The organism is Adhaeribacter rhizoryzae, from assembly GCF_008629685.1.
In the GTDB taxonomy this organism is placed as follows: Bacteria; Bacteroidota; Bacteroidia; order Cytophagales; family Hymenobacteraceae; genus Adhaeribacter; species Adhaeribacter rhizoryzae.
This window is the reverse complement of the sequence record NZ_VWSF01000023.1, coordinates 57,672-104,778: the sequence shown is the minus strand read 5'-3', so window position 1 is coordinate 104,778 and position 47,107 is coordinate 57,672. Positions and strand designations below refer to the sequence as shown.

At 42.9% G+C, this 47,107-nt stretch carries 41 protein-coding genes and 1 pseudogene (1 of these 42 running past the window's edge); 22 read left to right on the top strand and 20 right to left on the bottom strand.

Translation table 11 applies throughout. The annotated features are described in order from the left end of the window. Together F0145_RS21620 and F0145_RS21615 are read right to left on the bottom strand one after the other, a co-directional pair. Positions 1 to 617, bottom strand: a pseudogene (locus tag F0145_RS21620) (hypothetical protein); the annotation flags it as partial. Between the two features lie 381 nt (positions 618 to 998). Further along, a complete protein-coding gene (locus tag F0145_RS21615; protein ID WP_150091896.1) occupies positions 999 to 2,036 on the bottom strand; it encodes an LLM class flavin-dependent oxidoreductase in 1,038 nt (345 codons plus the stop codon). 229 nt (positions 2,037 to 2,265) lie between these two features. Here F0145_RS21615 and F0145_RS21610 point away from each other — a divergent pair, with 229 nt between their 5' ends. Together F0145_RS21610 and F0145_RS21605 are read left to right on the top strand one after the other, a co-directional pair. Beyond that, positions 2,266 to 3,180 carry a pirin family protein gene (locus F0145_RS21610; protein ID WP_150091894.1) on the top strand — a complete coding sequence of 305 codons (915 nt, stop codon included), beginning with the start codon at positions 2,266 to 2,268 and terminating at the stop codon, positions 3,178 to 3,180. Positions 3,181 to 3,312: 132 nt separating this feature from the next. Next, positions 3,313 to 4,041, top strand: a complete 729-nt coding sequence (locus F0145_RS21605) for a pseudouridine synthase (RefSeq protein ID WP_150091892.1) — start codon at positions 3,313 to 3,315, stop codon at positions 4,039 to 4,041. Positions 4,042 to 4,043: 2 nt separating this feature from the next. Here the strand turns inward: F0145_RS21605 and F0145_RS21600 are convergent, their stop codons facing one another. The 3 genes from F0145_RS21600 to F0145_RS21590 form a co-directional block, all read right to left on the bottom strand. Beyond that, a complete protein-coding gene (locus F0145_RS21600) occupies positions 4,044 to 4,292 on the bottom strand; it encodes a hypothetical protein (RefSeq protein ID WP_150091890.1) in 249 nt (82 codons plus the stop codon). A gap of 423 nt (positions 4,293 to 4,715) precedes the next feature. Then, complete coding sequence (locus F0145_RS21595; protein ID WP_150091888.1) at positions 4,716 to 4,991, bottom strand: hypothetical protein; 276 nt, start codon at positions 4,989 to 4,991, stop codon at positions 4,716 to 4,718. Positions 4,992 to 5,177: 186 nt separating this feature from the next. After that, positions 5,178 to 5,600, bottom strand: a complete 423-nt coding sequence (locus tag F0145_RS21590) for an STAS/SEC14 domain-containing protein (protein WP_150091886.1) — start codon at positions 5,598 to 5,600, stop codon at positions 5,178 to 5,180. Positions 5,601 to 6,074: 474 nt separating this feature from the next. Here F0145_RS21590 and F0145_RS21585 point away from each other — a divergent pair, with 474 nt between their 5' ends. Beyond that, on the top strand, positions 6,075 to 7,229 hold the full coding sequence (locus F0145_RS21585; RefSeq protein WP_150091884.1) for a zinc-dependent alcohol dehydrogenase: 1,155 nt from the start codon (positions 6,075 to 6,077) through the stop codon (positions 7,227 to 7,229). A gap of 11 nt (positions 7,230 to 7,240) precedes the next feature. Then, positions 7,241 to 7,741 (top strand): hypothetical protein, encoded by a 501-nt coding sequence (locus F0145_RS21580; protein ID WP_150091882.1) that lies wholly within the window; start codon positions 7,241 to 7,243, stop codon positions 7,739 to 7,741. Between the two features lie 284 nt (positions 7,742 to 8,025). Here F0145_RS21580 and F0145_RS21575 read toward each other — a convergent pair whose 3' ends face one another. Beyond that, positions 8,026 to 9,366: an FAD-binding protein gene (locus F0145_RS21575; RefSeq protein ID WP_150091880.1), complete on the bottom strand. Its 1,341-nt coding sequence runs from the start codon at positions 9,364 to 9,366 to the stop codon at positions 8,026 to 8,028. Between the two features lie 326 nt (positions 9,367 to 9,692). On the opposite strand from F0145_RS21575, the gene F0145_RS21570 reads away from it, so the two are divergent. Beyond that, positions 9,693 to 11,282, top strand: a complete 1,590-nt coding sequence (locus tag F0145_RS21570) for a glycoside hydrolase (RefSeq protein ID WP_150091878.1) — start codon at positions 9,693 to 9,695, stop codon at positions 11,280 to 11,282. 84 nt (positions 11,283 to 11,366) lie between these two features. Here F0145_RS21570 and F0145_RS21565 read toward each other — a convergent pair whose 3' ends face one another. Further along, positions 11,367 to 12,479 carry an SGNH/GDSL hydrolase family protein gene (locus tag F0145_RS21565; protein ID WP_150091876.1) on the bottom strand — a complete coding sequence of 371 codons (1,113 nt, stop codon included), beginning with the start codon at positions 12,477 to 12,479 and terminating at the stop codon, positions 11,367 to 11,369. A gap of 506 nt (positions 12,480 to 12,985) precedes the next feature. Here F0145_RS21565 and F0145_RS21560 point away from each other — a divergent pair. Next, complete coding sequence (locus F0145_RS21560) at positions 12,986 to 14,332, top strand: peptidoglycan DD-metalloendopeptidase family protein (RefSeq protein ID WP_150091874.1); 1,347 nt, start codon at positions 12,986 to 12,988, stop codon at positions 14,330 to 14,332. 142 nt (positions 14,333 to 14,474) lie between these two features. Here the strand turns inward: F0145_RS21560 and F0145_RS21555 are convergent, their stop codons facing one another. The 4 genes from F0145_RS21555 to F0145_RS21540 all read right to left on the bottom strand — a co-directional run bounded on the left by F0145_RS21555 (position 14,475) and on the right by F0145_RS21540 (position 16,542). Continuing rightward, positions 14,475 to 14,660 carry a hypothetical protein gene (locus F0145_RS21555; RefSeq protein WP_150091872.1) on the bottom strand — a complete coding sequence of 62 codons (186 nt, stop codon included), beginning with the start codon at positions 14,658 to 14,660 and terminating at the stop codon, positions 14,475 to 14,477. Positions 14,661 to 14,801: 141 nt separating this feature from the next. Then, positions 14,802 to 15,365 (bottom strand): NADPH-dependent FMN reductase, encoded by a 564-nt coding sequence (locus F0145_RS21550; protein WP_150091871.1) that lies wholly within the window; start codon positions 15,363 to 15,365, stop codon positions 14,802 to 14,804. Positions 15,366 to 15,669: 304 nt separating this feature from the next. Further along, positions 15,670 to 16,101, bottom strand: coding sequence for a rhodanese-like domain-containing protein (locus F0145_RS21545; RefSeq protein ID WP_150091869.1), 432 nt, complete (start codon positions 16,099 to 16,101; stop codon positions 15,670 to 15,672). A gap of 132 nt (positions 16,102 to 16,233) precedes the next feature. After that, positions 16,234 to 16,542, bottom strand: a complete 309-nt coding sequence (locus tag F0145_RS21540) for a hypothetical protein (RefSeq protein ID WP_150091867.1) — start codon at positions 16,540 to 16,542, stop codon at positions 16,234 to 16,236. 19 nt (positions 16,543 to 16,561) lie between these two features. On the opposite strand from F0145_RS21540, the gene F0145_RS21535 reads away from it, so the two are divergent. Continuing rightward, the gene (locus F0145_RS21535) at positions 16,562 to 17,584 is read left to right on the top strand and encodes a ScyD/ScyE family protein (RefSeq protein WP_150091865.1); all 1,023 of its coding nucleotides are present in this window, start codon (positions 16,562 to 16,564) and stop codon (positions 17,582 to 17,584) included. A 95-nt stretch (positions 17,585 to 17,679) separates the two neighbouring features. Here the strand turns inward: F0145_RS21535 and F0145_RS21530 are convergent, their stop codons facing one another. Next, positions 17,680 to 19,095 (bottom strand): MBL fold metallo-hydrolase, encoded by a 1,416-nt coding sequence (locus F0145_RS21530; protein ID WP_150091863.1) that lies wholly within the window; start codon positions 19,093 to 19,095, stop codon positions 17,680 to 17,682. 408 nt (positions 19,096 to 19,503) lie between these two features. Here F0145_RS21530 and F0145_RS21525 point away from each other — a divergent pair, with 408 nt between their 5' ends. Then, positions 19,504 to 20,667 (top strand): PQQ-dependent sugar dehydrogenase, encoded by a 1,164-nt coding sequence (locus F0145_RS21525; protein ID WP_150091861.1) that lies wholly within the window; start codon positions 19,504 to 19,506, stop codon positions 20,665 to 20,667. A 256-nt stretch (positions 20,668 to 20,923) separates the two neighbouring features. Here F0145_RS21525 and F0145_RS21520 read toward each other — a convergent pair whose 3' ends face one another. Then, positions 20,924 to 22,108, bottom strand: a complete 1,185-nt coding sequence (locus F0145_RS21520) for a Gfo/Idh/MocA family protein (protein WP_150091859.1) — start codon at positions 22,106 to 22,108, stop codon at positions 20,924 to 20,926. A gap of 375 nt (positions 22,109 to 22,483) precedes the next feature. Between F0145_RS21520 and F0145_RS21515 the strand changes: the two genes are divergently transcribed. Then, positions 22,484 to 23,095: a YqaE/Pmp3 family membrane protein gene (locus F0145_RS21515; protein WP_150091857.1), complete on the top strand. Its 612-nt coding sequence runs from the start codon at positions 22,484 to 22,486 to the stop codon at positions 23,093 to 23,095. A gap of 397 nt (positions 23,096 to 23,492) precedes the next feature. Here the strand turns inward: F0145_RS21515 and F0145_RS21510 are convergent, their stop codons facing one another. The 4 genes from F0145_RS21510 to F0145_RS21495 form a co-directional block, all read right to left on the bottom strand. Continuing rightward, positions 23,493 to 23,927, bottom strand: coding sequence for a PepSY-like domain-containing protein (locus tag F0145_RS21510; RefSeq protein WP_150091855.1), 435 nt, complete (start codon positions 23,925 to 23,927; stop codon positions 23,493 to 23,495). Positions 23,928 to 23,975: 48 nt separating this feature from the next. Continuing rightward, positions 23,976 to 24,875: a hypothetical protein gene (locus tag F0145_RS21505; protein WP_150091853.1), complete on the bottom strand. Its 900-nt coding sequence runs from the start codon at positions 24,873 to 24,875 to the stop codon at positions 23,976 to 23,978. A gap of 200 nt (positions 24,876 to 25,075) precedes the next feature. Then, positions 25,076 to 26,341, bottom strand: coding sequence for a sensor histidine kinase (locus F0145_RS21500; protein WP_150091851.1), 1,266 nt, complete (start codon positions 26,339 to 26,341; stop codon positions 25,076 to 25,078). Beyond that, a complete protein-coding gene (locus F0145_RS21495) occupies positions 26,338 to 27,015 on the bottom strand; it encodes a response regulator transcription factor (protein ID WP_150091849.1) in 678 nt (225 codons plus the stop codon). Before F0145_RS21495 ends, F0145_RS21500 begins: the two co-directional genes overlap by 4 nt. Positions 27,016 to 27,246: 231 nt before the next feature. On the opposite strand from F0145_RS21495, the gene F0145_RS21490 reads away from it, so the two are divergent. Further along, positions 27,247 to 28,719, top strand: coding sequence for a potassium/proton antiporter (locus F0145_RS21490; RefSeq protein WP_150091847.1), 1,473 nt, complete (start codon positions 27,247 to 27,249; stop codon positions 28,717 to 28,719). A gap of 116 nt (positions 28,720 to 28,835) precedes the next feature. Here the strand turns inward: F0145_RS21490 and F0145_RS21485 are convergent, their stop codons facing one another. After that, positions 28,836 to 29,258, bottom strand: coding sequence for a GreA/GreB family elongation factor (locus F0145_RS21485; protein ID WP_150091845.1), 423 nt, complete (start codon positions 29,256 to 29,258; stop codon positions 28,836 to 28,838). Between the two features lie 706 nt (positions 29,259 to 29,964). Here F0145_RS21485 and rnk point away from each other — a divergent pair. The 11 genes from rnk to F0145_RS21430 all read left to right on the top strand — a co-directional run bounded on the left by rnk (position 29,965) and on the right by F0145_RS21430 (position 41,497). Next, positions 29,965 to 30,375: a nucleoside diphosphate kinase regulator gene (gene rnk, locus F0145_RS21480; protein WP_150091843.1), complete on the top strand. Its 411-nt coding sequence runs from the start codon at positions 29,965 to 29,967 to the stop codon at positions 30,373 to 30,375. Between the two features lie 604 nt (positions 30,376 to 30,979). Next, a complete protein-coding gene (locus F0145_RS21475; RefSeq protein ID WP_150091841.1) occupies positions 30,980 to 32,035 on the top strand; it encodes an alpha/beta hydrolase family protein in 1,056 nt (351 codons plus the stop codon). 19 nt (positions 32,036 to 32,054) lie between these two features. Beyond that, entirely contained in the window at positions 32,055 to 32,951 is an 897-nt protein-coding gene (locus tag F0145_RS21470) for an acetoacetate decarboxylase family protein (RefSeq protein ID WP_150091839.1), read from the top strand. An 18-nt stretch (positions 32,952 to 32,969) separates the two neighbouring features. Next, complete coding sequence (locus F0145_RS21465) at positions 32,970 to 33,506, top strand: anthrone oxygenase family protein (RefSeq protein WP_150091838.1); 537 nt, start codon at positions 32,970 to 32,972, stop codon at positions 33,504 to 33,506. After that, the gene (locus F0145_RS21460; RefSeq protein WP_150091835.1) at positions 33,487 to 33,864 is read left to right on the top strand and encodes a patatin; all 378 of its coding nucleotides are present in this window, start codon (positions 33,487 to 33,489) and stop codon (positions 33,862 to 33,864) included. Before F0145_RS21465 ends, F0145_RS21460 begins: the two co-directional genes overlap by 20 nt. Beyond that, positions 33,861 to 34,283, top strand: coding sequence for a DUF4345 family protein (locus F0145_RS21455; protein ID WP_150091833.1), 423 nt, complete (start codon positions 33,861 to 33,863; stop codon positions 34,281 to 34,283). The genes F0145_RS21460 and F0145_RS21455 overlap by 4 nt, the downstream gene beginning before the upstream one ends. Further along, the gene (locus tag F0145_RS21450; RefSeq protein ID WP_150091831.1) at positions 34,267 to 35,727 is read left to right on the top strand and encodes a patatin-like phospholipase family protein; all 1,461 of its coding nucleotides are present in this window, start codon (positions 34,267 to 34,269) and stop codon (positions 35,725 to 35,727) included. The genes F0145_RS21455 and F0145_RS21450 overlap by 17 nt, the downstream gene beginning before the upstream one ends. 31 nt (positions 35,728 to 35,758) lie before the next feature. Continuing rightward, a complete protein-coding gene (locus tag F0145_RS21445) occupies positions 35,759 to 37,585 on the top strand; it encodes a metallophosphoesterase (protein ID WP_190277613.1) in 1,827 nt (608 codons plus the stop codon). After that, entirely contained in the window at positions 37,536 to 39,881 is a 2,346-nt protein-coding gene (locus F0145_RS21440; protein WP_150091827.1) for a GMC family oxidoreductase N-terminal domain-containing protein, read from the top strand. Before F0145_RS21445 ends, F0145_RS21440 begins: the two co-directional genes overlap by 50 nt. Before the next feature lie 74 nt (positions 39,882 to 39,955). Next, positions 39,956 to 40,984 carry a hypothetical protein gene (locus F0145_RS21435; RefSeq protein WP_150091825.1) on the top strand — a complete coding sequence of 343 codons (1,029 nt, stop codon included), beginning with the start codon at positions 39,956 to 39,958 and terminating at the stop codon, positions 40,982 to 40,984. 189 nt (positions 40,985 to 41,173) lie between these two features. Beyond that, positions 41,174 to 41,497, top strand: coding sequence for a hypothetical protein (locus F0145_RS21430; RefSeq protein WP_150091823.1), 324 nt, complete (start codon positions 41,174 to 41,176; stop codon positions 41,495 to 41,497). Positions 41,498 to 42,096: 599 nt separating this feature from the next. Here F0145_RS21430 and F0145_RS21425 read toward each other — a convergent pair. Then, positions 42,097 to 43,614 carry a malate:quinone oxidoreductase gene (locus F0145_RS21425; protein ID WP_150091821.1) on the bottom strand — a complete coding sequence of 506 codons (1,518 nt, stop codon included), beginning with the start codon at positions 43,612 to 43,614 and terminating at the stop codon, positions 42,097 to 42,099. Positions 43,615 to 44,255: 641 nt separating this feature from the next. Between F0145_RS21425 and F0145_RS21420 the strand changes: the two genes are divergently transcribed. Further along, the gene (locus F0145_RS21420; protein ID WP_150091819.1) at positions 44,256 to 46,682 is read left to right on the top strand and encodes an ABC transporter permease; all 2,427 of its coding nucleotides are present in this window, start codon (positions 44,256 to 44,258) and stop codon (positions 46,680 to 46,682) included. A gap of 283 nt (positions 46,683 to 46,965) precedes the next feature. On the opposite strand, the gene F0145_RS21415 is transcribed toward F0145_RS21420, so the two are convergent. Continuing rightward, positions 46,966 to 47,107: the 3' portion of a hypothetical protein gene (locus tag F0145_RS21415; RefSeq protein WP_150091817.1), read on the bottom strand. 107 nt of this gene lie beyond the right edge of the window; 142 of the gene's 249 nt are visible here — the last part of the coding sequence; the start codon falls outside the window, past its right edge — the gene reads right to left on this strand; it ends in the stop codon at positions 46,966 to 46,968.

Genomic DNA, 47,107 nt, shown 5'->3' with positions numbered 1-47,107 from the left:
GAGCGCACCAGCAAATGGGTCTGGTTGTCGGGCACTTGTAAAAACAACTCGCTAATGTCGCCTTCCCGGTCACAGATAATGGTCAACGCGCTGGCCTTTGCCAACACCTGCTTACTGGCTTGAGCAGCCTGAATCCAGCGGTAGCTTTCTTTCTCTTCTATGGGCTGCTTTTGATACTGCCTTTGCTTTCTATCTGGCGCCATTGCTTCTCTACTCCAGACCTGCACATGGCTGTAGCCCAGGCAGCGGCCAGTATCCGCTTGCACCACCAGCGAAGGATGCAGGAAAAAGCCTAAGGACTGCTTATCTCCAATCACCCCGAGCTGCTGCTGGTCGGAAATGTTGCGCCGGTTGCGTTCAAAGTTAGGCTGCGTCGTATCCTGAAATACTAAATAATGGGCGCCCACCTCCACTTGCCGCGCACAGTCCGCTTGCAAGTACGAAATGATTTGACTGGTCTGCAAACGGGGGTTATGCAGCAGACGGTAGTAACTCCGCTGCTCGGCTTCGCTCGCACTTAGCTGATGTATCACCACACTTTGCTTTTCTATTATCTTTTCTACTACTTGCTTGACCCGTCGCTCTATCCGAATATTGCTAAATATTGCATCTGCCATTTACCCCCAACAGCTCCCCGCTCCATTTTGTGTCCTAATCGTAGCCCTAATTTAGGGAAGGAGTTCCGCCTATCCGGAACGTTGCGGAATAGCTTTGTTGAGAAGGTTTAAATCTAATGATTATTTAGCCTTAGAAAAGCAGCAGCTACGAAGCAGACTACAGCAGTTTGGACAGAGAGGGCCTTCTAAGGTTGTGGTGCGTAGCATTCCGAGGTACGAGGAAAACAAGCTTAGACAGCCCGGGTGGCCAAACGGGGCCTCGCGGCCTTGAGCAAACTTAGACTTCAAAGTTTATTTAACACCTTAACCTTGAAAGATGGAATCTTTCAAAAATAAATAAATATCAGGCATTATTAAGAAGCATAGGAATTAATTATAAGATTACGATTGTTTTACAGCTTTTCTTACGGCCGGTGCCACCACATTACCCAACAATTCAATGGCCCGCATTACTTTTGCGTGCGGCAACGTACCTACACTAATGTGTAACAGAAACCGGGTATTGCCAAACAGCTCGTAGTTGTATAATATTTTCTCGATTACCTGTTGCGGACTACCCACCAGCAAGGAACCTTCGGGGGCCCGCATCATTTCAAACTGCGCCCGGTTCATGGGTGGCCAGCCCCGCTCTCGCCCTATTTGGCCCATTAAGTAAGCATACGGCCCGTAAAATTCATCGGCCGCTTGTTGCGAATCTTCGGCAATATAACCATGCGAATTAATGGCTAACTGAAATTTAGATTGGTCGTGACCGGCTTTCTGGTACGTTTCTTTATATAAATTGGTAAAAGGTACAAACCGCTCCGGCATGCCCCCAATAATTGCCAAAGCCATGGGCAAACCGTAGTTGGCGGCCCGCACCACCGATTCAGGGGTCCCGCCAACGGCTACCCAAATCGGCAATTCTTTTTGATAAGGGCGCGGGTAAACGCCCCGGTTATCGATGGATGGCCGAAGCTTACCTTGCCAGGTAATTTTTTCGCTTTTATTTAATTTTATTAATAAATCCAGCTTCTCGGCAAAGAGTGTGTTGTAATCTTTTAAATCGTTGCCGAACAGCGGAAAAGACTCAATAAAAGAACCCCGGCCCGCCATAATCTCGGCCCGGCCTTGCGATAATAAATCTACGTGGGCAAAATCCTGAAATACCCGAACGGGATCATCGGAACTAAGCACCGTAACTGCACTGGATAATTTAATTTGCCTGGTTTTAACGGCAGCCGCTGCCAGCACCACGGCCGGCGACGAAACAATAAAATCGGGCCGGTGGTGTTCGCCAATCGAAAAAACATCTAAGCCCAACTGGTCGGCCAGTTCTACTTCTTCCAGCAAGTGCATCATTCTTTCGTGCGGACTCAGCAGTTTACCGGTAGTTGGGTCCGGGGTATTTTCGACAAAGGTGGTAATTCCTATTTCCATGCTTATAATTTTACCTTATTTAAAGAGCAAAACAAATTATACTGAATAAACAAAAAGTTCACCTGCAATAGCTATTATTTATTAGTTGGTACTTCCGGATGGATTTCAAACTTTAGCTAATACTGGGTGGTAGCCTGCTTAAATATACACGCAACATTTTTCAAAACGCTTTAATATTATTGCCCTTTAGCAAAATATTCTTTTCTTTCGTTAGAAGAAATAGGTAAACATGTTAGATATTGTAATAGAAGCCCGGCAAGCAACTTTAGGCCCTGGTATGGCGGTGCGCAGAATATTGCCGTTCCGGTTGCGCCGGATGGTAGGCCCGTTTATTTTTATGGATCATGCCGGCCCCATAGCTATGCCAGCGCAATTAACAACGGCCATGGATGTGTTGCCACACCCCCACATTGGCCTATCTACGGTAAGCTATTTATTTGGCGGGCAAGTTACGCACCGCGATAGCCTGGGCGTGGAACAAATAATCAGGCCAGGCGAAGTAAACTGGATGACCGCCGGCAGCGGCATTGCGCATTCCGAACGGTTCGAAGATCCTGCCGCTTTAACCGGTGGCCAACTCGAAATGATTCAAACCTGGGTAGCTTTGCCAGAAAAAGACGAAGAAGCAAGTCCGGCTTTTAATAATTACCAACCAGAACAATTGCCAGTATTTACCGATACCGGCGTTTGGATGCGCTTGATAGCCGGTAATGCTTTTGGTTTGCAAAATAACGTAAAAACCCATTCACCTTTGTTTTACGTGCATGTTGTATTAGAAACAGGCGCCCGTTTTGGCTTGCCCCGGGAGCATGCTGAACGCGGCATTTACGTGGCTAAAGGCAGTTTGGAGGTAGCGGGCCGCACGTACACGCCCGGGCAATTGCTGGTTTTTACCAAAGCCACCGACCCCATAATTATAGCAAAAGAACCTACTACCCTCATGTTGCTGGGCGGCGAGCCCTTAGGCGAACGGTTTATCTGGTGGAATTTTGTATCGTCGAGGAAAGAACGGATTGAACAAGCCAAAGCCGATTGGCAGGCCGGCCGCATTCTTTTACCCCCAACCGATAACCAGGAATATATTCCGTTGCCAGCAGATAAATCTAAACCGGCCGGCAGCCCGCCGCCCGAAGCACTTTCCTGAAAGGCAAATAATCTACCCCTCTTCGTTAGAAATCAGCTTAGTTGTTGAATTAAATTTTACTAAAGCCAACAAGATTAAAGCTAATTTATTAACTGTTTTGGCAATATTTTTCAGGTTTTACTTTCTTTCGGGATGAAAGCAATTTCTGCTTCGCTTAAATTTTTTCTGGTGCAAAAGCTCCAAATTTCAAACAAAGAAGCCCTTCAGCATATTCTGTCGGGTAGGGTTTTGGTAAATGGTAAAAAAGGTAATCTGGCCCAACCGCTACACCCGGAAGATGTTGTAATAATTGACCAGCAAGTTATTAAAGAAGGAAAAGAGTTTATTTACCTAGCCTATTACAAACCGCGGGGCATTGAATCTACCTTAAACCAAAATATTGCGCACAGTCTGGGTCAGGCTTTAAATTTTTCCGAAAAGGTTTTCCCGGTTGGCCGCTTAGATAAAGAATCGGAAGGGTTAATGCTGCTAACCAACCATGGCCAGATTTACGATAGAATTGTGCACGCAAAAAATCACCAGGAAAAAGAATATTTGGTAACGGTAAATAACCCCCTAACCCCGGCAGTTTTAGCGCAATTAGCCTCCGGCGTAGAAATAATGGGCCAAAGAACCCGGCCCGCCGTGGTAAACCAGGTAAATAGTACTGCTTTTAATATTATTCTTACGCAAGGCCTTAACCGGCAAATCAGACGGATGTGTTATAAACTGGGTTACGGCGTAGAAAGGCTAATCAGAAAACGTTTGGTAAATATTGAGTTAGGCAATTTAGAACCAGGCGAATGGCGGCATTTAACTTCTAATGAGTTGGCAGTTCTGCAGGAAAAAATAGCCCTCCGGAATTACAGAATATTTTATTAAGCTTAATTCAGCTTGGGCAATATTAAATAATTCACGCCTTCGTATTCGTTGGTTTTGCAAGCCTGGCTTTGAATATTTTTGAAATTTAATTCGAAATTAGCAATTACCTGATCCGGGATAAACAGTTTTTTTATTTTCCGGATGTCCTGCACCACAATATAGGCGCTGGTTTCTTCTACCTTTATTACCTGCTTTAAAAACAAGGGCGAAGGCTGAATCAAATAATTATAAACCTGTTCTTTAGTCCTCATTTTCATATTCATTTAAATTTACCAGAACCAGGAACATCCTTTCGGTCAGAAGCTCAGTTCCCGGTTACCGGATTCACCAAACAAAACAAATTCAAGCAATATTTTTTATTTACCACTTCAAGCTTAATACAAATTAGTTTAATATTTTAAACCAACACCTGGCTTATAAACTAAACTCAACCAGGAACATAGTAAAGATGCAGGAGGAAATTAAACTTTAAAAATTTATTATCCTGAATGCCTTAACTGCTGTTATGAATGCCCGAAATAAGGTGCTGAAAATTTCAGCCAAGTATTTATAAAGATGGGAGTTACTACTGAAAGGTGCCGGAATACGGGAGAATTATTACTTCACTATTTATGGTTATAACAGCTTAAACCTTAGCTTACAGCGGCTAATAAACTGGGGTTAAAAGCGGTAAATTATTCCCCAATTGGCTCCTCCGGGTCTTTATCTTTTAATTTTTTAGGCTTAACTTTAACTTTGCTTTTTTTAGATATTCCAGTAATTTCTTCCAGGTTTTTAACGGCATCAACTACTTTAGAAAGCAAAGCCCGGCCTTCGTCTATACTCGTAACGGAAGCCAGCGTAACCCCTAACCCAACCGCTCCCAGCAACGATAAAATAATGCGGTCGTCTTTTATAACAGGTTTAATGGCCCGGTAAATAGTTTGATGTTTTTTCTTTTTCTTGCCCATACCAATATTGCCCTGAATCTTGTAAGGTTAATCTACGTGCCACTTCTGCCTGGGTTGGGGGGTGGTAATAGCTGGGGTTGCCGGGAGTTGAAATATTAGCCTTAACAGAATATTAACGCAGTTTAAGGGTAAATAGTAGCCATAACGGTAATAAGCAGCTACAAACAGTCCTATTAAAGAATATTTTCAGGAATTTTTATAGACCAGCGAAAACTGACGCAACCAATTTTCGGCCTTGCTTTTATCGTCGAAAACCTGGGCCCGAAAAGATTTAAGCTTAGTGTAAAAAGCAGAGGCAGTAGATTCGGCGAATGATTCGGGTGTGGTAATCATGGCAAAATATTTTAAGCCGGCCCTTGCTGCCTTTGGTGCCCAATCGTTTAAAACCCACTCCAAAGAATGGTCCCAGCCGCCCAGAATTAAGCGGGTATCGTTTAACACACTATTATAACCAGATTCCTGTAGCGCCTTGGTATAAGCCAAAGCACCCGTCTTAATATTTTCTTCGGTTAAATACCCCATCCAATTTACATGCACCCAGCGATTTTTGTCATTTACCGTTATGGTTAAAAACACCCGGCCAAAAGGATTACGAAGTTCTTGCGTCATTATTTTAGTTTAATAAGGCCAAAACTATTAAAAAGCTGAAATGGTTTAACAGCCCCCAACAATATTTATAAATATAAATTATAAAAGTTTACAAAAAAATATACTGCTTGTAAATCCTGGTTAAATACAGTTTTATTTAAATATTTAATAAATAATTAAATGAGAAAAATTTTAATTATGAAAATGGGTACAAACTACCTACGTACCTGTTTACCAGCAGGTTTACTATACCTTGTTATTTATAATAAACCAAGCCAAGCTCTCTAAAATATATTAATTATCTGTTTCCCTTTTCCGAGGCTTTTGTTGTACCCATCCTTTTGAGTTCTGCAACCTTAATAAAATTATTAAGTAATGAAATAGGCTGTTCCGGATTCGGAAAGCTAAAGGCTCGGTTTACAAATATTATTAAATATTAATAAGAGTGCCTTTATCCAAAACAGATGTTTTACTTAAAACTTTAGGACGATTTTTATGCTAGCAATGAATTACCGGGGCCCGCAACGGGTCCGCGTCAGTCAGAAACCTATGCCCGAAATAAAGCATCCCCAAGATGCCATTGTCCGGGTTACGCGCTCCTGTATTTGCGGTTCCGACCTGCATTTATACAACGGCAACGTTCCGGATACCCGGGTCGGGATGACTTTTGGTCATGAGTTTACCGGTATAGTGGAAGAAGTTGGTCCGGAAGTAGAAAAAATAAAAGTAGGCGACCATGTGCTGGTGCCTTTTAATATTGCCTGCGGTAAATGCCATTTCTGCCGGCAAGGTTTATTTGGTAACTGCCACGAATCTAACTCCCAGGCTACCGCTGTAGGTGGTATTTTTGGCTATTCCCATACGGCTGGCGGTTACGATGGCGGCCAGGCCGAATACGTGCGGGTTCCTTATGCCAACGTAGGCCCAACCGTTATTCCGCCCGGCATGGACCCGGACGATGCGGTGCTGCTGACCGATGTGGTACCAACTGGTTACCAGGCTGCCGAAATGGGCGGCATTCAGCCCGGCGATACGGTGGTGGTTTTTGGTGCTGGCCCCATCGGAATAATGGCCGCCAGATGTGCCTGGTTATTTGGCGCCGGCCGGGTAATAGTGATTGATAAAATTGAATACCGGCTGGAATTTGTGAAAAATTACGCCAATTGCGAAGCCTACAACTACGAAGAAATGGACGACCCCGTAGTATTTGTAAAGAAAACCACCGACTGGATGGGAGCCGATGTGGTGATTGATGCAGTAGGTGCAGAAGCAACCGGCAACACCATGCAAACCATTACCGGCCGTAAATTATTGCTGCAGGCTGGTTCGGCTACGGCGCTGCACTGGGCCATTAACTCCGTTAAAAAAGGCGGCATTGTTTCTATTGTAGGGGTTTACGGGCCAACCGATAACCTGGTACCTATTGGCAACGTGGTAAATAAAGGCATTACTATCCGGGCAAACCAAGCTTCGGTGAAAAGATTGCTCCCCCGGTTAATAGATCACGTGCAGAACGGAATATTGAATCCCAAAGCCTTGATTACGCACCGGATTCCTTTAGAAGACGCCGCCGATGCTTACCGTATGTTTTCTGATAAATTGGATAACTGCATTAAACCCGTGCTTATTCCCCCATCAGCCAGAATGTAAAAAAATAAACTATGGAAAATACAACGAAAGATTATTCGCATATTAAAGGTTGGGGCATAGATGCTGATCCGAAGAACGACCCAACCTATCCCATGAAAAATCGCACCGATGCGGAGCAAACCGGCTATAGCTGGGATCGGCCCTCGTTGCAACCGGTAAATACCGAAATTCTGCGCTCGATTGAACGCCCGAATATTACCGCTGTGTTTGGCACCTCTACCCCGCCCAGCGGATTGAGCGGTATGCTCCGGCGATTTGCTTTTAAATACAGCGAATCGAGCTACGGCCACTGGCTGCCTTTATTATTAGCCGACCGGGTAAACGTAGTTGAAGGCGTATTGGATGACCTGAAAAATGGCCATGTTCCTAATATTTTTGCCGAAAAAGGTATGAAAGCCGAATGGCAACATAACCGGTTGGGCGTTATTCAGAAACTTGCCGTTGCGGCCGTACTAACCGTTGGCGTAATTGCTTACGTTAAATCCAGACAAGATGAAGACGATGACGATTAGCCAAAACTTGCGCTTAAGTATATTGGTCATCCTGAGCTTGCCGAAGGATCTATAACAGCATTGTAAAATAACTAATAGCTATTTCGACAGGCTTAATATGACCGCAATAAAGTAAGCGACATACTCCAATAATAATGGTAATAAAATAATCAAGCCGCTGCTGTTATTAAGGTAGAAACATTGTAGTCGAAAGCTACGGGGTTCTATGCTAAATAACAGCAGCGGCTTTTATAAGTTAACAATATTTTTACAAAACAGATTTGATAATATTAATTACCGCCCTCCTAAAATATAGTTTGATTTAAATATTCATTTCTGAATTTGCCGGTTGGATCTAGTTGTAAAGCTAGGTTTTTAAAGGCATCTAATTTTTCGTAACGAGTTGCTATTACTTCGGCAGGCATGGTAAATAATTTTCCCCAGTGCGGCCGCGCCTGAAAAGGTGCTAGTTCTTTTTCTATTAAAGGCAATAATTTACTAACTGCCAGCCAATCTTGTTTCCAGGTAAAATGAATAGCTACGGTTGGCTGTTGGTAGCATGGGCTCAGCCACAAATTATCGGCCGCAATGGTTCTAATTTCCGATACAAATAAATAAGGGCTTATCTGTTCTCCCAAATTAGCAATTGCCTGAATAGCATCCACGGCATAATGGCTGGCTACAAAATATTCTGATTGCAGTTCTACGCCGCTGCTGGGCGTAAAGCCCATTTTAAAATGGGGTAACCGCTCGTACCAGGCGCCCGGCAAGCCTAATTGTTCGGTACAGTTTTCGGCGGGCACGCCCGCAATTGGGTGCAAAGGTTGCGTAGCAGCGGTAGCGCCAAAAAACGCCGGTGCAACGCTATTGTTATGGTTATTATTTATTTTGCTTTTAATCCAAACTTCGGTAAAGCTATTATGTCGCCAGTCGGTAAATAAACTCACGCTGTAGCCGGCCGCTACAATCTCCTGAAAGTTAGCGGTAAACTGCGCCAAAGGCAGGTTTTCGTAGACAACCTGCTGCATCTGGTAAGCCGGTTCCAAGGCTAAGGTTACTTTTGTTATTACGCCAACTGCGCCTAAGTTTACCACCAGACCATTAAATAAATCGCCATCTTTTTCTTTCGAAAAAGTGCTTATACTGCCATCGGCCAGCACCATTTCCAAAGCCTGCACCGGTACAGCCAGGTTGCCGTTCCCTACGCCGGAACCGTGCGTGGCGGTAATAATAGAACCTGCAACCGAAATATGAGGCAACGAAGCCAGATTGTGCAAGGCATAGCCGTGTTCGTGCAGGTATGGTGCCAGTTCGCCGTATTTAATACCTCCTTCCACGGTTACAGTATGAGCCTGCGTATCTAAACTTATTATTTTATTTAATCTTTTGGTCGAAAGCAAATAATCTGGGCTGTCGGCAATGCGGTTAAAACAGTGGCGGGAGCCCAATACTTTTAGCTTATCGTGCTTTTGTACCAATTCCTGTACTTCGGCTACGGTATCGGGGAAATACACCTTATCTGTAGTAAACTGAATATTGCCGGCCCAGTTGGTAATAATGCTGTCTGATAATCCTGTGCTTAAAGATGTTAGCCTACTATTAGTCTGCCCGGTTGGTGATAAATTTCTATTAGTTTTATTCTGCATCTGTGATTCTGTTTACATACTTAAAAAAGGCTATCTAATTTGCCAGCTGCTTCTTTTTATTTAATATTAAAAGAGATAATCCTTAATATTTTTAAGCCTATTTAAGCCAATGCAAATTAAACTTAATCTGCTACAATTTAATCTTTGATTTAGAACGGGATATTTAAAAGTCAGTTTGTTGCTGATAGTTAATGGATTTTGCAACTAGCAATAGCTTTAGCAAGAAGTTATTTTTATTTCCTTAACCGCTTTCAAAAAAATTATCTCTTAGTTGCTGATATTTTAGATTAGTCCTATTAGCTTAACCACTAAAATCCGAACTTCCTATGAATTCCTGTATCCGGAAATTCTCGTACGTACTACTCGTAACCATGCATGCGTCCGGAATGGCGTTGGCGCAAAAGCCTAAACCCAAGCCGCTGCTCATTAACCTTGACCCACAACAGAAAGCCCAAGCCATCGATAACTTTGGGGCGGCGGGTTGCTGGTACGCCGAAGGTATTGGCAAACATTGGCCGGCAGAAAAAAGAGAAAAAATAGCCGAACTGCTTTTCAGCCGGGAAAAAGACGCCCAGGGAAATCCCAAAGGCATTGGTTTATCGGCGTGGCGGTTTAATATTGGCGGCGGCACCACCGAGCAAGGCGACAGCAGTGGCATTGGCGATGTAAACCGCCGGGTAGAAGGCTTTTTGCAAAACGATGGCACTTATAACTGGAACAAGCAACAAGGCCAAACCTGGTTTTTGCAGCAAGCAAAACAATTTGGCGTAGAAAACCTGATTGCATTTGCCAATACACCGCCCGTACAATTTACCCAAAATAAATTAGGCTTTAAAACGGTTAAAGATTATAAAGCTAATTTAAGACCAGATAAATACGAAGCGTATACCGACTTCTTAGCCAAAGTACTTCAGCATTACCAAGATCAAGGTTTACAGTTTAAATATATTAGTCCGGTAAACGAACCCCAATGGGATTGGACCGGCAAGTTTGGCGAAGCCAAGCAAGAAGGCAGCCCCTGGCAAAACCCTGAAATAGCCCGGGTAATAAATGCCCTGAATAATTCTTTAAACCAGCATAAATTAACAACGCAAATTATTTTGCCCGAAGCGGCGAAACTCACGTATTTGTACGCCGAGAAATCGGGAGCTTCGCGCCAGGTGCAGCAGTTCTTCGGGAAAAACAGTGCGCTTAATTTAAGCCGGTTGTCGCATGTACCTAAACTGGTGGTGGGGCACAGTTATTTCACCGATGAAGGCGATAGTGCTATTGTGGCCGTGCGGCAGCAGGTAGCCGATACAGCGGCCCATTACGGCGTAGGTTTCTGGCAATCGGAATATTCTATGTTAGCAAATGGTTACCGGGAAGGCACCAGAGGTCGCCGCTCCGCTATGGATTGCGGTTTGTTTCTGGCCAAAATAATACACCAGGATTTAACCGTGGCCAACGCCAGCGCCTGGCAGTTCTGGAATGCTTTTGAGCCCGGCAAACCCGATTTTGATACCCGTTATTATTTAATTGCTCTGCAACCTAATCGTAACCATACCAACGGCGAATTTTTTCAAACCAAAAACTTATGGGCCCTGGGTCATTACAGTTTGTTTATCCGGCCGGGCATGCATCGGCTGCTCATTAAACGCAACGATAATTTATCGCCGGTGGCCGCTGCCCAGCGTGTAATGGTTTCGGCTTATACCGGCGAGAAAAATAAGCTGGTGGTGGTGGCCATTAATTACGAAGCAGAAGCCAAAGCCCTGCAACTAGCAATAAAAAATTACCCCAAAGGCGCTACTTACCAACGCTATGTAACAACGGCTGCGCCCGACGAGAATATGAAGCTTTACCCAACCGGGAAAATAAAGGAGCAAATTTCCTTACCGCCCCGCTCTATTACCACGCTGGTTATTAATTATTAATAATCGTTTGAAAATACAGAAAACCAGAACTTGCGGCCGGTTGCCATAACAGGCCGCAAGTTCTGGTTTTAATTTTATCTTAATTTAGTTTGCGGATATCAGCTTTTTAAAGAACGGAACCAGTTCCTGGGCTAATATTGCGTGGTCTTCTACATTGGGGTGCCCGCTACAGCCTCGCGCCCGCATGGGCTGGAAAAAATATAAGGCTACTGGTTTGTCGGTTGGGTAAGCTGCATCAATTTTACTTTTTACGGCAGTAAGGCAGTTTTGCAGGGTTTGGCGATTTTTACCGTTTAGCATGGGGCTGCTCAGCAGGGCTATTTGGGCCGGCGGATACTTACTTTTAACCTGCTGCACAAATTTAATATAGCTGTTTACGTAACTGGCACTATCGAAAGGCAACCTTGTTTTTTTACCATCTCCGCCACTAAAATCGTTCGTGCCCAAAGCTATACTTACCACCTGGGGTTTAAACCTGGTAAAATCCCACAGTTGCGCATTATATTCCTGAAAATTAACTTGCTCGTACACCTGGGGCATGGTTGGCCCGTCGGAATTCCAGTTGCGGTAAACCCCAATGCCGCTCACGCTGCTTAATACAAAGTTAAGGCCTAATGTTCTTGCCAGCCGGGGGCCGTAAGCCATATAAGCGTTGTGCTGGTCGTGGTAAACACCCGAACCGCAAGGTACTTCCGAAGGATCGGCAGCCGCCCCGCTAGTAATACTATTCCCAATAAATTCAATGATTGGTTTTACTGGATTCTTAAGCGGTTTTAATTTTTTGCCGGTAATGCTACTAATTAAAATAGGCCCGGTATACGCTTCGGTAGCTTTATACACCCAAACAATATGTTTGCCGGTCGTTGGCGCGGTTATCCGGATGGGTTCTTTCGCATTGCCTGCTACCCGTATTCGCTTCTGGTACACACCGTCCAGTTCGTACTGCAAATAATTATGGCCATTGGCGTTGGGGATAGAAGCAAACAACTGGCATTCGGTTCCTTCAAAACTAAAACCAAAATGCACCGCCGAACTTACCAGTTCCAATTTCTGCTCCTGGTTTAATAGGTACCGGCCAAAAGGCTGCAAAGCCGCGGCGGGCAAATATTCTTCTTGGGGGTTGTTAATGTTAAAGGTAGAACAGCTTAAGCAAAAAAAGCAAAGCGTCAGGGCTAATAAATTACGTTGGTTACGCATGCAATAATTTTATTTGTTTAAAATGGTGCCGGATTAACAATATTCTGATTATTTTAATAGCTAAAAATACTGCCAAGAGAATAATACTCACAACCCATTTCTGAATTATACTTTTAAACAAACTTGAATATTCCCGGATTAGGCTTTCAAATTCTAAGCAATTTATACCTGCTATTAGGGAGAATAGGGTAAGCTACAACCTTAAAAACAACAAACATTATTTATGCCGCTGTTTTACAGTGCTTTATGTAGAGAATATCCGGTCTAAAACTAAATAATTATAACCAACGCGGTCAGTTTATTTTAGTAGCTTTTTATTCGAAACAGCCATTTGTAACAAATAATTTTTATTGTATTTAACGGCTTTTTTAAGCTGAAAAATTGGCAAAATTTGTTACAACCAATTTGCTATCAGATTATTGTATAATATTTAATTTTTATTTCTATTGCTTAAACCCTAGTTTTGCGCCTCCAAATAAGACGTATTAACTAAGATATATTATTTAATGATAAAACAACGCAAAGGCCTGGCCATCCTGATTGTACTGTCGCTTCTTCTTTATATTTCGGCCGCCCAGGTTCCAGTTCTAGATATTACCAGCGTTCTCGCCAAAATACAACCCACCGAAAAACCAGCTACTACGGCGCCGCCAGCAGCGGAAAAAATAACCCCACCCGCCCCTATTGTGTATGGCATTCCAACCGATTCTTTGGAAATAGTAGAGAGCGAAGTAGAACGGGGCGAAACGGTTTCGAGCATTTTAGGCGCTTACAATATTTCACCGGTTACCATTCATGAGTTGGCGCTTAAAGCCAAAAATATTTTCAACTTAAAGCGCATTCAGCCCAAGCGCAACTATATTTTACTGCATACCCGCGATTCGGCTCAAACCGCCCAATATTTTATTTACGAGCCCAACGAAAGAGAATATATTATTTACGATCTCCGCGACAGCCTACAGGTTACCCGTCACAAACGCGAAATGCAAATAATAGAGCGGGAACTGGCCGGCGAAATAAAAGGCTCTTTGTATGAATCGGTGCTGGCGGCGGGAGGCTCGGCGCAGCTGGTAGATAAACTGGCCGATATTTACGCCTGGCGCTTAAACCTGAACCACATGCAGCCCGGCGACCAGTTTAAGCTGATATTTGAGGAAAAACAAATAAACGGGAGTGTAATTGGGTACGGCGCTTTAAAGGCGGCCTTTTTTCAGCATAACGGCCAACCGCTTTATGCCATTGCTTTCGACCAGGGCAACGGAGTAGCTTATTACGACCAGGATGGCAAAAGCTTTAAAAAGGCTTTTTTAAAAGAACCTTTGGAATATTCGCGGGTAAGCTCCCGGTATACCATGCGCCGTTTTCACCCGGTACAAAAAAGATTTAAAGCGCACCTGGGCACCGACTTTGCTGCACCCAGAGGCACCCCCATCCGGAGTGTGGGCGAAGGCGTAATATTAGATGCTGCATACGCCCGGGGCAATGGTTATTTTGTAAAAATCAGGCATAACAAAACTTATACAACCCAATATTTGCATCTTTCTAAATTTGCAAAAGGCATCCGGCGCGGTAAAACCGTGCAACAAGGCCAAACCATTGGGTACGTAGGCAGCACCGGCCTGAGCACTGGTCCGCACCTATGCTACCGCCTGTGGAAGAACGGTAAGCAGGTAGATGCCTTAAAAGTTAAACTGCCCTTGGCTGAACCGGTGAACCGCAAGAGCAAAAAAGCGTTTTTAGCTGCCAAGGAAGAAATTGTAAAAAGGCTGGAAGCTTTAAACTTAAACCAACCGAACGAAAACAGTGGTACCTTAGTAGCCTCTGATAATACCAAAGCAGCTAAAAAGAGTTAAGTACGCAAACTTTTATTAGTTTAATAGATCAGACAAAAAGAGGAAGCCGGAAACTTCCTCTTTTTTATTTTAATAACTATATTAATCTAATACAGGAAGTTTTTAATGTAGATTTTTTTCCAGATAGTTATTATTTATAAAGTTACTTTTTAACTTCAATCAACCGGTCGAGCAGCTTAACCCGATACGATTGATATTTTACAAAATCAATTGGATTCTCTTCGTGCTCAATTAAGTTTTCGAGATAAAAAAGGCAATCCTGAACCTCCTCTAAACTAAGCTGCGAAACATCCAGGTTCTCAAAAATAGTAAATTCCAACCCTTGCATACCAAATATTGCCTTTACTGAAGGCCAACCTAAAATATATAAATTTTTGAATATTTTTACAGTACAAATTTAACTAATTATTCCTTTAGGGTACAAGAAATTGTGCTACTAGCTAAAAATATTTTATGTAATAAAGCAATTTTAGGTGGTGGCCATTCTTTTATTGGCCTCTATACACCACAACCATTCGTCGGTAAATATTTTAGCCCGCCTTTCTGCCTGTTGCGGGTTAAGTGGTTTGCCTGCTGCATCAAAATTATTCTGGGCGCTGGGCACCGGAAACATGGCCGGCACTACCCAAGCCCGTATTTTGTAAAGCGTAAACAAAAGCGAGGTAATTACCTGGGTGCCACCAAAATTTCCATCCGAAACGGTAGCAATGGCAATGGGCTTCCGGTGCCACTCTTCGTAAAGCAAATCAATTACATTTTTTAAACTAGCCGGGTAACCGCCGTTATATTCGGGTGTGCAAATTAAAACACCATCGGCCTTCCGGATTCTGGCGGCAAAATCCAGTACCTGCGCCGAAGGATTCTCCTGAAAACTCAGGCGTTCTTCGAAAATCGGAAACCCAAAAGCCTGCAAATCCAGCAAATCGGTAGTACCTAGTTGCTGTGCTTGTATATAATTTTGAAAAAACAAAGCTACCCTTTTGGTATTATTTGCAGTACGTACGCTGGCAGCTATTATGGCGAGGTGTGGCATAGCAGTTTGTGTTTTATAAGTCTATTAGATTATCTGCATCAGATTATCTAATAACTAGAGTTAGTACAAGTGGTTTTCGTTACAATAAACGCTTGTCAAAATATCTAACAGATAGCATTAATAAATTTAGATAATCTTTTTGACGCGCCTTTATAGCCAGTAACAGAACTTGCCCGAATCAATCTAAGAAATATAATTATTAATAACCCCTCCTAGACTTAGGTGGTGCTCTAAATTACCCTTTCTTCAGATAGTTAATTCAGCTAAGTTGCGACGTTGCCAATAACCGCATAAATAAAACTAATTATTCTACAACCACCATCCCTGCATTTTTGAGGCTGGCGTAACCTTCGGAAACGTTAATTACCTGCTTAAACCCCATCTGCTGCATTAGTTGCGCAGCTTTACTGCTGCGGCCACCTACCGCACAATAAACCAGGTAAGGTTTGGTTTTGTCAAACTTAGCTAATTTATCGGCAAAGTCAGGGGCATTATAATTAAGATTATGCGCATTTTTAAGATGGCCACCCGCGTATTCCTGCGGCGTTCGTACGTCCAGCAGAACTAAATTTGGTTGTTTGGTTAGAGCGGCTTTCGCGCCTTTGCTATCTACGGTTTTAAGGCTGGCAGCCGGTTGTTGCATAATATTCGCGGTAACAGTAGCAAATACTATTGGCTTTGGGTTAAAAGAAGTTAAAGTTGGTAATAAAAAGCTAATCAGGTAAACTGCTTTCATTTGGCGGAGAATTTACATTGTTCTGGCATAGTAATAAACGCTTAAGTGGGTAATGATAATTGCAAAATAATAAATAAAGAATTTCTTAAAAATTGTACCGGTTAATATTGCGTTTTCTTTAAACCGATATAATTACAGCAATTGTAAAAACCAGTAAGCAACCCACTTTGCTGTTTGCCTCAATTTAGCACTTGTAAACCTATAAACCGGTAAAATCTGTAGATAAAATACTGAAAATTCAGTATTGCTTGGCTTTTGGTAGCCGTTTAACTTAGCGCTAAACCAGGCCAATGCCCGATTTTCAAAACTAACCTTTTCTGGATCTGCTCTAAAAAACTTCGGGCTATAAAAAATCAAATTATTATCAATGCTAAAAGTAGCAAAGCAAATAAAGAAATATACAACGCCCCAATAAGCTTTGGTGGCTTTACTAATTATCATGCATTTTAAACTTTAAGGTATGAAAAACAGAATTACGCTTTTCCTTTCGGCTTTAGTTCTTTTGAGCAGTAGCGGCTGCGACGAAATACTGGATGAAATAAAAAAAGAAAAACGTCACGCCCCCCGCATAACAACTCTGGCTCAGGATTTAACCGGTCCGTTGGGCATTGAAACAGACAAAAAAGGTAATTTGTGGGTTACCGAAGCAGGTACCGGCCAAACCAACGACGGGCAACTAACCTTAATTACGCCGCAGGGCCGTAAATTTACGGTAGTGCAAGGGTTTGTTTCCGAAGTAAGCCCCGAAGGTGGCATTTTTGGCCTGAACCACTTGTTGCTCCACGAAGGTACGCTTTACATGCTGCACGGCGTAGAAGGCAAATTGTATAAATATAATATTGCCAATTATAAACCAGGCGCGGCCCCCATCCAGGCCAGCCAACTCCCCTTCGAAGACATTGGTACTTTCGTAAAAAATTACGCCTTCGAAGAAGATACCGACGAAACTGATATTTTTAACCTGACAGTAGGGCCCGGTGGTGATATATTTATAGTAGATGCCGCGGCTAATGCTGTTATTCGCCGGCGATCTGGTACGGGCCAATTAAGTGTATTTGCTACTATACCGCCTGTACCAAACCCCCAAGGTGATCCCGATCAGGTTCAGGCGGTACCTACCGGTATTGTGTACGATGGCAATAATTTTCTGGTATGTACCTTTACCGGTTTTCCTTTCCCCGCCAACCAGGCTACTATTTACCAGGTTAATCGGCAAGGCAATACTACCGTTTATCAATCGGGTTTGGCTAGTTTAACCGATATTGAATTAGGCCCCGACCATAAACCCTTAGTAGTGGAATATGGCACCTGGACCGGCGAAGGTTTCGCCGAGAATTCCGGTGCTTTGGTTCGCTCTACCCCAGAGAAAAACACCCGGTTAATTACGGGCTTAAACTTTCCGAACTCGCTGGAACGAGGCAACGGCCAGGTATATTACATTGCCCAAACCTTTGATGGGGTTATCCGGAAAATAAATTATTAAGGTAGCACTTGGATTTACTATATAATAACACGGGCGAATAGCTTTTAAAAGAAGCTACTCGCCCGTGTTATTATATGGGGTTAACGAAAAGTATATTATTCTTTATTTAGCGTAGACGGGCACACAAAATTGGTGCGGGAAATATCGGTTGCCGCAATAGCTTTAAAGCCGCCGGCCACATCTATAATATTATGATAGCCGCGCGCCCGTAAAATAGAAGCCGCAATCATAGAACGGTACCCACCGGCGCAATGCATATACACCAATTCTTCTTTCGGAATTTCGGCTAAGTGCTCGTTCAGGAAATCCAGCGGAATATTAAGTGCGCCTGCTACGTGTTCGGCTTTATATTCGCTTTCTTTCCTAACATCAATTATTAGCGGCGCTCCTGTTTTAAATTGTTCGGCCAATTCTTCCGCTGAAACTGAAATAATAGTATCTACTTCTTTACCGGCTGCTCTCCAGGCTTTTAAACCGCCTTGTAAATACCCCAAAGCATGGTCGTAGCCAACGCGGGCCAAACGGGTAACCACTTCTTCTTCGCGGCCAGCATCCGCTATAAACACCAGGGGCTGCTTTACATCCGGAATTAAGGCACCTACCCACGGCGCAAAACTGCCATCGATGCCAATATTAATGGCATTGGGAACAAAGCCAGCGGCAAAATCAGTAGCACTGCGGGTATCCAGCATTATGGCGCCGGTTTCGTTAGCAGCCGCTTCAAAAGCTTCCGGACTTAAAGCCTGCAAACCATGTTCTAATACCGTTTGTATGCTGGTGTAACCTTGCTTGTTTAATTGCACATTTTGCGGGAAATAACTAGGCGGCGGCATTAATCCGGCCGTTACTTCTTTAATAAATTCCTCTTTAGTCATGTTGGCGCGCAATGCGTAATTGGTTTGTTTCTGATGACCAAGCGTATCAAAAGTTTCTTTGCTCATATTTTTGCCGCAGGCCGAACCCGCACCGTGGGCCGGATAAACGAGCACCGCATCGCCTAAAGGCATTATTTTATCTCGCAACGAATCGAATAAATGGCCGGCTAATTGTTCCTGGCTTAGTTCCGATTTGGCCGCTAAATCGGGCCGGCCCACATCGCCAATAAATAAGGTGTCGCCGGTAAAAATGGCAAAATCTTTATCTTCTTCATCGCGCAGCAAATACGTGACCGATTCCAGGGTATGGCCGGGGGTATGCAGCACTTTCAAAGTTACATTGCCTAAAGTCAGTTCTTCGCCGTCTTGCGCCAGATAAGCCGGAAAGTTGGGGTTAGCCACTGCGCCGTAAACAATTTGGGCACCGGTAGCCTGGGCTAAATCTAAATGGCCCGAAACAAAATCGGCGTGGAAGTGCGTTTCCAGCACATATTTTATTTTAACATTATTTTTTTCGGCTTTCTCCAGATAAGGTTTTATTTCGCGTAAGGGATCAATAATGGCGGCTTCGCCGTTACTTTCCAGGTAATAAGTTCCTTGCGCCAGGCAACCGGTATATATTTGTTCTACTTTCATAGCTTCTTTTAACTAAATGAGGTTACGCAAAATTAAACGGTATACTTGCTATAATTCTTTAGAGCCAATTGCTGTTGTTTAGGATTTATCAGACTCCAGGAACGACAAAACCAGATAGATCAAGCTTATATTTTAACTTTTGGGTAGCAACCGTGACCTAAATAAGCTGTTTTAAATTGTAAATAAAATTAAGCGAAACCGAGCAGAATAAAAAACAGGTTTTGCCATTAAGAAACGTTAAAACTTAAGCAGGAATATTGGTTTGGTATTTGCAAATAAGTAATTCTGTTTTTTGGCGTTACCTTATTAATCTATTCGTCGTTATTACACTCGTTTTTCAATTTTGCCGTATTAACTTAGCATCCTGTTTAAACAAATAGTTAATTTTATTCTAATCGAACAAATAAAATGAAAAAACCAATTCTTTATACTTTATCCTTTTTGCTGTCGGCTTTTACCGCGCTACCCGGTAAAGCCGCCGACCCAAACCAACCAAATATTGTTTACGAAGCAACGGTTGATTCTTCGGCTTATACGGTAGAACGGCTGCACGAAGGCTTTAAGAACCCTTGGGGAATGGCCTGGCTACCCGATGGCCGCATGCTGGTAACCGAAAAATCCGGAGAAATATTGGTGTTCAAAAATAATAAGTTTACCGGCGATAAACTGGCGGGTGTACCTAAAGTTTTTAACCAGGGCCAGGGTGGTTTGCTGGACATTAAACTGCACCCCAACTACGCCAAAAACCAGTGGGTTTACATTTCTTATTCTAAACCGGTTGAAGGCGGCGCCACTACAGCTATTATGCGCTTTAAGCTAAAAGGTAACCAGATTGTAGAGGCGAAAGATATATTTACCGCCAAACCGTATATACCGGCCAATTTTCACTTTGGCAGCCGCATTATTTTCGATAAAGATAATTTCCTTTATTTCAGCTCCGGGGAAAGAGGCACCCAACCTAAAGTACAGGAACTCAACAACGATCACGGTAAAATTCACCGGATTTACGACGATGGCCGCGTGCCGCAAGATAACCCGTTTGTGGGCCAGAAAGATGCAAACCCTACCATCTGGACGTATGGGCACCGCAATCCGCAAGGCATGGTGTACGATGCAGCCACCAACCGGATTTGGGCAGTAGAACACGGCCCCAAAGGTGGCGATGAGCTGAACCTGATTGTTAAAGGTAAAAACTACGGCTGGCCTAAAACCTCGCACGGCATTAACTACGATGGCTCTATCCTGACCGAGAACAAAGAATTGCCCGGCATCGAAAAATCGGTGCGGATTTGGGTGCCTTCTATTGCCCCTTGCGGCATGACCATTGTTACCAGCAATAAATACCCGGACTGGAAAGGCAATTTACTCGTTGGGGCTTTGGCGCACCGGCATATTGCCCGGGTACAGTTATCGGGTACCAATTACGTAGCCGAAGAAAAATTAGTACAGGATATTGGCCGCGTAAGATGCGTAGCGCAAGGCCCCGATGGTTACGTATATGCCATAACCGAAGGCCCTGGTTTACTCATCCGGTTAATGCCTAAAAATAGTACGCAGAAAGCGGCTAAATAATCTAATTGATACCCATATTAAACAGAAATTGCGCTTTAAAACAATAAAAAGTAAATATCCACTCACTAGGGTCATTCTGGAAGAATCTTACCAGCAAGTAGCCAATTAGATTCTTTCAGAATGACCGCGATGGTTGGTACAGCCTTTACTTTATTTAAAAGCGCAGTATGCATTTGATAATGATATAAGATTTAAAATCCAACAAAAAAAGCCCCTGCCGCGAGCAACGCAGCAGGGGCTTTTTTTGTTGGGTTAGTTATACCTTAATGCTTATTTTCTGGGCTTGCTTTTGGGCTTTCAGCGCCAGTTCGGTGGCTAAAAAGCAATGTTCCTGCGTCATGGCCGTTTCGGTGCGGTTAACAATATCATCTACCAACTGTTTGCCGTACGGCAGCTCGGTATCTTTGCAGTCAACGTAACGGGTCTCTTTCTGGTCGGTCAAAAACAGGTGGTTGCCGCCTTCCCGACCGGCAATGTCAATATTTTTCCGGATTTCGATAAATCCTTCAGTTCCTAAAATGGTTAAACGGCCATCGCCCCAGCTTTTCAGCCCATCGGGCGTAAACCAGTCTACCCGAATATAACCCGGACCGCCGTTGCCGCGCAGCATGGTATCGCCAAAATCTTCGAACTTAGGATATTGCGGGTGGTTAAAATTACCTACCTGCGAAGCTACAATTTCGGCCTGGGTAGAGCCCGTAAAAAACAAATATTGGTCGAACTGGTGCGAAGCAATATCGCAGATAATACCGCCAAATTTTTCTTTATCAAAAAACCACTCGGGTCTTGATTTGGGGTTCATGCGGTGCGGCCCCAGCCCAATGGTTTGAATTACTTTGCCAATAGCGCCAGCTTTTACCAGCTCGCCTGCTTTTACGGTGGCCCGATTTTCCAGGCGCTCGCTGTACATAATAGAATAAATGCGCTTGGTTTCTTTTTGTACTTTGCGCACTTCGGCCAGTTGTTCTAAGGTAGTTATGCCGGGCTTATCAACCATAAAATCTTTGCCGGAACGCATTACTCTAACGCCCAGCGGCGCCCGCTCATTTGGTATAGAAGCACTTACTACCAGTTGAATAGCTTTATTTTCCAGAATTTCTTTTTCGGTTTTAGCTTGTTTTGCCTGCGGATAACGCTTCTGAAAAGCCGCCGCTAAATCGGGTTCCTTGGCATAAAAACTAACCAGCTCGCCCCCTCCCCGTATTACGGCTTCTACCTGCGAATTAATGTGTCCATGGTTCAGGCCAATAACGGAAAACCGGATACGCGGGGCAGCCGGATTAGCCGTGCTACTGCCTTTAATTTGAATGCCCGGCGCTTTGGTAACAATGCCGGCTTCGGCAGGCAGGGCGTTTGGTAAAGCCGATAAAACCATAATACCGGCCGCCGTGGTAACTGTTTCTTTTATAAATTTCCGGCGGTTAAATTGAGGATCGTTCATGTAAAAATAACTAGTAGTGGTGGATACTTTTGTTCAATTATAAGTAATTCGGATATAAGAAAAAATATAAATCCCAAGATTAAATTACAATTTTTACCATTTTTTTCTCATTTAACTAATATATAAGAATATTGGCTACGATGCTAATTATGGCTCACTATTAATTATTTACAGCAAGCGCAGGCAAAATTAAATAGCATTAGTTTTATACTATTTAACTATGAATAGCAACTTAATTTTAAAGAATTCAATCTTAATTGTAATAAAACTAAAATAAATAAAAGGAGTATGTTAAACTATATATATAGGTGCTGCTTTCACTGGCCGGTGGCGTAGCACTAACTTTTAATATTTTTAAATGTAAATGATTGAAGCATGAAAAAGAAAAATTTACTGCATTTTGCTATTGTTTTGTTTATTGCCCAGGTATTATTTTCGTGTAGTTCCGCAGAATATTACCGGTTAGCGCCGAGTAACGAAAAAGCTTACCAACCGGTAAAAGCAAAACCCGCTCCGGTAGTAGCAGCCACTACGCCTGATGCCACAACCGCACCCCTCACCGATGAAGTTACTTTTAATAATGCACCAGAAGAACCTGTTTTGGAGGCTAGTATTGTAAAAGCGCAACAACCAATAGCAACTAAGCGCCTGGCTACAAAACCTTTAACTCCGGCTAAAAACCAAGTTACCGACCAAAAAGCCTTAACGCCCGAAGAAACGCAAGCACTGGCTTTGGTAAAAAACCGGTTGGCGCATTTAAGTAAAGCAGAGAAGAAAGAATTTAAGACTAACGTAAAAGAGATATTGCAGCAAGATGCCTCTGGTTCGAATATTGTGGAAATCATATTTGCCATTTTAATACCGCCGGTAGGGGTATTTTTGCACGAAGGCATTAACAACCGTTTCTGGATAAGCTTGCTGTTAACTATTTTGTTTTTTATTCCCGGTATGATTTACGCCTTGCTGGTTGTAACAGACACCATCTAAATATTTTTGTAAGAACAGAATATTAGGTTTACCAAATAAAAAAGCCGCTCCTAATGTAAGGGCGGCTTTTTTGTTTGATATAACTTAACTTCAGGTTTGATTAAATTAAGTTCTGTAAGATTTTGCTCCTGGCAGTAAGTTTAAATAATCTTGTTTAACTGATACAAATACTTATTAGTTGGTGCCTTACATTATTGTAGTCATGTTGCGCTTATCGAAACAGCTAAATCTAGTTTTATTTGGTTGTAATAGATCCTTCGACAAGCTCAGGATGACCAAAATCAGGTTTAAGCGCAGTTAAAATTTATAGTAGTATAATATTAATAAAAAAATCCCGGTTGCCTTGCAGCAACCGGGATTTTACTTTTATTATCAAATTAAATAATTAGCAATTAATTTAGTCTTGCAAGCTTACAAAATTATTGTCTTTATCAAACCGCAGTTCCAGTTGGTTCGATAATTCAACATCCTGGTTGGTACCTTCCAACTCCCAGCCCGTAATATGTTCGGTGGTATAATTGGTTTGTACATAGCTGCGGATAGGGCCCGGAATTACGCTGTCGGGTAATTTGGTTTGGCTATCGATCTCGGTTATTTGGCCTTCTTTGTTAAAATCTAACTTGGTGCCATTATTTAAAACCACATCGTATGAAATATTTTTGCCGTTTTCTTCTTTTACTACCGAAGTTACTGTTTCGTTCACAAAATTATTACTGATAAATTCTCTGGCAGTCTGGGGCAAATCTTCGGCTTTTACCACTTCTTCTTTCTCACAACTAGACAAAAAGAAGGTAGCACAAACGGCAGCAATTAAAAAGGATTTACTTTTCATAAGTAAGTAGTTAAAGTTAAATGAATTAATTTATTGGGTAAGAACTTGTTATTCTGATTTCAGGCGCACCTGTAAAATATTGCCAGGTGTTTTTTTGCCTTCGTTGGAAATATACATCTCACCGGCCGGGCTAAACGTAATACCTTCGGGTTGGTTAAACACCTGGTCGTCGAGTTTGTGCCGGGCCAATATTTTACCAGCCGGGCTTATTATAAAAAGCTGCGGGTTAGCACCCTCGGTTAAGTAAATATTGCCGTTTTGTGGGTGCACCGCTAACTCAGATGGCTGCAAAGCATTATTCAGTTTTTTGCCGGCATTATTTTTCAGGTTGGTATCATTTAAGTCTATTTTAAACAAAGGCTGCGCGGCCATTTTTTTGGTACTTAAATTAAAAGCATAAACGCCTTTATAAGTCTGCGATCCGGCTTCGGCTCCTTTTATGGCCAGCAGTAACCGGTTTTGCTTGGCATCATAAGTGAGGCCTTCTACATTGTTGGCAGCCGTTAAAGGAGTAGCATGTTCGGTTACTTTCGGCGATTTGGTATCCAGGTTATCTACTTCGTAAATTTTACCATCACTGCGCACCACGTAAGCTGTACGGCCAACTACGGCAATGCCTTCGTAATCGCCGGCGGCACCAAACGTAATGCTTCGTTCAATTTTATTTGCCGCCGTATCGTAAATAAATATTACGCCATCTTCGTCCTGTACGCAGGCAAACTGGTTATTGCCCAGGTAAGTAATGCCCGATACTTCCAGCAGTATTTCGGGTAAATCCCATTTTTTAACAACCTCTACGGCGCTTGAAGCAACTTCTTTGGTTTTATTATTTTTTTGTTCTTTTTTGGTTTTCCCGTCATCGCCGGAATTACTGCCTTTGGCATTTTCGCAAGACAATAGCAAACCCGGAAAAACTAAACTCAAACAAAATATTTTCAGACTTTTCATAATTTTATTCTTTTTAAGTATTCGGTTTGGTCTGGTAATAGTCAGATTATTTTAATTTAAATATTTGTTTAATAAGCATTTATCTAAATAAACAATCTAACTGTAACGTAATTTACAATTCAAAGGTCGGGTGCAAATCCGGAAACAATCTGGAATTAGCATGTGTGTGGTAGATTTTTTTCAAAAATATTCTTTATAACTTAATTGAAGTATACCGCTATTTGGTGAAGCTGCTGGTACTCATAGGTAATCCGAAATTGGTACAAATCGGCGATGGCTTTGGCAATGGCTAAACCTAAACCCGTAGAACCCGGACTATCGGTGTTTTTATAAAAACGGTTAAATAATTTATGGTCGTTCAGGGGCTCGGCCTTACCGGAATTCTGAATTACAAAAGAATTTTTATCGATGCTAATATTTACCGAGCCGCCCGGCACGTTGTGCATAATGGCATTTTTAACCAGATTAATAATTAAGATTAAAGCTAAATCGGGATTTAACTGTTGCCGGCAAATAGCTGTTTCCTGCACTTGTATGGTAAGATTCCGGTAAGTAGCCTGATCGGCAAAATCACTTACCACCTTTTGCACGGCCTCGTTAATATTAACCTCTTCTACCGGGCCAAACTGCTTGTTTTCTATTTTAGATAATAATAAAAGCGATTTATTCAGGCGGGTTAGCCGTTCCAGGTTTTGCATAACAGCGCCAATCTGGGTGAGCTGATCTTCCTGTAAATTCTGGCCTTCGGCGAGCAATTCCAGTTTATTTAAGCTAATGGCCAAAGGGGTTTGCAATTCATGCGCGGCATTTTCGATGAAAACTTTCTGGCTGGTATAAGTCTCAATATTTTTTTGCAGGAGTTTTTCGATGGTACTATTAAGCAGTTGAAATTCTGTAACCTCGGTAGGTTCTGCCACCAGCTGGCTGGGCTCTTCCAGGCGAAATTCCTGCAGACGTTGTAATAATTTGTAAAAGGGTTGCCAAATGCGTTTGAGCAAAATATTGTTAAGCACCAAAATACTGGCAATTAAACCCAAATACAGCCATAGCAAAGCAAATAGCAAATCCTCAATTAAATCATCTTCTTCTACCATAGAGGTAATTACCCGCAGTTCATAAAACCGGTTTTGGTGCCTGAATACGGTGGTCAGCATCCGGATTGGTTCGTAATCCTGTTCGTTTAGCATGTACATGAGGGTATCCTGGTAAACATCTTTCCGGTGTTGGGCCTGGGCAAAAGAAATTTCTTTCAGGCGGTAATACCCATCTTCAAAATCGCGGCGCGCAAAAACTGTGCTGTCGCGGGCTGCTTTTTGTATTACCAATATTTTCTGATTACCCAGGCCATCGTCCATGCTGTCGTATATTTCGTCGAGCATGTTAAAGTAAAAAATAGCGGCCCAAACCAATATTACCGCCAATAAAATACCGGCCAGGTAAGAGGTAGTGTAATTGAGTAATTTCATGGGGAAGTTAATTTATAACCAATGCCGTAAATAGCCCCGATTTCTACGGCGGCGTGGTGGTCTTTTAATTTTTTGCGCAGGTTTTTAATTTGGGAATAAATAAATTCAAAATTATCGGCTTCGTCTATGTAATCGCCCCATACGTGTTCGGCCAAAGCGGTTTTACTCACCAGCCGCCCTTTGTTGGTTACCAGGTAAAGCAAAATATCGTACTCTTTCCGGTTAAGGGTTAATTCCTGGTTGTTTACCCAAACCTGGTGCTTGTCGGGGTCGAGGGTTAAATTTTGTATTTGTATGAGATTACTGCCTTCGAATATCCGGCGGCGCAACACCGATTTTACCCGAGCGTGCAATTCGGCAATATGAAAAGGCTTAGCCAGGTAATCATCGGCACCCAATTCTAAACCAGCCACTTTGTCGTCTAAAGAATTTCTAGCCGATACTATAATAACGCCATCCGATTTTTTATTTTTTTTGAGGTCTGCTAATAAATGCAAGCCATTACCACCGGGCAGGTTAATATCCAGTAAAATACAATCGTAATCGTAGGCGCCTATTTTGTCTAAAGCCTCGTGGTAATTAGCCGCTTCTTCTACCACGTATTGTTCTTTCCGCAGCGAACTGACAATATTATCCAGCATGTCGGGCTCATCTTCTATTACTAATATTTTCATGGCAATTTATTTAGCTAGTTTGGGGAGTTTAGGCACAATTACGCAGGCAAAACCGGAAAAAGTTAGGAACCGCATAAAAAAAGAAAGTAAAAAGGTTAAAAAACGTATATTTTAGCAATTCCGTTAGTTTTTTTCGTAAGCTGTAATTTCTTAAGCTAATCCATAATAGTTTAGCCGGCTACTCCGGGGTACTATCCCGACACTAAAAATTTTCTAAACGCAACTACCCGTATGAGTTTAACAACCGAAAATATTCTTTTGGTCGGTTCTGTTTTATTACTAATCAGCATTCTGGCCGGCAAAACCTCGTACCGGTTTGGGGTACCCACTTTAATATTTTTCTTGTTGGTTGGTATCCTGGCCGGCTCCGAAGGTATTGGCGGCATTCATTTTAATGATCCGCAGACGGCACAGTTTGTGGGCATTGTGGCCTTAAATTTCATACTTTTTTCCGGTGGCTTGGAAACCGATTGGAAAACCATTAAACCTATTTTGTGGCAAGGTATTACGCTTTCTACGCTAGGCGTTTTTCTGACGGCTATGCTGGTAGCGGTTTTTGTGTGGCAGGTTACCGGCTTTTCGCTGTACGAAGGTTTGTTACTGGGGGCTATTGTATCTTCTACCGATGCAGCGGCGGTATTTTCTATTTTGCGCTCAAAAAACCTGGCTCTTAAAAGCAACTTACGGCCCACCCTGGAACTGGAAAGTGGCAGCAACGACCCCATGGCCTATTTCTTAACCATAGCTTTTACCGGCCTGGTCGTAAACCAAGAAGCCGGTTTGGTAAGCCTTATTCCGTTATTTTTTAAGCAAATAATTATTGGCAGCTTGCTGGGGCTTGGCTTTGGTAAACTTAACCAGATTTTAATAAATAAAATTAAATTAGATTTTGAAGGGCTTTACCCGGTGCTGGTTATTGCGCTCATGTTTTTAACCTTTTCGGCCACTAATTTTATTGGGGGTAATGGTTTTCTGGCGGTTTATTTATCGGCGGTAGTGCTGGGTAACCAAAGCCTGATTCACAAAAAAGCTATTTTTAAAGCTTTCGATGGTTACGCCTGGCTAATGCAAATTGTATTGTTCTTAACGCTGGGCCTCCTGGTTTTTCCGAGCCAGATTATACCGGTTATTGGCATTGGGCTGCTGGTATCGGGCTTTTTAATTTTGGTTGCCCGCCCCATAAGTGTATTTATAAGCTTATTATTTTTTAAAGTTAAAAACCGGAGCCGCTGGTATATTTCGTGGGTGGGTTTGCGGGGCGCCGTACCCATTGTTTTTGCTACGTACCCCATGCTGGCCGGCGTAGAAAAAGCCCAAATGATTTTTAATATTGTGTTTTTTATTTCTTTAACTTCTGTACTGATACAAGGCACTACCCTTACGCCTATTGCCAACTGGTTGCACGTATCGTTACCCAGCCGGGTTAAAAGAAGAACGTCGGTTGATATTTTATTAGGCGATAATATTAAATCCGAAATAATTGAAGTGGTGCTGCCGCCCAATAGCCCGGTAACCGGTAAATCTATTATTCAGTTGGGGTTTCCTAAATCTACTTTAATTACCCTTATAGAACGAGAAGGGCAATATATTACCCCAAATGGCTCCACGGTTTTACACCCACAAGATAAACTCATTATATTATCGGAAAACCAGGATGGCATTAACAAAGCCTTAGAAAGCTTAAAAGTAGAACCGGAAGTTTAAAACGCGAGAATACAAAAGGCGCTTAACCTATTATAATAGATTTAAGCGCCTGAATAAATATTGCCTAAATAACGATTTACTGCGTTAAAAATATTTAAAATATATTAAGTTCAACGTTAAACCAGCACTCCTTCGTCTGCCAGTACACCATCGGCTTCCGGCTGATAAAGCACCTCCTTTATTTTATAGATAAACTTGCAATAAGGCGCGGTCCATACAACTTCGTCGCCGGCGCGGCTGCCCAGAATAGCGGTACCAATAGGCGATAAAACCGATATTTTGCCCGCGTTAAAGTTAGCTTCGTGCGGAAAAACCACGGATAAAATCATTTCGCTGTTACTTTTAAGTTCCTGCACCCGCACCCGTGAGTTCATGGTAACCACCTCGGGCGGAATTGTAACGGAAGGCACGCGTTTGGCTCGTTTTAATTCTGCCTTTAACCGGATATAAGCTGGCATTAAATCTTCATTTTTAGGCTGACCCTGAATGAGCTTAACCAATTGCTGGTAGTCGTCTTCTGTTAAATAAATAGTATTCATGGCAGTTAAGGTTTTATGGTTGATAAAAATTTATTTCCGGCCGCTAAAGCTTTAGGCTTTTAACTTCCGCAATAAAAATTATTAAAACTGGTAAGTCGTAAACCCGGTAAAACCGGTTAATGCTTTTGCTAAAACTTTCTTAATCTTTAGCCGTTTAGTTTAAATTTTTAAAGCAGGCTAAAGTTAAAATTTAGGTGACCGGTTAAAAGACCGGTTCTTTTTTAGCGATAAATTTTGCCGGAAAGAGCCGGCTTACTTGAAAAAGGCTTTAGGAGCCGAATAAAAACAAAGGCAATAGCCATTCAGCACTTCACACTTAGCAGCATGATGCGCGACCGGGTTTAAACCAATAAATGGCTTTGCGTCGGTTTTAACTATTTTCTGTTTAAATGGCATAAGTAAATGCAGGTACTTTAAAAGAAAACGCCGTGCAACGTTAAATATTATACCGGGCAGCCACCATACAGCAATAAACTTTTATATTTTAGTAAACCGGTTAAAAGCCGTTATTTAAACCCGATAAAATTTTACTTTGGGCAACTCTACTAAATTTTAAGAGTAATAAATATTATTTATAAATATTCTTACGTTCTGGAAAAGAACGTTTTGCTTTTCTTTTTTTTCTTTTGGTGGATTTGGGGAATTAAAGCGGTTTGTTTAACCGCAATCCACCCGAATCTTATTCATTTAACAAACTAAAAAACTTATGCATAACATTATCATTAGCGAAAAAGACGCGCTGCGCCTCCGGGAGCGCATACACCACTTCCGGCAGAGTTCCAATAACTACACCAAGGAAATTAACAACTTAACCAAAGAGTTAAGCCGGGCGCAACTTGTAGAACCTACTCAAATTCCGGTTGATGTGGTTACCATGCACTCCGTGGTAAAACTAAAGTACCTGCAATCGAACCAGGAATTAAAGATGGAGATTGTGTATCCGGAAGAAGCTGATATCAAAAAGAACAAAATATCAATATTTGCGCCTATAGCTACTGCTTTGTTGGGCTACCGCAAAGGCGATGTAATTGACTGGGTAGTACCTAGCGGCAAAGTTAAAATCCAAATCGACGATATATTGTACCAACCGGAAGCAGCCGGTGATTTTCACTTATAAAATCAAGCTTTAGGCTATTATTTGCTATTTCTCATAACTCATTAATATACAATCTACTAAAAGAATTTATTTCGGTTATTCAGGAAGTAAACATTTGGTTGTTTGCTAAATAGCTTCCTTCTGAATAACCGGAATAAATTACTTAAACCTCTTTTATTAAACAGTACACAATAACACTTTTTTAAATTATTGCTTCAAAACTGATTAAAACAATATTATACCACATTACTACCAGAAAGCAATTTTACTAAGAACATCATTCCTTACGAGTTCAGTTATATTGCACTTTGGTGTAAAAACTTTTCTCATATTTAATTCCAAAAGCTGATAAAACAAATAGTTGTATAAATATCTGCAATCGTTTAACCTTCTTTTCCATTAATATTTACCCTAAATACCTATCTTTTTATAAGCAGAATTTTTATAAAAATAAAGATTATAGAAAGAGCACCTGTCATAAATTACTCCAAATAAATCTTGATATTTTTTAGTAAAATCATTATCTTTCATTAAAATAATATTATTACATAATCCTGTTGTTGACCTTTCCGCTTTTTTGCTAATAACTACTATATGGCCTTTTAAACTCTAAAACAGTTGCTTTATGGAGCCTGTTACCCAAAAATATTCCGGCAAAGACCTCTACTTCGAAACCATACCTTTTGAGGCCGGCGACGGGTTTGAATGCAGTTTAATTCGTGTAAAAGGCTATAGCGCCGCGAGCAAAGGACCAATATTGCTGGTGCACGGGGCCGGGGTAAGCGCCAGTATATTTTTAGCACCGGTTAATAAAAATATTGTACAATTCTTACTGGAAGAAGGCTACGATGTATGGCTGGAAAATTGGCGGGCCAGCATCGATTTTGCGCCAAATAAATGGACCTTAGACCAGGCAGCTTTATACGATCATCCGGCAGCAGTTAAGAAAGTAGTAGAAATAACTAGCAAGCCTAATATTAAGGCCATCATTCATTGCCAGGGCTCTACCAGTTTTATGATGTCGGTTGTAGCGGGGTTAGTGCCCCAGGTTACCAATATTGTTTCGAATGCGGTTTCGCTGCACCCCGTAGTGCCCGATTTTTCCAGGTTTAAGCTTTCGTTTATGGTGCCGGTAATGAAGCAGCTAACCGAATATTTAAATCCGCAGTGGGGCCTGCAAGCGCCTACCCTAACGGCCAAAATGGTGAATACGCTGGTACAGCTTACCCACCACGAATGCCAGAACAGCGTGTGCAAACAAGTAAGTTTTACCTACGGCAGCGGTTTCCCGGCTCTTTGGCGGCACGAAAACCTGAACGAAGAAACCCACGAGTGGATTAAAGGCCAGTTTGCCGCCGTGCCCATGACTTTTTACAAGCAAATAGCCCGGTCGGTAAAAGAAGGGCACCTCATGTCCGTTGAGCACAAGAAAGAGCTGCCGGAATCTTTTGTGGCAACGGCGCCGGCTACCGAAGCCCGTATTTCTTTTTTTGCCGGCGGTAAGAACCTGTGTTTTCTACCCGACAGCCAAATCAGGAGTTTTAAATATTTCGATGATCTACGGCAAGGTTTTCATGCCTTGCGGGTTTTACCCGATTACAGCCACCTGGATGTTTTTATTGGCAAAAACGCCGATAAAGATGTTTTTCCTTTAATGCTGCAGGAACTTAGTGTAAACTAATAAATTAACGTACAATCCTATGGCTATTCCTAAAAGACTCTTGAAACAGGCAGGCAGGTACGCCCGCGTAGATGGCATTCCGTACCAATTGCCTATTAACTCCGACAAAGCTGCGGTTATTATGGCGGCTTTTCCGGCCAATTGCCAGAAAGCCCGTAACCTTTTACCCGGCAACGAAGTGCACCCGGTTCGGCTCTGGAACGGCAAAGCCGTATTTATTTTAACCGTAGTAGATTACCGCATCACCGATATTGGCAAATACATAGAATACAGTATTGCTTTGGCTTGTACGCACGGCAGTAAACCCGCTCCCAAAGTACTGCCGGCATTATTCATCAAAACTTTTGGAACCGGGCAATATATTCTGGATTTGCCGGTAAGTACCGAAATATCGGTAAAAGGCGGCAAAGGCATTTGGGGCATGCCCAAGCACCAGGCTAACCTCGATTTTGTGGAAGGTCCCGAAATATTGAGCGCGCAGTACGACCAAGACGGCCAAATGATTATGCGGCTTGATATTACCCGTCCCTCCCGCATTTTTATGCCCATGAACATGGGTGCCGCTAATTATTGCCGTTTCCGGGGCATGCTCATGAAATCGTATATTTATTTTAAAGGCAAAGCCGGCCTGACTTTATTTAAAAAAGGTGCTGCTAAAATTACTCTGGGCAACCATCCTAATGCGGCGCAGCTTAAATACCTGGAAATTGAAGAAGAGCCAATATTTACCGCTTACCTGCCCGAAACTACCGGCATTCTGGATGATTATTTTGAAAGCTGGTTTTTAAGCTACCCCGAATTACCGGAAAAAACCGGTGAAGGCCTGGAAAGCGTGTACCATTTAGGCTACGGAGAAGAATGGTTAGAAAAGCCTAATCGCCAAACTGCCAAGCAACCCCAAACTGCAGGAGTTTAATATTTAACCTTAAATCAGATGCACAGCGAAACCAAACACACTTTACTCGGGCTAAATCATTCCCTGTTGTTTTTGTGCACTTCTATGTACCTGGGCACGGGCTGGTCGTTAATTCTTTTCTCTTTCCCGATTGTGCCGGAACTCACGCCCGCTAATTATTACCTGCAGTTCGTGCCCCAGGTAACGGCGGCCACTCAGTTTTTTACTTACATGACGGTGGTAATGCTGGCAACGGCCCTAATTATGATAATTGCGGAGTGGCGGAGTGCTTTGCGCTGGTTCCCGATTGGGGTAATAGCCGGGGTAATATTGGCTACAGCGCTTACTATTATTTACATAATACCTTACAATGAGCAAATGGCCGCCGGTATAACAGATGCTGCTGTATTGCAAGGTGTACTCGAAAAATGGACGCGCTTAAACGTAATCCGGGTTAGCCTCTGGAGCGGGCAGTGGCTGTGCATGATGGCCTATTCTTTTATTAAATATAAACAAAGCTTTAAGGCAATAAATAAACCGGTTTATAATCAGCGCAATGCCCAGGTTGCTGCCTAAGTTGCTTTTGTTTATCTCCGGGGTAACGGTTTTAACCGGCGCAGTGCAGGTGGTGGCGGCACCGTTGGTATTAAATATTGTAGGTGCCCGAACAGATAAAACCAGTGCTCATTTTTTTGCCATCGTGGGCATGTTCATGGTTTTGTTTGGTGGTTTGCTTTGGCAAAGTTTAAAGCGGCCATTGGGGCCGGAGCCAATATTCTGGTGTGGCTTACAAAAATTTGGCGCTGCGGTTGCCATTGGGTTAGGTGTTCGGAACGGTATATTTTCCAGCTTAGCCTTAAGTGTGGCTTTGTTCGATTTTGTATCTGGCATTTTAATATTTACCTATTGGCGAAATTTTAAAAATAAAGCATGAAGGGGCTGGCCTATTTTTTCTTCTACACTTACGTGGGGTTGCTGGTAGTAGCGGGTTTGTGGGGAGCTTTTATAGGGGCCAGAATAGACCAGAAAATGCTTTTCGATTTTGATATTGAAAGTGTAAACGCGACTACCGCGGCCAGCATTTTAACCCAGTACCGGTTTTTGCGGCTCATAGAATTTGGGTTTGGCTTGTTCGCGCTCCTGTTTACCCGAGAGGTATTTTCGCTAATAAAGTTTAACCGCCTGTTTTTAGGCGTGATGTTTTTAGGCGTATTAGCCCGGGCCGTGTCTTACTTGATAGATGGTCCGCCCAATTGGTTATTTTACTTTTTTGCGCTTTACGAATTAATAGGCGTTGTCCTGATTTTTTTATATACCCGAAACAAACTGCAACCGCATGGAAAATATACCTAAACCGCTCCCATTCCGGGTTCCGGAAGGCTACCAAGGCCCCAAAAGGTCTTTGGTGCTGGCGGGCGGCGGCATGCGGTTGTCTTACCAGGCCGGCGTGTTAAAGGCTCTGGAAGAACACGGCTTGCAGTTTACCCACGCCGATGGTACTTCGGGCGGCATCTTTACCTTGGCCATGCTGCTATCGGGCCTGAGCACTGACCAAATGTGCCACAACTGGCGCACGCTCAATAGTAAACACTTTGTATCTTATCTGCCTTTCCGGAAATATTTAAATCCTTTGCGGCTAGCGGCCTTTGGCGATGCCGATGGTATTCGTTATAAAATATTGCCGCATTTGGGTGTAAATATTGAGCGCATACAGGCGGAACAAGCATTAGCCGGCACTTTTAACGTGTGCAATTATTCCGAGAAAAAGAACGAAGCTATTCCGCACCAAAATATTACCCTGCCGCATCTGTTGGCCGGGGTTTCGCTGCCCATGTTTATGCCGGCCCTGAAAATTAACCACAACTGGTACATCGATGCGGTCTGGATAAAAGATGCGAACTTACTGGAAGCAGTGCGAAGAGGCGCCGAAGAAATCTGGGTGGTGTGGACCATTGGTAATATTTCGGAATACAAAAACGGCACGTTTAACCAGTATGTGCAAATGATTGAAATGAGCGCCAACGGCGCACTCTACGCCGAACTCGACTATATAACCGAACTAAACCACCGGATTAGCCGGGGCGATTCGCCTTACGGCCAACAAAAAACTATTCAAGTTCACCTGATAAAGCCAGCTTACCCGCTGCCGCTGGACCCGGACCTATATTTTAACCGGGTAAACGCCACCACCTTAATCGATAGGGGCTACGCCGATGCCAAAGAATATTTGCTAAACCTGCCCCCCGAACCAGTTGCCACCACTAATCTATCCACCAAAATGAAATCTCAAGGCATTGCTTTCTCTTGCCGGGCCAAGCTTTCCGGTAAATTATTTAACCAATTGGCGGTGCTGCATTTATCGCTCACCATTCACGATATTCAGGATTATGTGCAAACAAATCAGCCTTACCAATTAAACGCGAGTTTAAGTTTTCCGGAGGGGCTGCGCATTTATTATGGGTTCAACGGCGAACTAACCGTGCAACGCAACGATACCGGCCAAGACAAACTGGTTCAGTTTCAGTTCCGGGCCGAAATGGAAGGAAAATCTTACGTGGTTACCGGCAGCGCAGTATTCAACGGCCGTTTTTTATCGGGGTCCGGTAAAAAAGCAGAGGTTAAATTGTACGCCGGTACCAGTCCGGTAGGCCGTCCCCTGCAAACCGCTGAATTTAATATTAGCGTAGCCGATTGGGTTTACCTGCGCCGGAGTTTAAGTGTGTACAACGCCAATGGTTGGTTTGAGCGGCGAAGGGCGAAAAAAACACTTAAAAGTTACTTCTTCAGCGATAATTAATATTTATGTTCAACCATTAAGTAGTTGTGCTATGGCTCAGGTAAAAGCTGCCGAAAAACAGGTAAAAGTCGCTGAAAAGCAGGCTAAAGCGGCCGAAAAAATTAAAAAGGCTGTCCTGGAAGATCCGTTTGATTATACCCCAAAAAAAATGGTGGGCTGGTACGATGCCCGGCAGCTATTGGGCACTGCCGTAAAAACCGTCATTTCCTCCGTATTTGGTTCTTATTCCGATAAACGCGAAATCCAGGCTTGTCTGGCTAAACCCGATACTTACGATTACAGCCACCTGAACGAAGCCTGGGTTGATTATATGTCGGATACCGGCGATGGCTTCCATTCTACTTTTACCATGGCCAATTTGCTTTCGGAACCGGAACGGGAAGTAGGCGGCTACCCCACGTTTAAAGGCGATATTCTAATATTAGGCGGCGACCAGGTTTACCCTGTAGCTAACCGCAACGATTATAAAAACCGTTTTCGCGGACCATTCGATTCAGCTTGCCGGCATCAGTACGAGCAACAGAAAGCAGCGAATAAATTATTCGAAAAAGAACACCATGTTTTTGCCATACCGGGTAACCACGATTGGTACGATGGCTTATCTAATTTTATTAAAATATTTTGCCAGGAACGCACCATCGGCAGTTGGCTTACCAAACAACAACGCAGTTATTTTGCCATTAAACTCCCCCATAATTGGTGGTTGTGGGGCATCGATATTCAACTCGAAGCCGACATTGATCACCCGCAACTCCAGTATTTTGACAAGATAGCTGCTAAAAAAATGCAGCCCGGCGATAAGGTAATATTGTGTACGGCCGAGCCCAGTTGGATTTTTACTTCGCGGAACAACGATAAAACGTACGACAACCTCAAGTTTTTTGAGCAGCGCTACATTGTGCAAAATGGTTTTGAACTGGTTGTTACTTTAGCCGGCGATTTGCACCATTACGCGCATTATGCCTTAACCGAAAACGGCAAAACTTACCACAAGATTACCTCGGGGGGTGGTGGCGCCTTTTCGCACCCTACCCATAATTTAAAAGATGAATTAAAACTGCGCGAAGGTAAATTTAAACTACAGGCTACTTTCCCCACCAAAGCTCAATCGCGCCTCATGGCCTTGCGCACGCTTATTTTTCCGTGGTTTAATTTACAGTTTGCAGCTTTCATGGGCTTTTTTTACCTGCTGTTTGCCTGGCTTTTGCAGGAGAACGATCATGCGTTTGTAACTATCATCAACCAATACCCTTTAGATTTAAACGGATTTCTCAATTACACCAACCACGTGTTAAATATTATATTGTTTAGTCCGTTTATGGTTTTCTTTATTGGGCTGGCCATATTTGGCGTTACCAAATTCACCGATACCAAATCCAGCCGAACGCCATTTTTATGGTTGTTGGGTTTGGTGCATGGCTGTGTTCATATTCTGAACGGTTTTTTACTCATTAGGCTTTGTTCCAGCCTGGCCTTTTCTATGGAAATAAGTTTGTGGCGCCAAATAGGAGTTTTAACCGTTGCCTTGTTTGTAGCCGGCGGGCTAACCGGCTGCATTGTAATGGGTACTTATTTATTTATATGTAACCTGGTATTTCGCATTCACGACAACGAAGCTTTTTCTTCTTTTAAATATTCTGGCTATAAAAATTTTCTGCGGCTGCACATTACGGCCGAAGCCTTAAGCATTTACCCCATTGGCGTAGAAAGAACCGCTGTTTGGAAAAAAGAAGGCAAAATATATCACCCCGACCAAAAAGTAAAAACCAAATTAGTAGACGAGGTTATCACCATAAAAACAAAAAAATATGAAGAAGCACCCCAAAGCGTACCTGTCCTTACCCATAACGGCTATTAAACCTTTTTACGATGTGATGGTAATTGGCTCGGGTTACGGAGGCAGTATTGCCGCCTCCAGGCTGTCGCGGGCCGGTTTAAAAGTTTGTTTACTCGAAAGAGGCAAAGAATACCAACCCGGCGATTACCCCGACGACCAGGTAGAAGCAGCCAAAGAAATGCAGGTAAATATGCCGCATAAACACTTGGGTTCTACCACGGCCTTGTATGAATTTCATGTAAATAAAGATATTAACGTTTTTGTAGGCTGCGGTTTGGGCGGCACTTCGCTCGTAAATGCCAACGTGTGCATCGAGCCTGATAAACGTGTTTTTGAAGATGAAGCCTGGCCCAAAGAAATCCGGGAAGATTTAGCTTCTTTTGAGCGGGGCGTACAGCGGGCAAAGGATATGCTCAAACCAGAATATTACCCGGAAGGTAAAAACGGCTACCCCAAACTGCCTAAAACCGAAGCTATGAAAGTAGCGGCCAAAGCCCTGAATGAGCCTTTTGCCTTTGCTCCCATTAACGTAACCTTCGAAAATAAAATAAACCACGTGGGGGTAGAACAGCACAAATGCGACCTCTGCGGTGACTGCGTTACGGGCTGTAATTACGGGGCAAAAAATACGACCCTGATGAATTATTTGCCTGACGCCCGCAACCACGGTGCCGAAATATTTACCGAAGTGGCGGTACAACACCTCGAAAAAATAAACGACCAATGGGTAATATATTACCGGTTGCAGGAAGCCGGCCGCGAAAAGTTTAAAGCTCCTCTTTTGTTCGTCCGGGCCAATATGGTTATTCTGGGCGCCGGCAGTTTGGGCAGCACCGAAATATTGCTTAAATCTAAACAAAACCGTTTGCACCTATCGAACATGCTGGGTCAGCGGTTTACCGGCAACGGCGATGTACTGGGCTTTGGCTTTAACAACGACTTAGAAATAAATGGCGTGGGCTTTGGCAAATACAAACCCGGCGAAAAAGTTGAAGCGGTAGGTCCCTGCATTGGTGGTATTATAGATATGCGCGGCAAAGAAAACCTGGAAGAAGGCTACGTAATAGAAGAAGGTGTTATTCCGGGGGCTTTATCGGGCATTTTACCGGGCACTTTTATAACCATAGCTAAATTAATGGGCAAAGATACCGATGCCAACTTAAAAGACTTTGCCCTGGAAAAACTCCGGAAACTGAAAACCAAAATATTAGGGGCTTACGAAGGCGCTTTAAAAAACACCCTTACCTATTTGGTTATGTCGCACGACGATGGCAATGGCAAATTAAGTTTAGCCCACGACCGCATTCGGGTAGATTGGCCGGCCGTAGGCAAGCAGCCCATATTTAAAGTGGTAAATGATAAATTAAAAGAAGCTACCAAGGCTTTGGGCGGCACCTACGTTACCAACCCATCGTGGAGCAAAGCCATGAATTTTGATTTAGTAACCGTTCACCCACTGGGCGGCTGCGTAATGGGCGAGCACGCGGAGAAAGGTGTGGTAAACCATGTAGGTCAGGTTTTTGCCTCTGAAACCGGTACCGAACTGCATAAAGGTTTGTACGTAACCGATGGGGCCATTATTCCGCGCTCGGTGGGCGTTAACCCACTGCTTACCATTTCGGCGCTGGCCGAACGTTCCTGCGAAATTATTGCCCGGGATTATGGTCTAACTTTTAATTATGATTATCAGGCAGTGAAACCGCAGGAAAAAAAGGTAAAACCGGTAGGGCTGCAATTTACCGAAACCATGACCGGCTTTTTTTCTACGGAAGAAAAAGCCGACTTCCAAAAAGGCCACGACTTGGGCAAAAGCAAACTTTCGCCGTTTACCTTTACCCTAACCATTGTATCAGAAGACTTAGAGCAAATGCTGAACTCCGACCAGCACGAAGCCAGAATGGCAGGAACCGTTACCGCTCCGGCCTTGTCGCCCAAACCTTTAACCATTAGCGAAGGCAAATTTAATTTGTTTGTGAAAGACGAAAACGATCCGGACAAACTGAAAATGCAGTACCAAATGAAGCTGCATACCGTTGGCGGCCACGCTTATTTTTTTACCGGTTACAAAGAAGTTGCCGACGATAAAGGGTTTGATGTTTGGTCCGATACCTCTACCCTGTTTATAACAATTTACGAAGGGATTGATGATACTGGTCCGGTAGCCGGCAAAGGCATACTGAAAATATTGCCCAAAGATTTTCAGAAACAAGTTACTACCATAAAAGCCTTACATGCGGGTAATGCTTTGGAAAGTGCCAAAGCCATTAAAGATTTCGGCCTGTTTTTCAGCAAAGCCCTTTATGCGCAATATTTATAATTAATACTCCGGAAAGGGTAAAGCTTGTTTCCGGAGTATTCATATTTTTTAAGTAGGCAATATTTCTCTAAACCATGAAAAGCCGTAACCTGCTTTTGCTTTTATTGCTCGTGTTCTTCTTGTGGAGCAGTTGCGCAGAAAAAATTGGCGCAAGGTTTACGGCCGGCGTAAAAAAAGAATTACCCAATTCCTACCTCGATAGTACGGCCAAAGTTCTATCGAACACGGTGGCCCGGAGTGTGCTGGCCACCGTGTTAAACGATAGCGTGCAAACCCGCATCCGGGCGCAGGTAGATTCTTTGGGCCGCCAGCTAGACCAACAGGCACTCGCTACCACCGTTCGGGTAAGAGATAGCCTCTTAAGCGCTTACACCCAAAGGTGGCTCGAAAGAATAATTCAAAATACAACGAATGATTTAAATACAAAGGGCCTTTCTTTTTTAGATAATGTTCGCGGCGAGGAAACAAAATTATTTGTAGCGGCCCTCCGGGACGAGTTGTTAAACGACATTTCCTTGCAGCGTGCGGCTATTTTCCGGGACGAATTGTTGGGTAATAATACCCACGTTTTGCTAGATTCGTTGGTACAAAAAATAGCTACCGGCCTTATTCAAAAACAAGTTAATCCTAATATTGCCAAAATAAACGCGCAAACCCAGGCAAGAATAAAGGATATAAAAAGATTAGCTTTTGGGGCCGGCGGCGTAGCCTTACTTATTGGCATAATTGCATTTATACTATTCCGGCAAGCCCGCAAACACAAAGCAACCCTTAAAGTAATTACCCACCAAATAGATAAGATTCCGGATCAGGCAGCTTACGATAAGTTGGTGGGTGCTATCCGGACGGAAGCCCAGATAAAAGGCTTAGAACCGCATTTGCAGCAAATATTGAAAGAAGAAAAAATATACCAGCAACCGCAGTGGCAAGAAAAAGACTTTCAGGCCCTGCACCTGATTACCCAATATTTAAATAAACTAAGCCACGAAGAAGCTGGTCAGGAAATATTGCAGGGCTTAAAAGCCGAATCGGCCAAAGTAAACCTGGATGCGCACCTGAATAGCCTGATTAAACGCGCAGACAATATACCGGAGAAAGTTTAATCCGGCAGAAGCGCCTTATTCTTATTTTATTCTGAAGGTTCTTAAACAAGCTCTAACCTATATATTGCAATCAACCCTTGCTGTAAAGCTTTATTCAATATGCTGCCTCTGTAAAAAAATTATTTTGGGCTTGCCTTTTCTTGTTTAATCCCGTAAGAAGGCTACAGATACAATCCTAAAATAATCCAAATGGCAAATAAATTAGGATGTACTGGTTTATACCAATTGAGCATGGATAGAGATACCTGGAAAAGTAAATTATTGCCCTTTTTAAAACCATTTTTGCAGCCCTCCGGCAAAGATTGCGAAGTTTTTACACCGGCTAAAGGCATGCCGATTAGGTTTATTTTTGAAGGCACTTTTTTTGTTGAAGGCCGGCACGGCGATTTTCTTTTAAACTTTAGCGACCCGGATATATTTATTTTAACAGTTCGCAGTCAACATAAAGCGGTGCGGGTAGCCTGGAGTAAATTGGTAGCTTTTGAATTGCATACGCAGGCGTTATGGCAATAATATTGACCTAACCTGTAGCATAAAGCAATATAATATTAATTCATTATGGCGCATTAAGGAGCATGGAATAATATTAAAAGCCTAAACCCACCCCTACTGCCTCCAAGGAGGGGAATAGGCCATTCCATTATCCAAGATGGTGCTGCGATTAAGCGCATAAGTGTTTTTATTAATGTATTATTTGATACGCCAATCCAAGATTGGCTTTCCTAAAAATGCGTAGAGCGCTACGCTAACTCTACGCATAACAAAGATTTATTTTAAGGAGTAGCTGATGCTACGGAGCAAACTACAGCAGTTTGGGCGATGAGGGCCTTTCAGATTTCCGGTGCGCAGCATTCCGAGGTACGAGGAAAGGAAAGATGAGCAGCCCGAATGACCAAACGGGGCCCTGCGGCCGGGAGCAAACTTAGGCTTCTGAAGATAGTTAGCACCAAAGCATTGAAAGATGGAATCTTTCAAAAGTTAACCAGAAACAGGTTATTTATGGAATTCCGTTAAGAGCATTGGCATAATAAGACAATAAAAAAGCCCTGGAAAGAGATAAAACTTATTATCGCTATTCCGGGGCTATTATTTATTCAACTTTACTGCTTAATTTATTTAACTTTCTCTACTTCGGTAAGGCCCAGCACCTCACTCGTCATGGTTCTTACTTCTTCTAATAACTGCGGATCTTTGGCCAGCGATTTACCATAAGACGGAATCATTTGCTTTAATTTGGCTTGCCAGGCTGGAGAATTAAACTGGTCGTTAAAGCAACGTTCCAGCAGGCTAATCATAATAGAAACAGCCGTGGATGCCCCCGGCGAAGCGCCTAATAAGGCTGCAATAGAACCATCGGCCGCACTTACAACTTCGGTACCAAATTCCAGAATGCCACCTTCGGTGGGGTGTTTTTTAATTACCTGCACCCGCTGGCCAGCCACTTCCAGTTTCCAATCTTCCATCCGGGCTTGGGGTACAAACGCCCGCAACGAGGCCAACCGGTCGGTGGCCGATTGCCGTACTTCGTTTATCAGGTAACGTGTAAGCGGAATATTTTTGATACCTGCAATGAGCATGGGCCGCAGGTTATTGGCTTTAATGGATAAAGGTAAATCCATAAAAGAACCGCTCTTTAAGAATTTAGTAGAAAAGCCGGCGTAAGGCCCAAAAAGCAGCGCTTTTTTGCCGTTAATAATCCGGGTGTCTAAGTGCGGAACCGACATAGGCGGCGAACCTACGGAGGCTTTGCCGTAAACTTTGGCCTGGTGCCGCTCAATAACTTCAGGATTGGTACAAACCAGCCACTGGCCACTTACCGGGAAACCACCAAAGCCTTTTCCTTCCGGAATATCGGATTTCAGCAACAAAGGCAAAGAACCACCACCGGCACCTATAAACACAAACTTGGCTTTTATTTTGCGCTTTTCGCCGGTAGCCAGCTCTTTTATTTTCAGGTGCCACAAGCCATCTTCCCGCTTTCTAAGCTTACGTACTTCTTGCCCAAAGTGTAAATGTACCCCGCTAGATTCCTGCAGGTTATTAAACATACAACGGGTAAGCGCACCAAAGTTAACATCGGTGCCAATTTCCATGCGGGTTGCCGCTACTTTTTCCGAGTGGTTGCGGCCTTCCATTACCAAGGGTATCCATTGCTCCAGTTGTTCCGGGGTTTCAGAATATTGCATGCCTTTAAACAAGTGGCATTGGGTAAGCGCTTTGTGCCGGTTTTTTAAATAGCGTACATTATCCTCGCCCCATACAAAACTCATGTGCGGAATACTCCGGATAAAAGTTTCGGGTAATTTTATGAGATTTTGCTGAATGAGGTAAGCCCAAAATTGCCGCGATTCTTCAAACGACTCGGCAATTTTAACTGCTTTGGAAGTATCAATGGTACCGTCGGCTTTTTCGGGTGTGTAATTTAACTCACAAAAAGCCGAGTGGCCGGTGCCGGCATTATTCCAGGCATCTGAACTTTCGGCCGCAGCCACATCCAAACGCTCAAAAATTTCAATGGTAATATCTGGCTGCAATTCTTTTAATAACATACCAAGCGTAGCACTCATGATACCCGCTCCTATTAAAACCACATCCGGATATTCTTCAAAAGAATTATCGTGTTTAACCATATTTCTAATAAATTATTTACAAAAGTAGATCAATAATTATAAATTGTTCATTCTTTAAACGCTTTTATGCTAAATCTTTTAAATGAACTTTACTGCTTTAGGTTTAGCAGGCTTAAATAGAGCCGAACTCCAAAACAATTCTCTTAAAACGGATTTTAAAGTAACAAGATGAGTTTTAAGTTACTTTTTATAGCTCCTTCCTCAATATTTATTAAAAAAGTTGTTCCCCCAAACGCAGCAGCCAGGTAAATATTAATGAACGCCTTAAATATTCAGTTAATGGTCGTTTTGAGTGGGTTTATGGCTTCGGGAATACGGATTATTTAGCAGCGGAGCATTCGGTTACCAGAGAAAATACAGTTACCTGCCAATATCTGTTTATTTGTGTATTGCTTAATAGGAAACTAAAAAGAAGCGCTATAACGGCTAATTTTTTCAGGCAAAACCAAGGTTCAGGTATTCTACTTATCTTAAAATGACTCAAAATTGAACACTGTACTGTCCGGTTTTAATACAACCTTTTAATATCCTATTCGCAAAAAGTAGCTTAAACGTGCGCTGTTTGCCCTTTCTGTTCATTGGCAAATCGTTTGTTAGTCTTTTAGCAGATTAGTCTTCCACGCTAGATTACCTAAACTGCTATGCTTCGTAATTATCTCACCACTGCTTTTCGCAACCTCATCCGAAACAAAGCTTATTCCTTTATTAATATTTGTGGCTTATCGGTGGGCATGCTGGTAACTATGCTTATTGGGTTATGGATTTGGGATGAATTATCTTTTAATACCTACCATAAAAATTACGATTCTATTGCCCAGGTTTGGGGCGGTAATATTAATCCGCAAAGCTCAGCAGTTGAAGGTTCCTTTGATTTGCAGTACCCGGTAGGCACAACCCTCCAGGAAAACTATCCGCATTATTTCAAGTCTGTTGCAATGGCCTTTGAGGCCGGAGATTATACCGTGGCAACAGCAGATAAAAAGTTTAGCCAAAAAGGACAGTTTATACAAGAAAGCGCCCTGGAAATGCTTTCCCTCAACATGCTGCAAGGCAACTACCAAAGTTTGCGGGATCCCTATTCGGTTGTTCTTTCCCAATCAACGGCCAAGACTATTTTTGGCAACGAAGATCCCATGCATAAACGGTTAAGAATTGATAACTTATTGGAAGTGACCGTAACCGGGGTTTATGCAGATATTCCCCAGAACAGCCAATTTAGCGAAATCAGTTTTTTCCTGCCCTGGCCTTTATTGGTATCTTATGCAGATTGGATGAAAGAAAGTGCCACCGACTGGGATAACCGGACCGTTAAGGTGTATGTACAACTACAGCCCACCACCAATTTAGCCGCCGCTAATGCCGCCATCAAAAACCTCTATTACCAGCATGTACCGAAGGACTTTTTTAAAACAATGGAAAAGAATAAACCTTTTGTGCAGTTAATTCCCATGAGCAGTTGGCACTTATATTCTGAATTTGAGAATGGAAAACCCGCTGGCGGACGAATTACTTATGTCTGGCTCTTTGGCATTGTGGGAGTTTTTGTATTGCTGCTGGCTTGTATCAATTTTATAAATTTAAGTACCGCCCGTTCTTCTACCCGCGCCAAGGAAGTAGGTGTTCGTAAAGCTATCGGCGCCGGTAAAAAACAATTAATCCGGCAATTCTTAAGTGAATCTTATTTGGTGGTGGTAATGGCTTTTGCGATTGCGCTTTTGCTGCTTTGGTTCGTACAACAGCCTTTTAACCAGCTAGCCGATAAAAATATAGCCTTTCCGTTTAGTAATCTAGCTTTTTGGGGCATAAGCCTGCTGTTTATTTTATTAACCGGTTGTGTGGCCGGCTTGTACCCCGCTTTATATTTATCTTCTTTTCAGCCGGTAAAAGTTTTAAAAGGCGTAATAAAGTCCGGGCGTACGGCTACCCTGCCCCGCAAAGTGATGGTGGTGGTTCAGTTTACGGTTTCAGTGGTATTAATTTCGGGTACGCTGGTGGTATATGGGCAAATTCAGCACGCCCGCAACCGGCCTATTGGCTACGACAAGCAAAATTTATTAACCCTGGATATGAGCGATCCCAGTTTTAAAGGTAAACAAAAGGTACTGCAAACCGAATTAATGCGGAGCGGCGTGGTAGCGCAAGTGGCCAGTTCGTCTAGTCCCGTTACTGCCGTATGGAACATAACCGGCGGATATGAATGGCTGGGCAAAGACCCAACCCTTGATGCAGCGTTTGCCAGATGTAAGATAACGCCCGAGTACGGCAAAACGGTAAGTTGGGAAGTAGTGGCTGGCCGCGATTTTTCCAGCGCCTTAGCTTCTGATTCCACAGATGCCATCATCATCAACCAGGCGGCGGTACAATATATGGGCTTTACAGATCCAATAGGGCAAAAACTCACCGATGTGGACGAAACCGGCGAAAAAAAGTGGACCAAGACTATTATAGGGGTAGTTAAAAACATGGTGATGGAATCTCCTTTTCAGCCCGTGCAGCCCACCATATATTTTATTGATGCGGAAGATGCCTCAAAGGTATTGCATATTAAAATAAATCCGGCGGTAAGTGCCAGCGTGGCTTTGCCCAAAATAGAAGCAATATTTAAAAATATTGTTCCCGCCGCTCTTTTCGATTACAAGTTTGTAGACGAAGAATATGCCCAAAAATTTAGCCAGGAAGAGCGCATTGGTACATTAGCCGGGCTCTTTTCTGTAATTGCAATATTTATTTCGTGTTTGGGTTTGTTTGGTTTGGCCTCTTTTGTAGCAGAACAACGCACCAAAGAATTTGGCATTCGAAAAGTGCTGGGCGCAAGTGTTTCCAATCTTTGGTATATGCAAATAAAAGAGTTTGCCGCTTTGGTGCTCCTTGCCTGTTTAATTGCTATTCCTATCAGTCATTTGGTAATGCGTAATTGGCTGGCAAAGTACGAATATCACACCGAGATTACGCCTGTTTTTATAATACTACCCTGCGTAGGGGCTTTGGCCATTACCATTTTAACCGTAAGTTATCAGGCAATTAAGGCCGCGCTAATGAATCCGGTGAAAAGCCTCCGGAGCGAATAGCCTGAAAATTAAATTATCTGAATAGTTTTTGATAAAAAATATTTCAAAAACTATTCAGATAATTTACCGGGGAATTATCTGAATAGGCTTATTACTACTGAATAGTGTATATTACTGTAAATAGAAAAATACTGGCCAACAAAATATTACGCTTATTTACCACCTTGGTAGCCGCTATTATTGCTTTAGTGGAAGTATTCCAAAGCACACTTTACCTATTCAGGCAAGCCTAGCCTGTTCCGGATAAATCCGAAGCATTTATTAAAATAAGTAAAGAAATAAATTATTTATCTAACTGAAATAATTTGTCGAGCAAGCTCACGACTACCTCACTACACGTATAAGGGGTAATAGCAAACGACATTGGCATAGATAAAGAATCTCTATCGGTGTGGTAAACGTTAGCCAGCAAAAACCCGGCAAAA

Bases quoted from the DNA above. Each gene is read 5' to 3' on its own strand.
- F0145_RS21535 (WP_150091865.1), top strand. From the start codon at position 16,562: ATGAAAAACAGAATTACGCTTTTCCTTTCGGCTTTAGTTCTTTTGAGC.
- F0145_RS21420 (WP_150091819.1), top strand. From the start codon at position 44,256: ATGCTTCGTAATTATCTCACCACTGCTTTTCGCAACCTCATCCGAAAC.
- F0145_RS21570 (WP_150091878.1), top strand. From the start codon at position 9,693: ATGAATTCCTGTATCCGGAAATTCTCGTACGTACTACTCGTAACCATG.
- F0145_RS21600 (WP_150091890.1), bottom strand. From the start codon at position 4,292: ATGAGGACTAAAGAACAGGTTTATAATTATTTGATTCAGCCTTCGCCC.
- F0145_RS21605 (WP_150091892.1), top strand. From the start codon at position 3,313: ATGAAAGCAATTTCTGCTTCGCTTAAATTTTTTCTGGTGCAAAAGCTC.
- F0145_RS21610 (WP_150091894.1), top strand. From the start codon at position 2,266: ATGTTAGATATTGTAATAGAAGCCCGGCAAGCAACTTTAGGCCCTGGT.
- F0145_RS21475 (WP_150091841.1), top strand. From the start codon at position 30,980: ATGGAGCCTGTTACCCAAAAATATTCCGGCAAAGACCTCTACTTCGAA.
- F0145_RS21450 (WP_150091831.1), top strand. From the start codon at position 34,267: ATGGAAAATATACCTAAACCGCTCCCATTCCGGGTTCCGGAAGGCTAC.
- F0145_RS21520 (WP_150091859.1), bottom strand. From the start codon at position 22,108: ATGAACGATCCTCAATTTAACCGCCGGAAATTTATAAAAGAAACAGTT.
- F0145_RS21540 (WP_150091867.1), bottom strand. From the start codon at position 16,542: ATGATAATTAGTAAAGCCACCAAAGCTTATTGGGGCGTTGTATATTTC.
- F0145_RS21595 (WP_150091888.1), bottom strand. From the start codon at position 4,991: ATGGGCAAGAAAAAGAAAAAACATCAAACTATTTACCGGGCCATTAAA.
- F0145_RS21490 (WP_150091847.1), top strand. From the start codon at position 27,247: ATGAGTTTAACAACCGAAAATATTCTTTTGGTCGGTTCTGTTTTATTA.
- F0145_RS21440 (WP_150091827.1), top strand. From the start codon at position 37,536: ATGAAGAAGCACCCCAAAGCGTACCTGTCCTTACCCATAACGGCTATT.
- F0145_RS21550 (WP_150091871.1), bottom strand. From the start codon at position 15,365: ATGCCACACCTCGCCATAATAGCTGCCAGCGTACGTACTGCAAATAAT.
- F0145_RS21485 (WP_150091845.1), bottom strand. From the start codon at position 29,258: ATGAATACTATTTATTTAACAGAAGACGACTACCAGCAATTGGTTAAG.
- F0145_RS21525 (WP_150091861.1), top strand. From the start codon at position 19,504: ATGAAAAAACCAATTCTTTATACTTTATCCTTTTTGCTGTCGGCTTTT.
- F0145_RS21460 (WP_150091835.1), top strand. From the start codon at position 33,487: ATGCCCAGGTTGCTGCCTAAGTTGCTTTTGTTTATCTCCGGGGTAACG.
- F0145_RS21445 (WP_190277613.1), top strand. From the start codon at position 35,759: ATGGCTCAGGTAAAAGCTGCCGAAAAACAGGTAAAAGTCGCTGAAAAG.
- F0145_RS21555 (WP_150091872.1), bottom strand. From the start codon at position 14,660: ATGCAAGGGTTGGAATTTACTATTTTTGAGAACCTGGATGTTTCGCAG.
- F0145_RS21495 (WP_150091849.1), bottom strand. From the start codon at position 27,015: ATGAAAATATTAGTAATAGAAGATGAGCCCGACATGCTGGATAATATT.
- F0145_RS21585 (WP_150091884.1), top strand. From the start codon at position 6,075: ATGCTAGCAATGAATTACCGGGGCCCGCAACGGGTCCGCGTCAGTCAG.
- F0145_RS21575 (WP_150091880.1), bottom strand. From the start codon at position 9,366: ATGCAGAATAAAACTAATAGAAATTTATCACCAACCGGGCAGACTAAT.
- F0145_RS21505 (WP_150091853.1), bottom strand. From the start codon at position 24,875: ATGAAAAGTCTGAAAATATTTTGTTTGAGTTTAGTTTTTCCGGGTTTG.
- F0145_RS21590 (WP_150091886.1), bottom strand. From the start codon at position 5,600: ATGACGCAAGAACTTCGTAATCCTTTTGGCCGGGTGTTTTTAACCATA.
- F0145_RS21425 (WP_150091821.1), bottom strand. From the start codon at position 43,614: ATGGTTAAACACGATAATTCTTTTGAAGAATATCCGGATGTGGTTTTA.
- F0145_RS21530 (WP_150091863.1), bottom strand. From the start codon at position 19,095: ATGAAAGTAGAACAAATATATACCGGTTGCCTGGCGCAAGGAACTTAT.
- F0145_RS21515 (WP_150091857.1), top strand. From the start codon at position 22,484: ATGAAAAAGAAAAATTTACTGCATTTTGCTATTGTTTTGTTTATTGCC.
- F0145_RS21455 (WP_150091833.1), top strand. From the start codon at position 33,861: ATGAAGGGGCTGGCCTATTTTTTCTTCTACACTTACGTGGGGTTGCTG.
- F0145_RS21510 (WP_150091855.1), bottom strand. From the start codon at position 23,927: ATGAAAAGTAAATCCTTTTTAATTGCTGCCGTTTGTGCTACCTTCTTT.
- F0145_RS21615 (WP_150091896.1), bottom strand. From the start codon at position 2,036: ATGGAAATAGGAATTACCACCTTTGTCGAAAATACCCCGGACCCAACT.
- F0145_RS21470 (WP_150091839.1), top strand. From the start codon at position 32,055: ATGGCTATTCCTAAAAGACTCTTGAAACAGGCAGGCAGGTACGCCCGC.
- F0145_RS21435 (WP_150091825.1), top strand. From the start codon at position 39,956: ATGAAAAGCCGTAACCTGCTTTTGCTTTTATTGCTCGTGTTCTTCTTG.
- F0145_RS21500 (WP_150091851.1), bottom strand. From the start codon at position 26,341: ATGAAATTACTCAATTACACTACCTCTTACCTGGCCGGTATTTTATTG.
- F0145_RS21430 (WP_150091823.1), top strand. From the start codon at position 41,174: ATGGCAAATAAATTAGGATGTACTGGTTTATACCAATTGAGCATGGAT.
- F0145_RS21580 (WP_150091882.1), top strand. From the start codon at position 7,241: ATGGAAAATACAACGAAAGATTATTCGCATATTAAAGGTTGGGGCATA.
- rnk (WP_150091843.1), top strand. From the start codon at position 29,965: ATGCATAACATTATCATTAGCGAAAAAGACGCGCTGCGCCTCCGGGAG.
- F0145_RS21465 (WP_150091838.1), top strand. From the start codon at position 32,970: ATGCACAGCGAAACCAAACACACTTTACTCGGGCTAAATCATTCCCTG.
- F0145_RS21545 (WP_150091869.1), bottom strand. From the start codon at position 16,101: ATGAAAGCAGTTTACCTGATTAGCTTTTTATTACCAACTTTAACTTCT.
- F0145_RS21565 (WP_150091876.1), bottom strand. From the start codon at position 12,479: ATGCGTAACCAACGTAATTTATTAGCCCTGACGCTTTGCTTTTTTTGC.
- F0145_RS21560 (WP_150091874.1), top strand. From the start codon at position 12,986: ATGATAAAACAACGCAAAGGCCTGGCCATCCTGATTGTACTGTCGCTT.